General features: G+C 28.5%; 46 protein-coding genes, 7 tRNA genes, 2 rRNA genes and 1 pseudogene (2 of these 56 running past the window's edge). 11 read left to right on the top strand and 45 right to left on the bottom strand.

Going from position 1 to position 57,671, the window contains the following annotated elements; all coding sequences use genetic code 11:
* From CNEONATNEC86_RS00300 to CNEONATNEC86_RS00275, 7 genes are all read right to left on the bottom strand, one after another.
* On the bottom strand, nt 1–581 hold the 5' end (the start) of the coding sequence (locus CNEONATNEC86_RS00300; RefSeq protein WP_159135388.1) for a tyrosine-type recombinase/integrase. The gene continues 595 nt to the left of window position 1, outside the view; 581 of the gene's 1,176 nt are visible here — the first part of the coding sequence; the start codon lies at nt 579–581; its stop codon lies beyond the left edge, outside the window.
* Nucleotides 582–626: 45 nt separating this feature from the next.
* The gene (locus CNEONATNEC86_RS00295) at nt 627–1,172 is read right to left on the bottom strand and encodes an ERCC4 domain-containing protein (protein ID WP_159135387.1); all 546 of its coding nucleotides are present in this window, start codon (nt 1,170–1,172) and stop codon (nt 627–629) included.
* A gap of 1 nt (nt 1,173) precedes the next feature.
* A complete protein-coding gene (locus tag CNEONATNEC86_RS00290) occupies nt 1,174–1,380 on the bottom strand; it encodes a hypothetical protein (RefSeq protein WP_159135386.1) in 207 nt (68 codons plus the stop codon).
* Nucleotides 1,380–1,694, bottom strand: coding sequence for an ImmA/IrrE family metallo-endopeptidase (locus tag CNEONATNEC86_RS00285; RefSeq protein WP_159135385.1), 315 nt, complete (start codon nt 1,692–1,694; stop codon nt 1,380–1,382). The genes CNEONATNEC86_RS00290 and CNEONATNEC86_RS00285 overlap by 1 nt, the downstream gene beginning before the upstream one ends.
* A 14-nt stretch (nt 1,695–1,708) precedes the next feature.
* Nucleotides 1,709–1,831, bottom strand: coding sequence for a hypothetical protein (locus CNEONATNEC86_RS21715; RefSeq protein WP_276508199.1), 123 nt, complete (start codon nt 1,829–1,831; stop codon nt 1,709–1,711).
* Between the two features lie 93 nt (nt 1,832–1,924).
* Nucleotides 1,925–3,700 (bottom strand): ATPase, encoded by a 1,776-nt coding sequence (locus CNEONATNEC86_RS00280; RefSeq protein WP_159135384.1) that lies wholly within the window; start codon nt 3,698–3,700, stop codon nt 1,925–1,927.
* A 17-nt stretch (nt 3,701–3,717) separates the two neighbouring features.
* On the bottom strand, nt 3,718–3,906 hold the full coding sequence (locus CNEONATNEC86_RS00275) for a helix-turn-helix domain-containing protein (protein ID WP_159135383.1): 189 nt from the start codon (nt 3,904–3,906) through the stop codon (nt 3,718–3,720).
* A 213-nt stretch (nt 3,907–4,119) separates the two neighbouring features.
* On the opposite strand from CNEONATNEC86_RS00275, the gene CNEONATNEC86_RS00270 reads away from it, so the two are divergent.
* A complete protein-coding gene (locus CNEONATNEC86_RS00270; RefSeq protein WP_159135382.1) occupies nt 4,120–4,563 on the top strand; it encodes a helix-turn-helix domain-containing protein in 444 nt (147 codons plus the stop codon).
* A 194-nt stretch (nt 4,564–4,757) separates the two neighbouring features.
* Here the strand turns inward: CNEONATNEC86_RS00270 and CNEONATNEC86_RS00265 are convergent, their stop codons facing one another.
* The 4 genes from CNEONATNEC86_RS00265 to CNEONATNEC86_RS00250 all read right to left on the bottom strand — a co-directional run bounded on the left by CNEONATNEC86_RS00265 (nt 4,758) and on the right by CNEONATNEC86_RS00250 (nt 6,885).
* A complete protein-coding gene (locus CNEONATNEC86_RS00265; RefSeq protein ID WP_159135381.1) occupies nt 4,758–4,973 on the bottom strand; it encodes a helix-turn-helix domain-containing protein in 216 nt (71 codons plus the stop codon).
* A complete protein-coding gene (locus tag CNEONATNEC86_RS00260; RefSeq protein ID WP_159135380.1) occupies nt 4,966–5,391 on the bottom strand; it encodes a helix-turn-helix domain-containing protein in 426 nt (141 codons plus the stop codon). The genes CNEONATNEC86_RS00265 and CNEONATNEC86_RS00260 overlap by 8 nt, the downstream gene beginning before the upstream one ends.
* Before the next feature lie 71 nt (nt 5,392–5,462).
* On the bottom strand, nt 5,463–6,308 hold the full coding sequence (locus CNEONATNEC86_RS00255) for a phage major capsid protein (RefSeq protein WP_159135379.1): 846 nt from the start codon (nt 6,306–6,308) through the stop codon (nt 5,463–5,465).
* Between the two features lie 16 nt (nt 6,309–6,324).
* Nucleotides 6,325–6,885 carry a capsid assembly scaffolding protein Gp46 family protein gene (locus tag CNEONATNEC86_RS00250; RefSeq protein ID WP_159135378.1) on the bottom strand — a complete coding sequence of 187 codons (561 nt, stop codon included), beginning with the start codon at nt 6,883–6,885 and terminating at the stop codon, nt 6,325–6,327.
* Between the two features lie 1,110 nt (nt 6,886–7,995).
* Between CNEONATNEC86_RS00250 and CNEONATNEC86_RS21375 the strand changes: the two are divergent.
* Nucleotides 7,996–8,121 (top strand): annotated as a pseudogene (locus CNEONATNEC86_RS21375) (radical SAM protein); the annotation flags it as partial.
* Between the two features lie 110 nt (nt 8,122–8,231).
* Here the strand turns inward: CNEONATNEC86_RS21375 and CNEONATNEC86_RS00245 are convergent.
* The 6 genes from CNEONATNEC86_RS00245 to murI all read right to left on the bottom strand — a co-directional run bounded on the left by CNEONATNEC86_RS00245 (nt 8,232) and on the right by murI (nt 16,044).
* Nucleotides 8,232–9,554, bottom strand: coding sequence for a peptidoglycan-binding domain-containing protein (locus tag CNEONATNEC86_RS00245; protein WP_159135377.1), 1,323 nt, complete (start codon nt 9,552–9,554; stop codon nt 8,232–8,234).
* 60 nt (nt 9,555–9,614) lie between these two features.
* Nucleotides 9,615–13,313 (bottom strand): S8 family peptidase, encoded by a 3,699-nt coding sequence (locus CNEONATNEC86_RS00240; protein ID WP_159136049.1) that lies wholly within the window; start codon nt 13,311–13,313, stop codon nt 9,615–9,617.
* A 141-nt stretch (nt 13,314–13,454) separates the two neighbouring features.
* Nucleotides 13,455–14,126 carry a helix-turn-helix domain-containing protein gene (locus CNEONATNEC86_RS00235; protein WP_058293190.1) on the bottom strand — a complete coding sequence of 224 codons (672 nt, stop codon included), beginning with the start codon at nt 14,124–14,126 and terminating at the stop codon, nt 13,455–13,457.
* A 3-nt stretch (nt 14,127–14,129) separates the two neighbouring features.
* A complete protein-coding gene (locus CNEONATNEC86_RS00230; protein WP_058293191.1) occupies nt 14,130–14,501 on the bottom strand; it encodes a DUF3783 domain-containing protein in 372 nt (123 codons plus the stop codon).
* Between the two features lie 158 nt (nt 14,502–14,659).
* Nucleotides 14,660–15,184, bottom strand: a complete 525-nt coding sequence (locus tag CNEONATNEC86_RS00225) for a peptidylprolyl isomerase (RefSeq protein WP_159135376.1) — start codon at nt 15,182–15,184, stop codon at nt 14,660–14,662.
* Nucleotides 15,185–15,267: 83 nt separating this feature from the next.
* Nucleotides 15,268–16,044 carry a glutamate racemase gene (murI, locus tag CNEONATNEC86_RS00220; protein ID WP_159135375.1) on the bottom strand — a complete coding sequence of 259 codons (777 nt, stop codon included), beginning with the start codon at nt 16,042–16,044 and terminating at the stop codon, nt 15,268–15,270.
* A 296-nt stretch (nt 16,045–16,340) separates the two neighbouring features.
* On the opposite strand from murI, the gene CNEONATNEC86_RS00215 reads away from it, so the two are divergent.
* Entirely contained in the window at nt 16,341–18,239 is a 1,899-nt protein-coding gene (locus tag CNEONATNEC86_RS00215) for a type I glutamate--ammonia ligase (protein WP_058293194.1), read from the top strand.
* Between the two features lie 111 nt (nt 18,240–18,350).
* Nucleotides 18,351–19,460 carry an HD-GYP domain-containing protein gene (locus CNEONATNEC86_RS00210; protein WP_125148094.1) on the top strand — a complete coding sequence of 370 codons (1,110 nt, stop codon included), beginning with the start codon at nt 18,351–18,353 and terminating at the stop codon, nt 19,458–19,460.
* A 49-nt stretch (nt 19,461–19,509) separates the two neighbouring features.
* On the opposite strand, the gene CNEONATNEC86_RS00205 is transcribed toward CNEONATNEC86_RS00210, so the two are convergent.
* The 8 genes from CNEONATNEC86_RS00205 to proB all read right to left on the bottom strand — a co-directional run bounded on the left by CNEONATNEC86_RS00205 (nt 19,510) and on the right by proB (nt 28,766).
* A complete protein-coding gene (locus CNEONATNEC86_RS00205; protein WP_058293196.1) occupies nt 19,510–19,746 on the bottom strand; it encodes a hypothetical protein in 237 nt (78 codons plus the stop codon).
* Nucleotides 19,747–19,903: 157 nt separating this feature from the next.
* Nucleotides 19,904–20,590 (bottom strand): hypothetical protein, encoded by a 687-nt coding sequence (locus tag CNEONATNEC86_RS00200; protein WP_159135374.1) that lies wholly within the window; start codon nt 20,588–20,590, stop codon nt 19,904–19,906.
* Nucleotides 20,591–20,720: 130 nt separating this feature from the next.
* Nucleotides 20,721–21,272 carry a DUF4489 domain-containing protein gene (locus CNEONATNEC86_RS00195; protein ID WP_125147943.1) on the bottom strand — a complete coding sequence of 184 codons (552 nt, stop codon included), beginning with the start codon at nt 21,270–21,272 and terminating at the stop codon, nt 20,721–20,723.
* 214 nt (nt 21,273–21,486) lie between these two features.
* Nucleotides 21,487–24,699 (bottom strand): carbamoyl-phosphate synthase large subunit, encoded by a 3,213-nt coding sequence (carB, locus tag CNEONATNEC86_RS00190; protein WP_058293199.1) that lies wholly within the window; start codon nt 24,697–24,699, stop codon nt 21,487–21,489.
* A 12-nt stretch (nt 24,700–24,711) separates the two neighbouring features.
* Entirely contained in the window at nt 24,712–25,761 is a 1,050-nt protein-coding gene (carA, locus tag CNEONATNEC86_RS00185) for a glutamine-hydrolyzing carbamoyl-phosphate synthase small subunit (RefSeq protein WP_058293200.1), read from the bottom strand.
* Between the two features lie 472 nt (nt 25,762–26,233).
* Nucleotides 26,234–26,413, bottom strand: coding sequence for a hypothetical protein (locus CNEONATNEC86_RS00180; protein WP_159135373.1), 180 nt, complete (start codon nt 26,411–26,413; stop codon nt 26,234–26,236).
* 253 nt (nt 26,414–26,666) lie between these two features.
* Entirely contained in the window at nt 26,667–27,911 is a 1,245-nt protein-coding gene (locus CNEONATNEC86_RS00175; RefSeq protein ID WP_125147941.1) for a glutamate-5-semialdehyde dehydrogenase, read from the bottom strand.
* A 36-nt stretch (nt 27,912–27,947) separates the two neighbouring features.
* A complete protein-coding gene (proB, locus tag CNEONATNEC86_RS00170; RefSeq protein ID WP_058293203.1) occupies nt 27,948–28,766 on the bottom strand; it encodes a glutamate 5-kinase in 819 nt (272 codons plus the stop codon).
* A 255-nt stretch (nt 28,767–29,021) separates the two neighbouring features.
* Here proB and CNEONATNEC86_RS00165 point away from each other — a divergent pair, with 255 nt between their 5' ends.
* Complete coding sequence (locus tag CNEONATNEC86_RS00165; RefSeq protein WP_243145339.1) at nt 29,022–30,380, top strand: YjiH family protein; 1,359 nt, start codon at nt 29,022–29,024, stop codon at nt 30,378–30,380.
* A gap of 79 nt (nt 30,381–30,459) precedes the next feature.
* Here the strand turns inward: CNEONATNEC86_RS00165 and trhA are convergent, their stop codons facing one another.
* The gene (gene trhA, locus CNEONATNEC86_RS00160) at nt 30,460–31,107 is read right to left on the bottom strand and encodes a PAQR family membrane homeostasis protein TrhA (RefSeq protein ID WP_058293205.1); all 648 of its coding nucleotides are present in this window, start codon (nt 31,105–31,107) and stop codon (nt 30,460–30,462) included.
* A gap of 230 nt (nt 31,108–31,337) precedes the next feature.
* Here trhA and CNEONATNEC86_RS00155 point away from each other — a divergent pair, with 230 nt between their 5' ends.
* The 3 genes from CNEONATNEC86_RS00155 (at nt 31,338) to CNEONATNEC86_RS00145 (ending at nt 35,803) form a co-directional block, all read left to right on the top strand.
* Nucleotides 31,338–31,931, top strand: coding sequence for a DUF1836 domain-containing protein (locus CNEONATNEC86_RS00155; protein ID WP_159135372.1), 594 nt, complete (start codon nt 31,338–31,340; stop codon nt 31,929–31,931).
* Nucleotides 31,931–33,634 (top strand): ABC-ATPase domain-containing protein, encoded by a 1,704-nt coding sequence (locus CNEONATNEC86_RS00150; protein WP_159135371.1) that lies wholly within the window; start codon nt 31,931–31,933, stop codon nt 33,632–33,634. Before CNEONATNEC86_RS00155 ends, CNEONATNEC86_RS00150 begins: the two co-directional genes overlap by 1 nt.
* Before the next feature lie 579 nt (nt 33,635–34,213).
* Nucleotides 34,214–35,803, top strand: a complete 1,590-nt coding sequence (locus CNEONATNEC86_RS00145) for an ABC-F family ATP-binding cassette domain-containing protein (RefSeq protein WP_058293208.1) — start codon at nt 34,214–34,216, stop codon at nt 35,801–35,803.
* A 50-nt stretch (nt 35,804–35,853) separates the two neighbouring features.
* Here the strand turns inward: CNEONATNEC86_RS00145 and CNEONATNEC86_RS00140 are convergent, their stop codons facing one another.
* Entirely contained in the window at nt 35,854–36,642 is a 789-nt protein-coding gene (locus CNEONATNEC86_RS00140) for an HAD-IIB family hydrolase (protein WP_058293209.1), read from the bottom strand.
* Nucleotides 36,643–36,785: 143 nt separating this feature from the next.
* A complete protein-coding gene (locus tag CNEONATNEC86_RS00135) occupies nt 36,786–38,510 on the bottom strand; it encodes a ferredoxin hydrogenase (protein ID WP_058293210.1) in 1,725 nt (574 codons plus the stop codon).
* 240 nt (nt 38,511–38,750) lie between these two features.
* Between CNEONATNEC86_RS00135 and CNEONATNEC86_RS00130 the strand changes: the two genes are divergently transcribed.
* Nucleotides 38,751–39,647, top strand: coding sequence for a phosphatidylserine decarboxylase (locus CNEONATNEC86_RS00130; RefSeq protein ID WP_125147937.1), 897 nt, complete (start codon nt 38,751–38,753; stop codon nt 39,645–39,647).
* Between the two features lie 131 nt (nt 39,648–39,778).
* Here the strand turns inward: CNEONATNEC86_RS00130 and CNEONATNEC86_RS00125 are convergent, their stop codons facing one another.
* The 3 genes from CNEONATNEC86_RS00125 to CNEONATNEC86_RS00115 form a co-directional block, all read right to left on the bottom strand.
* Nucleotides 39,779–40,915, bottom strand: coding sequence for a Card1-like endonuclease domain-containing protein (locus CNEONATNEC86_RS00125; RefSeq protein ID WP_185738656.1), 1,137 nt, complete (start codon nt 40,913–40,915; stop codon nt 39,779–39,781).
* A 120-nt stretch (nt 40,916–41,035) separates the two neighbouring features.
* A tRNA-Arg gene (locus tag CNEONATNEC86_RS00120) sits at nt 41,036–41,110 on the bottom strand.
* A gap of 89 nt (nt 41,111–41,199) precedes the next feature.
* Nucleotides 41,200–42,078 carry a sensor histidine kinase gene (locus tag CNEONATNEC86_RS00115; RefSeq protein WP_159135370.1) on the bottom strand — a complete coding sequence of 293 codons (879 nt, stop codon included), beginning with the start codon at nt 42,076–42,078 and terminating at the stop codon, nt 41,200–41,202.
* 222 nt (nt 42,079–42,300) lie between these two features.
* Between CNEONATNEC86_RS00115 and CNEONATNEC86_RS00110 the strand changes: the two genes are divergently transcribed.
* Nucleotides 42,301–43,467 (top strand): dicarboxylate/amino acid:cation symporter, encoded by a 1,167-nt coding sequence (locus tag CNEONATNEC86_RS00110; RefSeq protein WP_125147935.1) that lies wholly within the window; start codon nt 42,301–42,303, stop codon nt 43,465–43,467.
* 57 nt (nt 43,468–43,524) lie between these two features.
* Here CNEONATNEC86_RS00110 and CNEONATNEC86_RS00105 read toward each other — a convergent pair whose 3' ends face one another.
* Complete coding sequence (locus CNEONATNEC86_RS00105; RefSeq protein ID WP_420920965.1) at nt 43,525–44,265, bottom strand: DUF1189 family protein; 741 nt, start codon at nt 44,263–44,265, stop codon at nt 43,525–43,527.
* Nucleotides 44,266–44,470: 205 nt separating this feature from the next.
* Between CNEONATNEC86_RS00105 and CNEONATNEC86_RS00100 the strand changes: the two genes are divergently transcribed.
* Nucleotides 44,471–45,643, top strand: coding sequence for a L,D-transpeptidase (locus CNEONATNEC86_RS00100; RefSeq protein ID WP_243145338.1), 1,173 nt, complete (start codon nt 44,471–44,473; stop codon nt 45,641–45,643).
* Nucleotides 45,644–45,694: 51 nt separating this feature from the next.
* On the opposite strand, the gene addA is transcribed toward CNEONATNEC86_RS00100, so the two are convergent.
* The 13 genes from addA to CNEONATNEC86_RS00035 form a co-directional block, all read right to left on the bottom strand.
* The gene (gene addA / locus CNEONATNEC86_RS00095; protein WP_159135369.1) at nt 45,695–49,447 is read right to left on the bottom strand and encodes a helicase-exonuclease AddAB subunit AddA; all 3,753 of its coding nucleotides are present in this window, start codon (nt 49,445–49,447) and stop codon (nt 45,695–45,697) included.
* A gap of 33 nt (nt 49,448–49,480) precedes the next feature.
* On the bottom strand, nt 49,481–52,924 hold the full coding sequence (gene addB / locus CNEONATNEC86_RS00090; RefSeq protein WP_159135368.1) for a helicase-exonuclease AddAB subunit AddB: 3,444 nt from the start codon (nt 52,922–52,924) through the stop codon (nt 49,481–49,483).
* A 197-nt stretch (nt 52,925–53,121) separates the two neighbouring features.
* Nucleotides 53,122–53,212, bottom strand: a tRNA-Ser gene (locus tag CNEONATNEC86_RS00085).
* 27 nt (nt 53,213–53,239) lie between these two features.
* Nucleotides 53,240–53,330 (bottom strand) — tRNA-Ser (locus tag CNEONATNEC86_RS00080).
* 386 nt (nt 53,331–53,716) lie between these two features.
* Nucleotides 53,717–53,807: transfer RNA gene (locus CNEONATNEC86_RS00075), tRNA-Ser, on the bottom strand.
* Nucleotides 53,808–53,836: 29 nt separating this feature from the next.
* Nucleotides 53,837–53,927 (bottom strand) — tRNA-Ser (locus CNEONATNEC86_RS00070).
* Between the two features lie 196 nt (nt 53,928–54,123).
* Complete coding sequence (locus tag CNEONATNEC86_RS00065; RefSeq protein ID WP_058293223.1) at nt 54,124–54,351, bottom strand: DUF1667 domain-containing protein; 228 nt, start codon at nt 54,349–54,351, stop codon at nt 54,124–54,126.
* A gap of 20 nt (nt 54,352–54,371) precedes the next feature.
* A complete protein-coding gene (locus CNEONATNEC86_RS00060; RefSeq protein ID WP_058293219.1) occupies nt 54,372–55,763 on the bottom strand; it encodes an NAD(P)/FAD-dependent oxidoreductase in 1,392 nt (463 codons plus the stop codon).
* Nucleotides 55,764–55,773: 10 nt separating this feature from the next.
* Nucleotides 55,774–56,286 (bottom strand): transcription repressor NadR, encoded by a 513-nt coding sequence (locus CNEONATNEC86_RS00055; RefSeq protein ID WP_058293220.1) that lies wholly within the window; start codon nt 56,284–56,286, stop codon nt 55,774–55,776.
* A gap of 145 nt (nt 56,287–56,431) precedes the next feature.
* Nucleotides 56,432–56,507: transfer RNA gene (locus CNEONATNEC86_RS00050), tRNA-Ala, on the bottom strand.
* A gap of 5 nt (nt 56,508–56,512) precedes the next feature.
* Nucleotides 56,513–56,589, bottom strand: a tRNA-Ile gene (locus tag CNEONATNEC86_RS00045).
* A 6-nt stretch (nt 56,590–56,595) separates the two neighbouring features.
* Nucleotides 56,596–56,712, bottom strand: a 5S ribosomal RNA gene (gene rrf, locus CNEONATNEC86_RS00040).
* 106 nt (nt 56,713–56,818) lie between these two features.
* A 23S ribosomal RNA gene (locus CNEONATNEC86_RS00035) occupies nt 56,819–57,671 on the bottom strand; it runs 2,054 nt beyond the window's last position.

Below are 57,671 nucleotides of genomic sequence, written 5' to 3'. Positions count from 1 at the left end.
TACTGATTATCTTTTATTATTAAAGTAAATTTCTTTTGTTCTTCTTTAGTAAATGGATGTATTTTCTTCATCCTTTTAAGTTTAGTTTTTTCATCTTCTTTGGGTAATTGAATAGCTCTTCCGAAATCTTTTAATATCATATTATTATCGTATAAATAACGTATAAATGGATTTATAAGCCTGTGTATCTGCTCCACCGTATGGGGTGTGACACCTTTTTTAATTAAATTCTTATAATATTTCTGTATATCCGAAACACTTAAATCCTTTATTCTAATATCTGATAACATACTATTTTTTATATGATTTCTGTAAAGGCTCTCATAAGTGTTTTTAGTTGATAGTTTTAATTTCATAAAATGATTATTAAAAAGCCAATCTTGATAACATCTATCAAAATATATTCTATTATCTTTTATATTGTTATCTAAATCATTCTTTATATTTTTAATTTTAGCCTCAAGCTCTTTGACAGTTTTAGCATATATATCTTTAGGTTTTCTTAAATTCTCATGTCTTAATCTAAAATGGAAATATTCAATTCCATTTATTTTCTTTTTTCTATATATTGTCCTAGCCATATTATTCATCTCCTTATAATAAAAAGAGGCAGAACGCCCCTTTTGTTAATTTAATACAAATCCATTCTTTAAATATTCTCTTAAATGATACTTGAATTTATGATATATGAAATTCCCAGCCGCCGCTTTACTTGTAAATGATGTGTGTATTCCATATCTAGCCTCATATGTATCTAGTGTGGCAATAAAACTAACTGGATTGTATTCAGTATTATAATTATGCTTAACTATATCCTCATAGGTAGCACCCTCAACCATCAAATACATTTTGCCTTTCTTCCTAGTGAACTCTTCCTCAATTCTAGCTCTACCATTGCAGAAATTACTGCTCAACTCTTCCAATGAACCTTTACGCTCTACTGTTACAATATCATTGAAGTATAAATCTCTTGATATACCTAGTTCCTCATTTTTAGGAATATAGAAAGTATAATCGCCATGATCTAGCTTCATTTCTTTATATTGAATTTTCTTCTTATCAAAATAATCCGTTATATGAATATTTTCCTGTTCCCTTGTATCTATTAATATAACTGGTGTCTTTAAAATTTTATCTAGTTCCGATTTTGAATATTTATATAATTGAACCATTTTATACCTCACTTTCTTTTAAATCTTCTTCATATGCTTCGTTCCATTCTCCAATAATGCCATCTCTTAAACTTTCTAATGCGTCAATATGTTCACATATTCCGTTATATCGCCATAAATATTTATTATGTGTTTTTTTATTAAGCTTATTGTATTTATCTGCCATATCATAAAGATAAGCTAGTTTATTTCTTAATCTTTCTTCCATTAGTCAGCACCTCCAACATTACAACTATCCATATCCATTGATAATAAATCTAATATCAATTCTGCCGTTTTATGTGCCTGTTCCTCATATTCTTTATGTCTAGGGCTCTTTATTGTATTTCCTTTGTCTTTATGTAAATAACCATGTGCTATCTCATGAGCCAAAACAAATACTTTATCATCATTATTCATTCTTTCATTAAGAATTATATGTTTATCAAATAAAAACCCACATGGTTTATTGATTTTAAAATCTACAGTAGTAATATCAAAACCTTTCGCTATTGCAAAATTCTTTAATTTATCTAATTTCATTAGTGTATAATCTCCTATCTATTTATAATCTTATATAATTCAATACTTTTACTTATTTGCTTTAATGTTAGGTCCTGAACCTTAACACCTTCACTTATTAATTCTTGAATAAAATTTTTATATAATAAAATATTCATAAAATGTATGTTCCCCTTTACATTTACAACCAAATAGGATACACTAACATTGTTGATATGTTTGCGTTCCTATCGGAATGCTTTTTTTTATTCCTAATTAAATATATTCTGTTGTTCCGACGTATCTTTAAAAGCTATATTTCTGTATACGTCTATTTTTTGCCTGCCATATCTAAAGTAGTTTACATTGTTATAGCCTTCATATTCTCTTAAACGCTTTACAAAGTCCTTATATCCCGCTGGCTTGCCTATGATGTCCGCTTTTACCACATTAGGTAAATCTTCATCATTACATAGTTTTATATATGCTTTTTCTACTTCATCACACTCAATATGAAATCCATCAGCTGGGACTATTATTTCTTTTGAAAATTTCAATAAAGAGTCTATTTCTTTTACATTTTGGGTTGTATCATCTTTTACGCATTGAGGAATAATAAAATCTTTATCTATAATTTCGATAGCTCTATATATAAAATATGAAAACACATTATCAAAATTAGGCTTAATTTCCTCTCTGTAAAAATTAGCGTTTCTTTGTTCCAATGGTATTTTATTTAAAAATCTTATAAATAATAATCTTCTATTTACCGCATCATCAAAATTCGCAAATCTAGGAATTGTATTAGTATCAATCAGTAAGTCTAACTTCTGTAAATTTATTTCAATTAAATTGCCTCTTGTTGGTCTTGCAGTTTCGGTTGAATTTGATAATATAGTCTTAAATTTTGCTTGGCTTATGATATAATCTTCTTCGCCCTCACTAGATAACCCCCACAACTTATTGCTCAAAGATACAAGCAAATCATCTCTTGACTTATCTTCATTTCCTCTATGATTTAATGTAAAATATTCATATGGTATATTAGATATATTATCCTCGAATAAATCTTTTATGATATTCTTAAAAGTACTTTTTCCAGTAGCTCCAGCACCTATCATAAATATAGCTAATTGCAAATTCTTTCCTAACATTTTATAAGCTATTAAATCAAGAATAAAATCCAATCTTTCTTTACCTAATACATTTTCATATATCTTCAGCTTTTCATTCATAAAATTATCTGCTGAATATTTATCAACTAAGTTATATTTTGATGTATTTAATATTAGGTCATTTCTACATGATAATTTTATTTCGCCAGTATTTAAGTCAATTATCATACCATTTTTAGAACAAATAATATTTTCATTTTTATTATGATATTTAAGGTTTATTGTGTGGCTCTTATCTCGTTTAATTTTGTCTAATGCTTCATTAACACGATTTTTATTATCCCATCCACGAACTTTTTTACTCACTTTCTGATAATCAGCTTTTTCTAGCTCAAACATTGCTCTATTGAGTTCTAGTTCACATTTTCCAATAAAATCGTTGTATATGATCCTACTCTCTTCATCTGTAATTTTTACCCATGCTTTACCATTCCATTTTACAAACTTATATTCATTGGTAGAGTTAATCAAGGCTCTTAAATTTCCACCTATATATGATATAAATGCTTGTTTACTATCTTCATAATGTATTAATGGTATATCGTCTAATTTATCAATATTTCCTTTCACTTTATCAATGAATGCTTTATAATATGGTTCGCTTATAGGATTAAAAACATAGTCCATTATTTCAGAATATTTATCACATTTTCTAAGTTCCTTTACTACTTCAAAATTCTGTAGTATATTTTCATCATCTGCGTATCTAGTAATAATACTTGAAATAACATCTAAATCTTTACTTGGATACTCAAATTTATTATCTAATTGCAAATTATTATATTCTTTTCTAGCCTCTATATTAGAAAACATATGAGCTAATGTTATAAAACAGCTCTCGCCTTCTTCTAAACTAAATTTAATTACCTTCAAGTATTACCACCTACTTTTTATCTGTTATTTGTTTGAGCGTCTATCCAACTTTGTAATTTATCTGCATTAATAAACCAAGTTGTCCCAATTCTAAACGCTGGAAATGTTTTGTCATTTGCTAGAATTTCATACATTCGATTTTTACTAAATCCTAGCCTTTCTCTTGTTTCTGCTACTGAAAATAATTGTTTTACTACTTTTGACATATTGTATGTCCCCTTTCTTATGTTAATTAATTAGATGGGTTTATTGTTTCCCTGTTAAGGTCAACCGTCTTTCGTATCAACCTTATAGTGTTAGTATATATCGTTAAAATAACCCTGTCAACATTTTTTTACTAACTGTTTTAAAAAACATTTATTTTAACTAACCATCATGATATAATTAACTCATACAAAATCTAGGAGGATTCGGATTTTATGAGTATTGGTGAAAATATAAAAAAATACAGAAAACAAAATAAATTAACCCAAAAGGAATTAGGCGAAGAAATAGGCAAAAGTCCTGTAACTGTTAGACATTATGAAAGCGGATATATAGAACCACCAACTAGCGTATTGAGAAATATTGCCAATGTGCTAAATATTCCAACCGAAAAATTAATTGATGATAGTGGCTCTGAAATATTTTTACCACCAGTAACCAGCGAAACTGCAAAATTAATAGAAAAAGCAATGGGCGTTACTAATGTAGAATATTCACAAGAGGATAAAGAAGCTCTTACATTAACTGACACACTTGATATATTATTAAAAAGAAATGGATATGATATAACATCATTTTCAGCTAGTGAAGTCGATTTAATTATAAAAAATATTGAAAATATGCTTGTAATCATGGCAAATTTAAAAGAAAAAAAATAGCACCTTCCTAAACGGGATTGTGCTTTTATTATTTATATGATATACTTAAATAGATTTATAAAGATGGGTGTGTTACATTAGAGAAATGTAAAGACCTCTATAGTTTTTTAATGCTATTTTTATTTATATTAGTATTTATATCAGTGTCTGCAATATCAAAAAATAAACTCAGTACCAAAACGGTGTTGAGTTTTTTATTTTTCATGTATTAATTTATGAACAAGGCTCACACTACAATTATAAGTTTCAGCTATTTCACGATAAGATTTTCCTTGATTTCTAGCATTTTTAATATTTGAAATTTGGTATAAATTAAATTTAGGTTTCCTTCCAGCTCCACGAGATTTTAATCTACGAATTTCGTCCTTTAGAAAGGAATTTTCCTTCCTTAGTTGCTCCAGCTCATTCATTGATATTAATTTCCTTTTCCTCTATTTTTGCCAGAATATCGTCAATGCTAGGGTCATCATCAAATAAAGTTACTGTAATCTCTTTCTTCTCATCTTCTTGAACTGATTTATCAATTGAAGGTGCTCCAATAACTTGGTCACATATATATTTACACGCTTGGAATTTAACTCTATTATCTTTGCAGTTTATAGCAAGTTTGTATATTTCATCAAATACATTTTTAACTTTAGGTGTCAAGCTAGTTCTAGTATCAGCCTTTATTTCTTCTATTCTCTTCTTTTTTTCTTCTTGAACTTCTTTTATTTTTAACCAATCATAAACAGTATTCCTACTTACTCCTAACAATTTAGCCGTTTCAGTTTTGTTATTACCAGCAATTATATAATCTATCATTTCCGATTGTTGTTGTGTAATCATATTATCCCTCCTATAAAATAAGGTAGGTTGCATTTTGCCACCCACCCATGTATATTAATACTATATGTTGTCTATGCACTTACTATCATGCTGAACGCTTTAGGGTCTGCCACTAAATAAGCCATTCTCATTGTACATTTAACCCCCAGCATATCACGCTGAGCTAGATTAATACTTTGACCACCATTGTTAATAGTAGCCTCTTTTAATATTTCATATTGCATATTTTCACGAGTTCCAATAATTGACCTTGTAAAGTCACCAGTAATAGCTAAAGCTTTGGTATCGTCCCAATTTCTAACGTATTCTATTGGTGTATCATATGCACTAGATAAAGTAATAGCACCCTTATAACTATTATCATTAGATAATGCACGTAAAACCTTCTTTTGAGTTGTACCCATTAGAATATTATTACAATTGTATTTATTATCCTCTACAACTCCCATAGCGTTAGATATGTCGCTATCAAGGTTACTTGTAGCAGTGATTTTTTGAGTACCAATAGCAGTAAGTAAATTAGTATCAAATGGAGTATTAACTCCGAATATACAAGCCGTATCAATAGCACTTGCAAACATATCAGCGATAGCCTGTTTAATTTCCCCTAACACATTACTAACACTATCGTTGTACTTCTCTCTTGTTACTGGAACTATTATCGCTAATTTTTCTGTTTTTAATTTTGGGTATTCAAAGGTAGGTAATGTTGTTCCAATTTCTTCACCTTCATTTACCCATGCGGCCGAACCAGTACCAGTCATTTTAGGGATTACCATTGTATCAGATGTCATAGGTAATTTCCTACTTACTTTTAATATACTTGCTTGGTCTATAATATTCTTTAAAATTTCTTTTGATATTTCTACTGGAACTGTTCCAGCTAAATTATCTTTTAAATATAATGTATCTGACATATTATTTCTTCCTTTCTTATTTGTTATATACTATATCCCACATTGAACCGCCATTGCCAAAACTCTTAGGACTTGTCGGTGGTGCATATGCTCCGGCACCTAACTTCTCTTTAACTATCTTATCTGACATTCTTTGAGCCGTATTCTCAACAAAACTCTTGAATTTCTCTATATTTTTAATGGTAGCTTTTGTGTCTGCTCCAGCAACAAAGTCTAATACCTCCAACGGCAAACTATTTTCAGCCATTAAAGATTGATATTGTATTTGTAGCTCCAGCTGACGTTTTTCCTCCTGTGCCTTCTCTAGTGCGATTTCTGTTTCGCTTTTTTGTGGGTATCTTTTATTTATTTCATCATTGATTAAATTACTTAAATTCTGCTCTTTCCAGGACTCAATACCTTTATCAAGTCGAGTGTTTACAGTTTTATCACATAAGCTATCGAAGTAGCCTTTACATTCAATATTATTTTCTAATGCGTTTCTGAATTGCTCTAAAGTTATTTCACCAGCTCCAGCCGACTTTTCACTCTCTGAACCTTCAATATTAGTATTTGTTTGATTTTCTGTATTCTCCATGTTTAACCTTCTTTCTTCACTACTGACTATTACACCAGCAACTTATTATTAGAGGAAGGGACTTTAAAAGTCCCGGTAATGATAAAAACAGATTCAATTAAAATTAAAGACATATTACGTCTACAATCTTAATTATTATAATGTTTTTACAATTGCAACATATGAGGGACTTTTTACAACCATGCCGGGTTATTTTTTGTCCCTATATCTATATTATATACTTATACCTTACACTTTTCAACACTTTTTATAGTTTTTTTAACGTTATAGTTAATTTATTACAAGTGCGTTCATTAATTAATTAATATATGCTTTTTAGTAGTTTTCATAAATTAATTTATGTATGTTTTTTTAGAAATGGGGAAAATATTTATAGTGGCCGTAACCATGAATTTGAATTTTCTATTTTAGAACCTACCCCCTCAAAACCCTCACTATTTCCCACTTTCATAGTAACAGTATTACTAAACTTTCATATCAAAAAGCATTGTTTTTTATTAAAAATCTGACCTTCAAATTACTTTATTTTTATCAATCCCACAGTTGAGCCAATCTCTATTTTTTAAAATTTCGGGAAACTACGAATTAACGAAATAATTCACTTATTTTTATCTATTTATTTCCCAGCTTTTTAGTTCACATCATCACTTCATATAATACATATGCAAGGTATTATCAAGGCTCAATATTACTACATTTAACGCTATTCTTATGTGTTTTATGTTTTTTAGAGGGTTATTATCAGTTACTAGGGTTCACATATATATCAATACTCTAATTCAATCATCTTTCAATAGCTCCAATGGTATCAATATATAATTGTAATTCTGTAATAATATCGGTGACAATATTAGGTGACAGTGGTGACAGTATGGTGACAATCAAAAGTGTCACCTATAAGTCCCACCGTATAAGGGTTAAAGTAATGGTGACAATAGTGACAGTATTTTTTACAATATAAAAATATTTATTATTCTAGTATTTATATTTACCCTTCTTTTACCCTTTATAAGATAATATCAATAGTGATTTAATAATATTCATAGTTCAATATATCTGCATAAAATGCCGATTCTAGCTTATCTGACTTTGTATAAATATCCGTTCCCAAATCCTAAGCACTATGATTCTTTAATAAATTATGCTCTAAGTTTAGGTCTAAAAAATGGATTCATACAAGAGGAAGGTACTGACACTATTTCTTATGTCCCAAAATTTAATTGTGAAGGAGTATAAATTATAGAATCTCTAAAGTATATGAAAAATTATTTTTATATATCTATATATAAATTGAATATAAATATAAGAAGACTGTTGAAAATATTATAACAACAGTCTTCTTATATTTAATAATAAAAACTTGGAATTTTTATATCATTATCTTTTCTAGGAGCTACAGGTGGCACAAATATTCTATTTGTTGCTCCCCTTAATTCAGCAATTCTAGTAACGCCTACATATACATCTGATATCTTATACCATGTTGCATAATCTACTACACCAGTCTTTGGTAAAGAGAATATTCCTTGGAATGTTCTCACCGCTTCTGCTGTTGTTTCTCCAAAAACGCCATCCTGAGCTACTTTAGGTATTAAAGGATAATTTCGAGCTATTCTGTTTAATTGTTCCTGAATAGTTCTTACAGGTTCTCCTGTTGATCCAATTGTCAAATCATAACCTGGATAAGATTGAGGGCTTCCTTCAACTTTCTCAGCAGTAACAAGCTCAATATCATTTCCATAGTAATACATTAAAATTTCATATGGTAATTTTCCTTGATCTCCCAAATATTTGCTTCCCCATTGACTTAGCCATTCTGGGCATTTAACATTTTTACCATCACAATATTGAGTTAAAAGTGGCTGTTTATTTCCAATCCTTCTTACATAAGTAGAAAATATCTCATCTACAATAGCACTGATACTGTCATAAATATTTCTTCCGTAATTAAAAGCATGATCATAAGCTGTAGAACTTGTAATATCAAAATTCTTTCCTTTTCCTCTATACCATTCAGTATAAATCCTGTTTAAAGTAAATGATATTATGCAAAAAACATTTGCACGTATTGTTGTTTCTGGCCATGTTGAGTAAATTTCACATGATGCAACATTTTTTATATACTCCTTATAATCAACTTTATGATTAGGAGCTGATGCATCATTAGGGCTGCCTTGATGTACTACTATATATTCAGGTACTACTGGTTGCGGTAGCACTACCCCTGATGTTGGTGGTGGTAATGGCTTATCAACCTCTTCTGGTATTTTGGGTGGAAAGTTTCCATATAATGTGTTTGGTAAAATATTTATAACTTCTTGCCTTGTATTTCTTGATCTAAGATCTGTACTTAAATTGCATATTTGATATGCTACTTCACCCGGAAATACCTGGCATCCCCTTATACTTATAGGCTCAAAATCTTCTCTTTCTACAGTTATATCATACAAACTATATGGTGTTTTATTACTATTTTCATTTAGCGAATACTCTATCGGTGGCGCATCAACTTCAATCTCTTCAGTTAACCCAGATGAATTTGTAGTCAGATTTATAGTTCTATTTGTTGCAAATTCTCCTATTCCTCTTATAGTAATCTTAGCTCTATCAACAGGAATATAATCATTTCCTCTAAAGCATTGGACCTTTAATCTTCCTATATCTGCCATGGATACTCCTCAAATATTATTTTTACTTAATCATTATATGTTATAAATTTCTATTTGTTACTATGGAATCCTATAAAATAAATTTCCTATATTAAATTCAATTACGCTATTTCCATTCCTTAATTTATTTAAATCAGAATACGTTAAATACTTAATTTCTTCAACAGTATCTTCTAGATATAAATCATTATTTTTTTCATAATTCCGTTTTCTTAAAGCATTAAAAACCCCTTCTAAATCAAGCATTCCATATCCCCAATCTTTATTGGGATATGTGTCACCCTCTCTAGTCTTAGCCCCTCTTATTATATAAGCTATCATTTTATTAACATTTATCTCAATATCATTCTTTTCTACAATAGCCCATTGTAATATTAAACAACAGCATCCAGCTAATACTGATGATCCTATTGATGATCCTGTAGCAACAGTAGTCCCACCACCTGGCTTTGTAACTATTGCATCTACACCACCTGCAGCTATATCTGGTTTTACTCTTCCATCTATAGTGTAACCACGTCCTGATTCAGCCACTACAGTATTTAATGATTGATTATAATATGCAGAAACAATAACATTTTTTCCTGTTGCTGGTACAGTTAATGTAGATGTCTGTAGTGGAGAAAGAAATCTAGTATCATCATATAATAATTCTCTTTGCGGTAGCCAAGACCAAAATCTTCCATCAACAATATAATCTCCATATAACCTAAAGGTCCATATTCCTTCTTTTAAGTTTCTAAGTTTAATAATTATTACTTCATTTCCCGATATATTATCAGGAATCAAATAATGTATACATACTATTGTCCCTTCATAAATGAACTTATAATCTGTTATTGATTTAAGATTAGTATTAACTCTTTCTAAAACCTCTCCTGAAGGAGAAACAATTCCAATAGACGCTTTATCTGGCTTCAAAAAATAGAATTGAAAATTCATATCTTTTTGGTTTTTTCCAACCTTTACCTCAACTGAAACCATATCTTCAGTTTTATTAATTTTTCCTTCTGTATGTGTTTGAGTATCACCTTGATTTCCAGTCCCCACTACTGGAACAAAACCTCTTCTACCTGACTGACTTTCAAATAATTGTTCTATATAACTATTACCATCATGTGCTCCTGTATTAGTTCCCATAGGTATATGAAAAACAATAGGCATCCCTAATTGCAATGCTATATTGTTCAAATATCTAACAGCTAAAATTATATCAATATATCCATACTTATTAATTCCCTCTTTAGATACGCCTGCATAAATTGATTCAGCTTTACTCATCTCTCTAAGTTTAACAACTGCAAATTTACAATTTGGAGCTGCTCCTAATAATGCCGGATTTCGTCCTCTTCCTCCAATTATTCCTGCTGTCATTGTTCCATGACCAACATTATCTTTACTAGCAACTATACTATATGGATCTCCACCACCCTTATATAGTTTTATAGCTTCATTAATTTGATCTTTGGTATACTCAACTCCTAATTTTATACCTTGTACTTCTTCTGTTGCTTTAAGGGTCTGATCCCATATTCTTTCAATTCTTGTTGTATCATCTTCTAGCATAAATTCTTCATTTAAATAATCTATTCCTGTATCTATTATACCAACCAATACTCCAGTTCCATCCAATCTTAAATAGGGATTATTCACAAACAAGGGCGCCCCACTAGCCTCTACTGGTGATAGTGCACTTAATGTGTATACAGGTGGATTTATATTGGGAATAATATCCAAATTATAATTTCCTAGCTTATTTATGTCTTTATAAGGCGTTATTACTATTATAAACGCATCTGAAAGCCTAACGATTGCAGCATCTGGCATGCCTTTTTTTATCTGTTCAACAACTTCTGGATTTGATATCTGTACAATTATTCCTATTAGATCATCAGGTGATATGGTTGCATTCTCTGAATCATTCCCTATACAACTCACCCCTAACTTGGATAATATATTATCGGTATTTAAATCTACACTGTTGCTTTCTCTATAGTAATCTCTTGTATAATCACGTTGCCTTCCAGCTAAAATTGAATTTATTGTCGATTCAATTAAGTAAAAACTATCATATGCACAAACTGCTCCATATCCCCATGAAGAGTTGGGATAGATTATATCAGTTCTTTTTCTAGTAGATCCCTTTACTAAATAATACTTTAATCTTTGTGCATATAAATAAAAATCATTTCCTTTAACAATCCCCCATTCCATAAGTAATGCGCAAATCCCTGACACTTGAGGAGTTGCCATTGATGTTCCTGTCTTTCTATCATATCCACCATTAGGTATCGGTGCCATTACATTTTCTCCAGGTGCTGCTAAATCCGGTCTTAGGGGATATCTTAGGTTTTCTGCTCCTCTCCCACTAAAACTAGATAAGTTTCTCGTTACAGGATTATAGCTTCCAACCGCAATTATATTATCTACAGTTGCTGGTATTCCTAATGTATTTGAAGCTACTGGTGATAAAAATTTAGTTTTTTGATTAAGTCCTTCTGAAACTGGAAGCCAAATTGAATATACCCCTTCATAGTTGTTTATCTTATCAATTGATATTGTCCATAGCCCTTCAGTAATATAATTTGATGTTATTGGAGAAAGAACTATTTGAATTTCATTATTAAGTTCAAAAGGTTTTGGTCCCGAAACATATATATCATACCTATCTCTACCAACATTTCCTTGAAAATATCCTTCTCTTATATTTATATTTCCACTTGCTTCTCCAGTTGAACTTCTAATATTTATTGTTATATCTGGCAAAATGGATTTATATAGATTTATAACTATTAGACTTTCATCTCTTGCTATACTAAATGATTGATTTTGAATAATTTCAAATGTTCCTCCAGTATGATGTGCAGAATCTCCCTCATTCCCTGCTGCAATTACAATTGTTATCCTTTCTAAATTTGCTATTGTTCTAATATATTGTTCTAATAAACTACTTCCATTGTGAGCCCCATTATTAGTACTCAAACTAATATTAACAACTAATGGCATATTTAATTCTTTGCTTTTATCTAACAAAAATTTTAATCCCTTCATTATTTGAGTACTTAAAACCCAATTTCCTCTTGTGCCCTTGACCATTGCTATAGATGCTTCTGTAGCTACTCCTTTATAAGAATTCGGAATATTTCCTCCACCGCAGGCAATACCAGCAACGTGTGTACCATGTCCAGTTATATCTATTGATGGAACTATTGAGTATGGATCTGTTGCTTCTAGGGCTTCATTAATTTTTTCTTTGTTGTATACTTTTCCTCCATCACTTAAATCATATATATATTCAATTCTTGTAGTTCTATCACTATTCCTAAATGCTGGATGAGTATAATCAATTCCTGAATCTATGAATCCAATAAGTATTCCTTTTCCATTAACATTGTATGTTGATGTTGCCTGCGGAACACATGATTCCCTATTACTTGTTAAATCTGATGTATATAAATTTTGTGGCAATTCAATATATTGTATACTGTTGCTTCTAGCCAAATCTACTATTCTGTCTACTGGGATCCCTACTATTGCAAAATTAAAACCTAAATCTTGAAAAGTTCCTCCTAGACCTTCAATTAATTTTTTAACTTCAATCGGTTCATCTCTATATAAAATTGTTACCTCTATTAAGTTTGCGTCTCCAATTAAATTTAATTTATTATTTAGTCTATTTAACACAGCGCTTGGTACATTATTTAATAATCCTAATGATGCATCTATCTTTGCAGATTTTTGTGGATCTAATTCTGCTATAATAATCACCTCTATAATTGAATAATATTTATACTAATAGTATGAATATTTATCTTCATATATTACTTTATAAATATATTACTATATAAAAAATGAGATAGATTTATACATTAACAATCTATCTCATACATATAATTTCATTTATAATTTAATTTCGATTCTTTCTAATTTAGCAATTACATTAACTTCTTTTATTTCCATTGTTTCAGTTATTAAACTGCCAGAATTACTTACTAATAAAATTTTAGAATTTCCTAAAGTCTTTACTTGTCTAACTTTTCTTTTGCCTCTATAATCTAATAAAAAAATCCCATTATTACTAACTTCTTTTACACTATGAGCAAAAGCTAAGTCTCCCTTCATTATTCTAAAGCCACTCATTTCATCATCCTCAATTTGCAAATAGCAAACCTTATCTTGAGGGTAGCCTTCTATTTTATTTGAATGTACTGGCATTTCTTTAAATCCATTATTTTTACTTAATGAATAATCATATATAGGTACATTTTTAAGTACTGATGAAAATGCATCTGTCCATACTTCTGATGAAGCTTCTATTTTCTTTTTAGGCATTTCTTTTAACGTTTTTTTCTCTTCCATAAGAGCTTCATCAGTGACTACCATACTAATGTCATTTAAATCAACATTTAGTACTTTTGCTGCTCTATCTATAAATGATTCTGGGGCAACTTTTCTTCCCATTTCAACTTCATTTATAAATTTTTCTGCTACTCCAAGTTTTTTAGCTAGTACTTTTGCTGGCATTCCACTTTTTTCTCTAGCCATTTTTATCTTTTCGCCTACACGACTCATTTTTTATTTCTCTCCTTTTTTATATTCTTCATACATAGTTCTTTCTTCTATTAGATGCTCTAATAAATATTTAAGAGTCCATTTACTTGATTGTTCCGTAACTACAGCTAGAACTCCCCCTTCAATAAAGCCTCTAATAAACTTTATTACGCCTCTTAGCTCTTTATCATTATATCCATTAAAAATAAGTGCTTTCTCACCTACTGGAAGTTCTTCTTCACTATTTTCTACTTCAGTACCACATAAAATATCAATAATTTTATTTGAAGCATCAGAATTTGTAACTCTTTTTACTTTTATTCTTCTCTTTTGAATCTTATCAAATTCTTCATCAGTTAATCCATATGCTAATATACATTTATAGTTTATAGCCAAACTTGCCAACCTCCCTATTCTATTAGTATTTTTATAAATTTTTATTATAAATTCAAGATATCTATGATTAATGAATCTTCATTTTCTCTATTATAATTATAGAAATCCCTATTAAGGGATTTCTATAATATATTTATATTTCCATTTTACACTATGTATTATTCTTCAATTATTTCAGGTTCCTCAATAGCTTCACCATGCATATCAACTGTCATACTCTTTATAACTTGATCTTCATATGGTCTATCATATACATCAGTTTTTTGAGCTACTATATTATCAGCAACTTCTAATCCTTCTATAACTTTACCAAATGAAGCATATTGTCCATCTAAATGTGGAGCATCTGCTACCATAATAAAGAATTGGCTTCCTGCTGAATCTGGATGCATAGCTCTTGCCATTGATAACACACCTTTTGTATGTTTTAAATCATTTTTAAATCCATTAGATGTAAATTCTCCCTTTATTGAATATCCTGGGCCACCCATTCCTGTTCCTTCTGGACATCCTCCTTGAATCATAAATCCTGGAATAACTCTATGGAATATTAATCCATCATAAAATCCTCTGTTAATTAAGTCAACAAAATTCTTTACTGTATTTGGTGCTATTTCAGGATATAATTCAGCCTTAATAACCTTGCCATTTTCCATTGTTATTGTTACAATTGGGTTTTTCATTGAAAATTCTCCTCTCAAAGTACAATCTTAAATAATATTATTTACTCAAAATAATCTTTCAATTCATTTTATAAACTGAAGCTTTATTTGGTATTTATTAAATTATAACAAAAATCTATAACTTTACTATCATTATTAGAATTATAAATTTCTATTTTTCCTTTTTCTTTACTGTCATTTAGCTCTCCTTTATCTTTTAACTTACGCTTTAACTCTAAAGATGTACCATGGCCTCCATCTATGATCGCTACATCATCTCCTAAGACCTTAGATATTGTTCTTTTAACAAATGGATAATGAGTACATCCTAACACAACTGATGCTATTTTAGGATTTAAATAAGGATTTAATTTTTCTTTTAAATAACTTTCCAAGTCATCGCCTTCTAATATACCTTGCTCTATATATTCTACAAGACCAGCACATGGTAATGGTACTAAGTTACCTTTATCATCCAATTTATTCATAAGTTCTTTAAATTTATTTTCTCTAAGAGTCATTGGAGTTGCCATAACAATAATATTTCCTTCTTTATTCAAACTTATTGCTGGTTTTATAGCCGGTTCTATTCCTATTATTGGTATATCTGTGTATTTATTTCTAAGATCTTCTATTGCCGCGCTTGTTGCCGTGTTGCAAGCAATAACTATAGCTTTAACATTTTTCATTAATAAAAATTCAACTGCATCGAAAGTAAGTTTTCTAACTTCTTCTAAAGATTTTGTTCCATAAGGAGCATTTTTTGAATCACCAAAATATATATAATTCTCATTAGGCATTATAGCGATAGATTCTCTCATGACACTTAGTCCACCTACTCCTGAATCAAAAAAACCTATAGGATTATTTTTTATATCCAAAGCACTGTCACTCCACTTCTAAAATTATCTATAAATATTTTATTACTTTATCATTAATAAATCCATAATCAAATAAACATTTAACTCATAAACTTTCCTTACATTGAAATATAATGGAGATATTAATAAATAAGATTCATATTCTATATATTAATTATTGACAGTATTATCAGCTTATAATAAAATTTTCTTAGATGAAAATAACGAATATTAAAAAGATTTTTCTTTTTTTTATTCGATATTATAGAAAGGATGTGAATGTTTTATTACAACAACGGAGTTGTAATAAACACCGTATGAATAATTTAATTTATACAATTGAAAAGAAAAATCATAATTCTAAAGACTTAAGAGAGATCTTAAATAACCATCCAGAAATAAAATTTGCTTCTTTTGTTGGAATAGACTTATCTGGAAATGATACTGATGAAAAAATACCTATGAATCTTTTTTTAGAAGACTTAGATGACTTTTTACAAGGTGTAGCAATACAAACTGATGGCTCATCAGTTGTTTTACCTGGAATTGCAACTCTAGATAATGCTAAAGTAAATATGGTAATTGATTTAGATTGTAAATGGTTGGTTGACTATAATTACAACTATATAGATTCTGAAACAGACAAGCCTATTGGAACATTAAGAATCCCTTGCTTCTTATATCATGATAATAAAGCTGTAGATTCAAGGCACATCTTATCTTCAGCTGTTACTACATTTAAAGAAAACTTAATGACCATCTTTAATACTAATCCTGAAACATTAAAACCTTTTGATATTACAGTTAACGATATAGATGAAGTTGTTGTTACATCAGCAACTGAATTAGAATTTTGGGTTAAGACTCCAAATAATGTTGCAGAGGTTGAAGAATTATCTACTTCACAAGTTTTACACGAACAATATTGGACAAGGACAAAAGGTTCTGTTAGAACTGCTTTAGAAGAAACTTTAATCTTAATGGATAAGTATGGCTTCGAACCTGAAATGGGACATAAAGAAGTTGGTGGAGTTAGAGCTAAATTAAACTCTTCTGGAGACTATGATCATGTTATGGAACAATTAGAAGTCGACTGGAAGTTCTCTGATGCAGTCCAAGCTGCTGATAACGAACTTTTTATAAGAATACTTATTCAAGAAACATTCAGAAGAAATGGACTAGACGTTACATTCATGGCTAAACCAATAGAAAATGTAGCTGGTTCTGGAATGCATACTCATTTAGGTGTTAGTCTTAAATTAAACAATGGTAAAAGAATCAATATATTTAATGGTACTAAAGATCATTTTCTAAGTGTTATAGGTTATGGAGCAATAATGGGACTTCTTAGAAATTATGAAATTGTAAATCCATTTGTTTCATCAACTAATAACTCATTAAAAAGATTAAAGCCTGGATTTGAAGCCCCTGTTTGTACAGTAACATCACTTGGTTTATCTCCAGATAATCCATCAAGAAATAGAACAGTTCTTGCAGGATTAATTCGAGATATCAATTCTCCAATGGCTACAAGGTTTGAGCTTAGATCCCCAAATCCTCATTCAAATACATATCTTGTAATGGCCGCTTCTTACATGGCTATGCTTGATGGTATTATATATGCTGTTGAAAATAATAAAGATGCAGATGCTCTACTAGCTGAATTATCAAAAGAGCCTGGTGAATCTGCAGATTATTTAGAAAAATCTAGAGCATATAGAACTGAAAAGAATATTTTTGATGACTATAGCGAATCTGAAAGAAACAAATTCTTTGGAAAAGCACCTGCTACTATTTACGAAAATATATCTCAATTAGAAAACAATCCTTCAAAACTTCATATTCTAAAGAGAAATGATGTATTTACTGACTCTATCCTAAATAGCTTTAGATTAGCTGTTATTGAAAGATGGACTACTGAAATAACAAAAAGAGTAATTTCTAACTATAAAGATGAAATTCGTAGTTATAAATGTCTTCATTCTTTAGATAAAGCTTTAGATTTAGATGTTTCTAATTGGATGAAGATAAATGATTTAAGATTAGAAATTATGAAAGATACTTATACTAGTAAAAGTTTATTTACTAAAATTAAAGAAGCATTTTCAAATAAAAACTATCCTGAAGCATCAAGATTATATCTTGAATTAGAAGATAAAATGTCAAGATTAAGACAGTATTATTCTGATTATAAGCAAAATCTTTTAGATATTTAATAAAAAAACTGCTAATAACTATTTTTTATAAAATAATTATTAGTAGTTTTTCTCATTTTATAATATTTTTATGATATAATTTAGTTATTAACCAATGAAAGGTAGATGTTGATGCGATTAATTCCTATTGAGTGTGTTAGAGAAAATTCAATATTGGGTAAAAGTATATACGCTTATGATGGAAGAGTTTTGCTAAAGTCAGGGTGCGTGTTAACTAAATCATTAATAGATAAAGTTAAATATTTACATATATATTCGTTATATATAATTGATGAATATAGTTCTGAAGAGATTGAAGATATAATAAAGCCAGAACTAAGGCAAAAAGCTATTAGAATTGTTAAGGAAACATTTGCCGACATTGAAAGAATTGCTAACATACATAAATTTGAGAAAAGAAAATTTAATGATTATACCAAAAAAGAACAAGATTATTTTCATTCAATTGATAATTTAGCAGAAGAACTTATTTCAGAAATATTAAATAATAAAAATGTCTTGCTTTCTCTTGTAGATATAAAAAGTATGGACAACTATACATATGCGCATAGTGTTAATGTAGCGGTAATTTCTCTTGTACTTGGAATCAGTTTAAATTTACCTAAGAGACATCTAAAATATCTTTGTATAGGTGCCCTTATTCATGATATAGGTAAATCATTTATTCCTAAAGAGATATTACAAAAACCATCACGTTTAACAGAAGATGAATTTAAAATAATAGAAAATCATCCTAAAGAAGGCTATGATTTTATAAAAAAAACATACAACTTTAGTTCACATATAAATTCAATAGTCCTTCAACATCATGAAAGATTTGATGGATTAGGTTATCCTAATAAATTACTTGGTGAAGAAATAAATCATTTAGCTAGAATAGTATCAGTGGCAGATGTTTATGATGCTCTTACATCTGATAGACCTTATAAACGTGCCTTATGCCCAAGTGATGCAGTTGAATATCTAATGTCAAATGCTGGATCTGCATTTGATTTTAATATAGTGAATATTTTTTCAAAAGTAATAATACCGTTTCCAGCAGGAACTATTGTTTCACTTAGCAACGGTGACATAGGAATAGTTAAAGAAACATTGCCTAACTTTCCACTAAGACCTATTATCGAAATAATCAAAAGTGATAACTCTAAAAAGATTGGTTCAATAATTAATCTTATAGAAAAACTTTCAGTTGTTATATCTAATATTCAATATGAAGTATAAAAAGCAACTCTTATAAGAATTGCTTTTTATATTTTTATATACTAAATTTTTAACTTACCTTTGATCTTCTATATTCAAATGGATTTAAACTAGCTAACTTCTCAGCTTCTTGATATGTCCTAGCCCTAAAAACTATTGTCCATCCATTTTTATCATATTTTCCAGCACACATTATGTATTTTTCTTTTTGATCTATATCTTTAATCGGCCTGTCCACTATTAAACTTCTTATACTGTCGATATTTTTACAATTTAATTTTACAAAAAAATTACCTTCATTGTTCATGGTACACATCCCCTTTTTAGCAAACATACGTTCACAATTTATATTTTTATTATATCGAACATATATTCGTATGTCAATATTTCTATTTTATCTTTCTTATTTAAATAATAAAAAATGCGACTAAAAAATAGTTAAAATAATTTTTAGCCGCATTTTTCTACCTTTTTTTATTAGGTTCTATTATATTAGCAATTAAGCCTCTGCTACTATCATATCCAACTAAATAATGACTATTCTTATTTTCAGCCCCATTATTTTTAAACTGATTTGGCTTTAGGTTATTAGTAATTAAAACAAAATCTCCATCAGGCTCAGGAATAAATATATTTTGAATTTGGGTCAATGTTACAGTTAATTCTAATAATGAGTCATTAAAATATCTATATTCTGATTGTGCTATATAATCACTAATAAGTTTTATACATTCAAAGTCGCACTTAATTGCTTTTGATTCTTCATAAAAAATATTTTTATTACTGACAGGATTATAAATTGGAATTTGATCAAAATTAATTAATATTTCTGAATTAATAGGAATCTTTACTTCTAAATTTCTACCTATATTCTTATTAGAATTATTATTGAAGTATTTAATATATTTATGTATATATCCATTTATTACAAGCCTATTATCTTTATTAAACTTTGGTTTCTTTATAGAAATTTTATTTGATATTATTTCAATTCTTGAACTCTTAGAATTTAAATTTATTCTTTTATTTATTGGAATTGATATTTTTAGTGTTGAAAGTACTACAGGTGCCTTTATAACAATAGATCCCGGCTTTCCCATAGGAATGTAGTACTCACACTTTAATTCATTTAAATTATTCATCTCAGACATTTTAAGCTCCTAATTAAGTTACTATAATATAATATATTCATTACAATTTATCAAAATAACAAAATATAATATTATTTTGATAAAATAATAGGAGTATTACAAATTGTAATACTCCAAACTAAAAAACTTACTAACAAAGATTTTCTACTGCAAGAGCAGAGATTGTTCCTCCAATTGTTGTTCCAGCCTGCAATAAAGTTGCTGATGTAACTTCCACTCCATAAGTTATACATCCGCTGCATGAAGAACAATCACAGAATGAAAATGTGAATGAGTTACTTGATAAAGCTTCAATTGGATCTGAGAAAGTAAAACTTCCGCCTACTGATTGAAAACAGCCATCTAAACATCTAACAATTCTAAATGTTAAACTAGACAATAAAGCTGCTGGTGTATTGATCAATAAATTTGCAGTTACTAATACTGAAGGCTTGCATAAATTACTAGTATCTATACTTACACTACCAACTGGTATTGGTAATGATGGTATTAGCCCCTGTGTTCCGAGTATTGGAAGTGGTCCGGCATTTGCACAGCCACATCTTAATATAGACTTTCCACCTTCTGTAGAACAGCTTGTACTAGTAATAGTAGAACTAGAACAACCACAAGAACTTCTACGCCCTCTTCTTCCTTCTCTTCTAAAATCATCGCATCTTTCATCTTCTGATATTATATTCATAATATACCTCCAAAATATTAAACTTTTGTATCTTAATTTTTATCTTCGCAGATTATAGTATATATTATGATATTTATATCAAAATGTGTTATATACATGGATAAATATTTCGAAATAGTCAGGACTACCCGTAAAATTTGAACTTTACCCTAAAAAGTAGACAATAAAATTAAAACTACCGTTAATCTTATCGATTAACGGTAGCTCTTCTATATTATACTTCTGCTATATTAAATACTTCTAAATCTTTATTTTCATCTAACTTTTCAAGTTCTACATCTGCTATAGCTCTTAACGTATCTAATGCTGTTATAACTCCTAAGTTTCTTTCAACTGCTGCTCTTCTTATTAAGAACCCATCAGTTTTAGAATCATTTCCTTTAGTTGGAGTATTAACCACTAAATCCACTTCTCTATTCTTGACTACATTAAGTATATTAGGCTCTTGTTCATTAATTCTTCTAACTTCTTCAACTTCTATACCAGCATCTTTTAATAATTTACAAGTTCCTGTAGTAGCCATAAATGTATATCCAACTTTAGCAAGATCTTTAGCTATCTCTAAAAATTCCTGTTTGTTATGCTTATTAATTGTAGCAAGTATCTTTCCTTTTTCCTTTGATGGATACATATTAGCCCCTACAAACCCTTTATAAAGTGCTTCCTTAACATTTCTACCTACACCTAAAACTTCTCCTGTTGATCTCATTTCAGGTCCTAAGCAAACTTCAACGTTAGGTAATTTTTGAGTTGAGAATACTGGAACTTTAACTGAAACTAATTCCGGTTCCTTATATATATCTACTCCATACCCTAAATCAACAAGTTTTGCTCCAAGCATTACATTAGTAGCTAAATCTACTATTGGAACACCACTTACCTTACTAATGTATGGTACTGTTCTTGATGCTCTTGGATTAACTTCAATTACATAAAGATTTCCTTCAAATTCTATGAATTGAATGTTTATCATGCCTTTTATGCCTATTGCTAAAGCCAACTTCTTAGTATAATCTAAAATTCTGCCCTTCATGTCATCAGATATATTTTGACTTGGATACATAGTAACACTATCTCCAGAGTGCACCCCTGCTCTTTCTAAGTGTTCCATAATTCCTGGTATTAATACATTTTCTCCATCTGATATTGCATCTACTTCAATTTCTCTACCCATTAGATACTTATCTATAAGTATTGGATTCTTCTTATCTTTAGCAAATGCATTCACTAAATAAAATGTTAATTCTTCTTCATCATGAGTTATTTCCATACCTTGACCACCAATTACATATGAAGGTCTAACAAGTACTGGGAAGCCTAATCTACTAGCTTCTTCTAATCCTTCTTCAAGTGACCAGATCCCTTTACCCTTAGGTCTAGATATTCCTAATCTTTCTAGTAATTCATCAAACTTTTCTCTATCTTCAGCCATATCTATTTGATCTGCTGTAGTTCCTAAAGTTACAATATTTTTTTCTTTTAAGAAGTTTGCTAATTTAATAGCTGTTTGACCACCAAATTGAAGTATTACTCCATCTGGATTTTCTTTTTCTATTATATTTAAAACATCTTCTTCTGTTAATGGTTCAAAGTATAATTTATCAGAAACATCAAAGTCTGTACTTACTGTTTCTGGGTTATTATTAACTATTATAGTTTCAATTCCAAGTTTCTTTAATGACTTTACACAGTGAACTGAAGCATAGTCAAACTCAATACCTTGACCTATTCTTATAGGACCAGATCCTATAACTATAACTTTCTTTTTATCTGATATTTCAACCTCATCATATTGTTCATAAGTTGAATAGTAATATGGTGATAAGGCTTCAAATTCTCCACCACATGTATCAACCATTTTGTATGATGGCTTAATATTCCATATATCTCTTAATCTATAGATATCATCTGGGCTTACTTTTAGCATGTCAGCTATAGCCTTATCTGAGAATCCTTTTTTCTTTAAGCTGTGTAACCATTCTTTATCTAAATCTTCAATCTTACTTAATTTTAATCTTTGTTCTTCTTCAACTATCCATTTAATTTTTTCTAAGAAGAATAAATCTATACCTGTTAATTTATTAATCTTATCAATCATATAATCACGTCTAAGCATTTCTGCTAAAGCAAAGATTCTTTCATCATCTGGCTTCATTACTAATGCTTTAAGTTCAGACATGCTATGTTCTTTAAACTTAGGATGGTCTAAAGAGTATTTTCCGATTTCTAAGCTTCTTATTCCCTTTAGGAACGCTTGCTCGAAATTAGCTCCTATAGACATTATTTCACCAGTTGCCATCATCTTAGTTCCAAGTTGTCTATCTGCACCAAAGAACTTATCAAATGGCCATTTTGGAATTTTTACTACAACATAATCTAATGTTGGTTCAAAACATGCATATGTCTTTTTAGTTACCGCATTCATTATTTCATCTAATCCATAACCTAATGCTATCTTAGCAGCAAGCTTAGCTATAGGGTAACCAGTTGCTTTAGATGCTAAAGCTGAACTTCTTGAAACTCTAGGATTTATTTCTATAACTGCATATTCAAATGTAGTTGGATTTAATGAGAATTGTACATTACATCCACCTTCAATTCCTACTGCATTTATTATGTTTATTGATGCTGTTCTAAGCATTTGATATTCTTTATCTGATAAAGTTTGCGATGGAGCAACAACTATACTATCTCCTGTATGTATACCAACTGGATCTATGTTTTCCATGTTACATACTGTAATACAGTTTCCATAAGAGTCTCTCATAACTTCGTACTCTATTTCTTTCCATCCCTTAACACTCTTTTCAAGTAATACTTGACCTATAGTACTAAGTTGAAGACCTGAATCTAATATAGTTCTTAATTCTTCTTCATTCTCAGCTATACCACCACCTGAACCTCCAAGTGTATATGCTGGTCTAACTATTACTGGATACCCTATTTCATTTGCAAAATTTAATCCTGCTTGAAGATCTGTTACAATCTCACTCTTTATAACAGGTTCTCCAATTCTATTCATCATATCTCTGAATAGTTCTCTATCTTCTCCTTCTTTGATAGATTCAATAGATGTTCCGATTACTTTTACATTATATTTATCTAAAATTCCAGCATCATATAAGTCTACTGCAAGGTTAAGCCCTGTTTGACCACCCATTCCTGCAAGTAAGCTATCTGGTCTTTCTTTTGCTATAACTTTTTCAACAAATTCTAAAGTTAATGGTTCTAAGTATATTTTATCTGCAACTTCTTTATCAGTCATTATTGTTGCAGGATTTGAATTTACAAGTACAACTTCTATTCCTTCTGATTTCAAAGCTTCACAAGCTTGAGTTCCTGAGTAATCAAACTCTGCCGCCTGACCTATAACTATTGGACCTGATCCTATAACTAAAACCTTTTTTATATCTTTATTTAATGGCATTTTCGTAACCTCCTATAGTGCATATTCTAAGAATCTATCAAATATATATTCACTGTCTTGTGGACCTGCTGATGCTTCTGGATGAAATTGTACTGAATATATTGGTAATTGCTTATGTTTCATTCCTTCTACAGTTCCATCATTAATATTTACATGAGTAACTTCCATATTCTCTGGTAATGTTTGTACAACATATCCATGATTTTGAGAAGTTATATGAACGATATTTCTTTCTAAATCTTTAACTGGATGGTTACAGCCTCTATGACCAAACTTTAATTTAGTTGTTTTTCCACCTAATGTTAAAGCTAATAATTGGTGTCCTAAACATATTCCTACTATTGGTTTCTTGCCAACAATCTTTTTAACATTTTCTACAACAAAATCTAAGTCTTCTGGATCTCCAGGGCCATTTGATAAGAATACTAAATCTGGATTAACGTTTAAAACCTCTTCAGCTGTTGCTGTTGCAGGGAATACAGTTATTTTGCACCCTCTCTTTTTAAAGTTTCTTATTATATTAGTCTTTATGCCAAAATCCATTATAGCTACATGCTTTCCAGTACCTTCAATTACATATGAATCTTTTGCAGTTACAGATTTAACAGCATTTTTGTTTGAAAAACTTTCAAGTCTTTCTTTTACATATTCATCATCTACATTTTCTAGTGTAATGATTCCTTTCATTGTACCGCTATTTCTTAGCACCTTTGTTAATGCTCTTGTATCTATTCCTTCAAGCCCAATGACTTTTTCTTGTTTTAAATAATTATCTAAATCTAATTCACATCTAAAATTACTTGGTAAGTTACACTTTTCTCTTACAATAAATCCACTTACCTTTACTGAATCAGATTCCATATCTTCAAGATTAATTCCATAGTTACCTATTAGTGGATAAGTCATAGTTACTATTTGACCATAGTATGATGGATCTGTTAATACTTCTTGATATCCTGTCATACCTGTGGTAAATACTACTTCACCAACACTTTCTTTAAGGTAGCCAAAAGCTTTACCTTCAAAAATCATTCCATTTTCTAATATAAGCTTTGCCTTCATGCTTAAGCCTCCTACAATATATATTTTTAGCTAAAACTACACCTTAAATTTGAATAAAATAAAAGGATAACAAAAAGAATACAATAATAAACTGTTTCTTTTTACTATCCTGTGTGACCTTACTATATTATTCGCCTTCAAAAAATAAGCTATGAAATTACCTTTATTATGCATATATGCATAAAAATCATAGTTTTAATCCCTTTCTGGCCTCACAGGACCAAGTTAAAGTGCATCTTAACTTTCTCTTTCTAATAATTCTAGTTCATAGATAATAGTATGTCAAGACATATTAAGGATAGTTTTAATATTTTTATACGAATAAAATATATCAACTTTAATTTTTAAAAACAGAATCTTTATTCATTAACCATTATAGCATATTTATTCATAAATAAGTATAAATATTCATATAGCTTATATTTTTATTTCTACTTAACATACTTTTTTATCTATAATTTATCTATTCAAGCTATTCTTCATATACATTTCTACCGCTATCATCCAACTTCTTAGCTATATTTATTATCATATTAAATTCATTTATTAGATCTTTAGATATTTGCTCTTTAGTATTATATTTATTAATAACATCATAATCACCTGATTTTATTTGGGAGATTATCTCCTCACCCAATTTATGCAAATTCATATGTTTATCTTGTATTCTATTCCATACCTCCACTACATCTTTATTCGTATGAGTCATATTATCATAAAGATGACCCAATCCATATTTATGATAATCATTGAATTTATTTTTATTTATGATATAATTAAAATATAAAAATATTCAGAATATTTAGGCAGTTACAGTTATCCTCTTCTGAACTGACCTTATCTGAATCAATGTAAAAGAAAAGATGCTTATGATTCATCATAAGCATCTTTCTTATTTTCTAATATTATCTTATTTGACCATTTCCATAAATAACATACTTTATAGTAGTAAGCTCTTTAAGCCCCATTGGTCCTCTAGCATGTAGCTTTTGAGTGCTTATTCCTATTTCTGCACCGAAACCAAATTCAGAACCATCAGTAAATCTAGTAGATGCATTTACATAAACAGCTGCTGCATCAACCTTTTGCAAGAATTTCTGAGAGTTTTTATAGCTCTCAGTAATAATTGCTTCTGAATGGCCTGTGCCATACTTATTTATATGGTTTATAGCTTCATCTACATCCTTTACTATTTTAACTGCCATAACATAATCTAAATATTCCTTGCCCCAATCCTCATCATTAGCTCTTTCTATATCATCAATAATAGCCTGTGCCTTTTCATCTCCTCTAAGAACAACTCCAGCCTCTCTAAGCTCTTTTACTGCTATTGGAAGAAATTCTTCAGCTATATTTTCATTAATTAATAATTTTTCAGCCGCATTACATACTGAAGGTCTTGATGCTTTTGCATTAACAGCAATATTTTTAGCCATATCAAAATCTGCACTCTCATCAACATATATATGGCAATTTCCTGTTCCAGTTTCTATAACAGGAACTGTAGCATTTTTGACTATCGATTGAATCAATCCTGCTCCACCTCTTGGAATAAGAACATCAATATATTCATTTAATTTCATCATATCTGTAGCAACTTGTCTACTCGTATCTTCTATAAGCTGAACACATTCTTTTGGAAGCCCTGCTTTTTCTAATCCTTTAATTAAAACTCTAACTATTTCTTTATTCGAATTTATAGCATCACTTCCACCTCTTAATATAACTGTATTTCCTGACTTTAAACAAAGTCCAGCTGCATCACAAGTTACATTTGGTCTTGCTTCATATATTATTCCTATAACGCCAAGCGGAACTCTTTTTTGCCCTATTTGAAGACCATTTGGTCTTTGCCACATAGAAATAACTTCTCCAATTGGATCTTGAAGACCTATAAGCTCTTTAAGTCCATCAGCCATGCCATTAATTCTATCTTCATTTAATGATAATCTATCTAGCATAGCTTCTGACATGCCGTTTGCTTTAGCATTTTCAACATCAATTTCATTAGCCTTTAATATTGATACTTTTTCATTAATAAGTTCCTCCGCCATAAATAATAATGCATCATTTTTAGCATTTGTTGATGCATTACTTAGTTCATAAGATGCTTCTTTAGCTTTTTGCCCCTTAATTATTAATTCACTCACTTTATCTCCTCCTATCCTATATCATATTTATAAATACTAGTTAATTTTCTTCTTTGACACAAATAGAGTTCCTATTTCATCACCTTTTACTATACTATTTAATATCTCTGGATCTTCACCATTAGCAAGAACCATATGAACTCCTGCATTATTTGCACGCTTAGCTGCTTGTAATTTTGTTATCATTCCACCAGTACCAAAATTGCTGCCTGCACCGCCTGCACAATCTTCTAGTTCTTTAGTTACTTCTAATACTTCTTTTAATAATTTCGAATCTTTATTTTTTCTTGGATCTTTATCATAAAAACCATCTATATCAGAAAGTATAATTAATAAATCAGCATTAACCAATTCTGCAACTATAGCCGACAAATTATCATTATCCCCAAAATTGCATATGTTTTCAATTTCATCTATTGATACAGTATCATTTTCATTAACAATTGGTACTATACCTTTTTCTAAAAGTTTTTCAAATGTATTACAAACATTTTCTCTAATATGATCATTCTCTACAACATCTCTTGTTAATAAAACTTGACCAACAATATGACTATATTCACCAAAAAATTTACTATATATATGCATAAGTTCACATTGACCAACTGATGCAACAGCTTGCTTCTCAATTACTGTTTCTGGTTTTTTAGATAATTTTAATTTACTTGCACCAACGCCAACTGCACCAGATGTAACTAATGCCACTTCTTTTCCCGAATTCAACAAGTCTGAAAGAACTCTTGTTAGCTTTTCTATTCTTGTTAAATTTATTTTACCATTAGAATAAGTTAATGTTGATGTACCAACTTTTACAACTATTCTATTTGCTTTTTCTACATATTTTCTATAACTCATTTATAACACTCCTAAATATAATCGCGCTTACAATCTATATTTAATTATACGTGCTTTTTTTTATGTTTTCCATATGTATTTATAATGAATTATCGTTATAAATTAAAGGAATACTAATATTTACAATTATATTTAATTTTATTATATAAACATTAAATAATTCCTATTGATTTTTTGTCGTTTTGTATTAAAATGAATATTATTGCATATTTATAAATTTTTTATACATAAGTCAACAAATGAAAAGGAGAAGTTATGAAAAAGATTTGGACATACCAAAATAATATAAGATCATTACTAAAATTTTTGATTCCATCTCTGTTAGGTATTGTATTATTTATGACACCAATAAAAATTAATGGTGAGTTTACTATACCAATAGCTCGATTATCTAATTTAACAGTTGCTGCATTAGAAAACATTTTTCCTATACTTGCAGTTATCTTTATAAGTATCTCTGCAATTGGAGGAATAATTATAAAATTTATCTCTCCTGAAAAATTAAATAAGTTTAAGTATATTAATTCACTATTTAATGTATCAACATTATGGCTAATACTAAGAATAATAGGTATGATACTAATAATTATTACATATTTTGAAATTGGTCCTGAATTTATTTGGTCTGTAGATACTGGAGGCATGGTATTATTTAGTTTATTGCCAGTACTATTTTCTGTATTTTTATTTGCTGGAATGCTTCTGCCTCTACTATTAAATTATGGATTATTAGATTTTGTTGGTGCATTACTATCTAAAATAATGAGACCAATTTTTAAATTACCTGGGCGTTCATCTATAGACTGTATAACTTCATGGCTTGGTGATGGAACTATTGGAATATTGCTTACAGGTAAACAATATGAGGAAAAATTTTATACCAAAAAAGAAGCATGTATAATAGGTACTACATTTTCTGCTGTATCAATAACATTTTGTTTAGTAATAATTTCTCAAGTTGGACTTGGACATTTATTTGTTCCTTTTTACCTTACAGTTACTCTTGCTGGGATTATAGCCGCTATAATAGTACCTAGAATACCACCTTTATCCAAAAAACCTGATGTATATATAGATGGTTCAAGCAAAAAAGATAACGAAGTAATACCATCTGGCTATAATTCATTTACCTTTGGTTTAGAAAACGCCATGAAAAGAGCAGAAAAGAACAGTAATATATATGAATTCTTTATAGAAGGATTTAAAAATGTAATGGATATGTGGATTGGTGTTTTACCAACAGTAATGGCAATGGGAACAATAGCATTAATAATTGCTGAATATACAAACTTCTTTCAAATTTTAGGATTACCATTTATACCGTTATTAAAATTACTCCAAGTACCTGAAGCTGCTGCTGCTTCTCAAACATTAGTAGTAGGCTTTGCAGATATGTTTATTCCTTCAGTAATAGCTACTACTATTCCAAACGCAATGACAAGATTTATAATAGCATGTACTTCTGTAACTCAATTAATATTTATGTCTGAAGTGGGTGGATTATTATTGGGATCAAAAATACCAGTAAAATTCTTAGATCTAATAATAATATTTATTGAAAGAACATTGGTTACGCTTCCTATCATAGTACTATGCGCTAATATAATATTCTAGCCAAAGAAATTAAGGTATTAAAGAAAATACTCTAAATAAATATTTTCATTAATACCTTAATTTTTTATAATAAAACATTTTAAATTATATACTTAAATACACATATAAAGTGACACAATGTTCCAAGCATTATGAATATATGAAATATCTCATGATTTTCAAACTTGCCAATCTTTATTTTCTTAGATTTTAACGCATATATTACTCCACCTATTGTATACATTACTCCGCCTAATACTAATAGTATTAATGCTGGTAGCTCCAGAACTTGTGACATCGGATATATAGCAAATATAGCAAACCATCCAATTCCTATATACATAACACTACTTAACCATTTTGGGCAAGTCACCCAACATAGCTTAAATATAATTCCAATTGCTGCACATATTGTTACTGCTAAAAATAACTTCATTCCAATTTTTCCATGTAATGCAACTAAACAGAACGGAGCATAAGAACCAGCAATTAGTACAAATATCATTGAATGATCTAATCTCTTAAATCTTTTTATAATTTTTTCATTTGCCATTACAGAATGGTAAGTAGCTGAAGCACTATATAATAATATCATGCTTACTCCAAAAAATATTACCGACCCAAGTACTATTTTTGATCCTCCCATTATCCAAACCTTTGATATCATTGCAACTAAAGCAAAAAGTGATAATACAGCACCTATCATATGAGTTATTCCATTAATAGGCTCTCTTATATGTTTCTCCATTCTCACACCTCCATTTATTTTTACATAGTTTTGATAACTATGTGTTGAGTATATATATATTATTCCATATAACTGCTAACATTTCAATATGTTTTGTAACTTTTTTTATTTAATATATATTATTTCTTTCATAAGGTATTGAAATCTACCAATCTTTCAATTAATATTTAAATTGTAAATAACATAACATCACGTAGTATTAAATACTATGTAAGGAGTTGAATTTTATAATGAATGATTTTAATATTGATACATTTATAAATGACCAGAAAGGATCTAATAATATCGATCTAAATGATTTTCCAGAATTAGATTTATATATGGATCAGGTAATGCAGCTATTTGAAACAAGATTAGCATATACAAAAAGAAATCCAGATGATAAGGTTCTTACTAAAACTATGATCAACAATTATGCTAAAGATAATCTATTAATGAAAATTAAAAACAAAAAATATACTAAGAATCACTTAATTCTAATGGGATTAATTTATAACTTAAAGGGGGCTTTATCCCTAACTGATATAAAAACTCTTCTTACTCCAATTATTCAAAGCTTTGATAGTGATAAAGAATATCCATTATATGATATATATCAATCATTTCTTGATATGTATGATTTGAATTTGGAAGAACTTAAAGAATCATCTCATAGAATTGAAAAAAATACCTTGAACATTTTAAAAAATAAAAACAAAAATCTTGGCAATTATGAAGAAAAACTTCTTCTTGCATGTTCTTATGTAAGTATGAGTAATTTATTTAGGCGAATGAGCGAAAGAATTATTGACGAATGCTTTGAAGATGCAAAGGAGAAAAAATAGTGAGAACTTCTGTTGATTTAAAAAAGCAACTTTCTTCATTAAATAATAAAAGTTATGGACTTTATAAGACTATTTCCGGAAAATATTTATTTAAGGATTATGTATTAAGCATTGATCATATTCAAGGCGATCCATTTGCCTCTCCATCAAGCATTAGAATAATAATTACTCAAAATGTAGCTGGATTTCCCAGCGAACTTTTTAATAAAAAGTACAAGAAAATTGCCTTAGAAGATTATATAACACGATTATTTTACAATAATATATTTAGGATTGCTTCTAAAGGTTCTGGATCTGGTAAAAGTGGACTTATGCTAATAAGCAAATGTGATCAAGAGGTAATTGAAAGAACATGTGTATTAATTAATGAAGAAGAAATTCAAGTTAGATTTAAAGTTGGTTTTCCTGCAAGAGGTAGAAGTATTCTATCTTCAGAGTTAGAAAAAATATTATTTGAATACATCCCTAAAATCATAGATAACTCACTTAAGTATGATAATCTTGATAAAAATAAGATTAAATCTGTAATTGATTTAAGTGAAGATCAAAATTATATAAGAAGCAAATTACAAGAGCTTAATCTTGTTGCATTTGTTGCTAATGGATCAATTTTACCTAGAGAAAGCGGCATATCAAACAAACCACTAAAAAATTCTATTAAATTTAAATCTCCATCAAATCTCCAAGTAGAGCTTAACCTGCCAAATCGAGGCAAGATTATTGGGATGGGAATAAAAAAAGGTATCACTTTAATAGTCGGAGGAGGATACCATGGAAAATCTACTTTATTAAAAGCTTTAGAACTTGGAGTTTATAACCACATAATTGGAGATGGACGTGAATATGTAATTACAGATGATTCTGCCATAAAAATAAAATCTGAAGATGGTAGGTCAATAAAAGATACAGATATATCACTCTTTATAAATAATTTACCTAATGGCAAAGACACAAAAAAATTTAATAGTGAAAACGCCAGCGGAAGTACATCACAAGCGGCTAATATCATAGAAGGAATTGAATCTGCTACTTCCCTATTTCTTATAGATGAGGATACCTCTGCTACTAATTTCATGATTAGAGATAAGTTAATGCAGAGATTAGTGAATAAAGATAAAGAGCCAATAACTCCATTTATAGACGTAGTTAAAGATTTATATAAACAATTAGATATATCAACTATATTAGCTGTTGGTAGCTGTGGAGATTATTTTAATGTAGCTGATTGTGTAATTCAAATGGATGAATATGAGGCTAAAGATGTAACCTCTATAGCTAAAGATATAAGCTCTAATTTTATATCTGAAGAAAGGCAAAATAGTCAAAATCATATATCTATTGATTTTGATAGAAAGATAAAGAAAGGCACTATATCTGCTGATTATAAAGGAAATGTAAAAATCAAAAGTATTGGCACTGACTCTTTGTGTATAAATAAAGATATAATAGATTTAAAATCATTAGAACAAATTGTAGATCCTGAGCAGATAGATGCTTTAGGATATATAATGAAGCTTGCAGAAGATAAAATAATAAATAATAATAAAACACTTCAAGAAATAGTTACTGATGTTTTAGACTTTATGAATAAGAACGGACTTATAAGTATAAGTTCCACTTCTTATGGGAATGGAACTTTATCTATGCCAAGAAAGCAAGAAATTATTTCGTGCTTTAATAGATATAGAAACTTAAAATTATAAAAAAATATCCACAGATACAATTCTTCTAAAGAATTTTTCTGTGGATATCATTTTATTTTTGTATATAACTCTAAATTTCATTCACAATTTACTTTTGCTGAGCAAATATTTAGATTAAATCTAGAACTTATTATATGAGAGTTTTATAAAATAACAAAGATATTATAATTTTAAAATGAAACTTGATTCATATATGTTCAATAGACTCTCTATTCGCATCATATGCAAGACTTAAGTTCTCTGCTTAAGTGCTTAAGAATATAAGAATATAAGAATATAAGAATATAGCTATTCTATTATATAATTAATTTAAAATCTTATGATTCAATTTTAGTAATTCTATATAAAATTATTTTCATATTCATATTTTATATAAACTATAACAATATTTTACTTAATCAACTATATCATATATATTCTCATTTAATAGAAATCTATGATATAATAAACAACATGAGTATCGAAACTGATTATGCTAGTGTATAATTTAGAGTTCATAACTAAATAATTATTGTGTACTATAAATTGTGCATTAAAGAGCATAAATTAATAAAATATTAGAAATGAGGTAGAATTAGATTGATAACTGTATCAAACGTTAGTCTGAGATTTGGCGGACGTAAACTTTTTGAAGATGTAAATATAAAATTCACTCCTGGAAATTGTTATGGAGTAATAGGCGCTAATGGTGCTGGAAAAAGTACATTTCTAAAAATATTATCTGGCGATGTAGAACCTAATACTGGTGAAGTAATAATTGCTCCAAATACAAGAATGTCAGTATTACAACAAGATCACTATAAATATGATGAGTATCAAGTTTTAGAAACTGTAATAATGGGTAATGAAAGATTATATCAAATCATGAAAGAAAAAGATGAGATATATGCAAAACCAGACTTCTCTGATGAAGATGGAATTAAAGCTTCTGAATTAGAAGGTGAATTTGCTGAACTTAATGGTTGGGAAGCAGAATCAGAAGCTTCAACAATTTTACAAGGTTTAGGAATTGGCACTGAATATCACTTCAGAAACGTATCAGAATTAACAGAAGCTGAAAAGGTTAAGGTACTTTTAGCTCAAGCCCTATTTGGTAACCCTGGGATATTAATCCTAGACGAACCTACTAATGGTCTTGACTTAAAGGCTGTAAACTGGCTTGAAGACTTCCTAGGTAATTTTGATGGAACTGTTATAGTTGTATCCCATGATAGACATTTCTTAAACTCAGTTTGTACTCAAATGGCTGATGTTGATTTTGGAAAGATTAAGCTATATGTTGGTAACTATGATTTCTGGTATGAATCTAGCCAATTAGCTCTTCAAATGTCTAAAGACCAAAATAAGAAAAAAGAAGAAAAGATCAAAGAACTTCAAGACTTTATCGCAAGATTCAGCGCTAATGCATCTAAATCTAAGCAAGCGACTTCAAGAAAGAAGCTATTAGATAAGATTACTTTAGATGATATCCAACCTTCAAGCAGAAGATATCCTTTCGTAGGATTCAAGCCTGAAAGAGAAGTTGGTAATGATATCTTAACAGTTAAGGATTTATCTAAAACTATTGATGGAGTTAAGGTTTTAGATAATGTTAACTTCATGGTTAATAAAGGTGATAAAATAGCTCTTATAGGTAATGAAATTGCCGTAACTACATTATTTAAAATATTAGCTGGTGAAATGGAACCAGATAGTGGTGAATATAAATGGGGAATAACTATTACAACTGCATATTTCCCAACTGACAATACTAAATATTTTGAAAATTGTAATTTATCTTTAGTAGATTGGTTAAGACAATATTCTGAAGAAAAATCTGAAAGTTATATAAGAGGATTCCTTGGAAGAATGTTATTCTCTGGAGAAGAAGCTTTAAAGGAAGCTAATGTATTATCAGGAGGAGAAAAGGTTAGATGTATGCTATCTAAAATGATGCTTTCTAATGCGAATGTATTAATGCTAGATCAACCTACTAACCATCTTGATCTTGAATCAATAACAGCTGTTAATAACGGCCTAAAGGATTATAACAGTAATTTATTATTTGCATCTCATGACCATCAATTTGTTCAAACTATTGCAAATAGAATTATAGATATTAAAGATGATGGCTCTATAGTTGATAGAACTATGACATTCGATGAATATATAGAGTTTTCAAATAAATAATAAATAATAAAATGCACCTGTTGACTTAATATGTTAGCAGGTGCATTTTATTATTTTAAAATTTCATCGACAATCTCATAAACATTATCTATTATATTATTAGCATATGGTTTTACTTTTTCCTCAGCTTCATTGAATGTATAACTATTCTTAGTTATATTAAACATTGAAACATCATTGAATGAATCTCCAACACAATATAGGCAATCAGCATCTAAATTCTCATCTTGTAGAATCATACTAAGTGCATTCCCTTTTGAGCATTCTTTAGGCACTATATCTATGAAGCATTGATTTCTAAATGCTTCTATATAGTCACCATATTCATCAATAATTAATTTTCTTATTTCTTCTGCTAATTCAATAGATTGTTCTACATTAAATACGCTCATCATTTGGCAATCCTTTTTACCATTTAGGGCTTCATTTAGCAAAACCTTATTTGCAAAACTTTCAAAAAAGTCTCTATCTATATTAGATTTATCAATTAAAGGATTGTCTATAATTTTAGTTGCTTCTCCATCATCATAATATATCATTGAACTTTTATAGTTAAAAAATTTATTAATTATATCAATGACTATCTTATTAGGTATAGATTTCTTATGTATTATTTTATTCTCATTATCTAGTATTAATCCACCATTACAAAGAACTAAGTAATCATAATCAAAATAATAATCTTTAAATATAGTATCAACACCCTGTTTCGTTCTTCCTGTAGATACTATAACCTTATTTCCTTCTTCACGAAATCTTTTTAATGCATGCAGATCTTCTCTCGAGATCATATTATTCTTAAATAAAGTTCCATCCAAATCACTTGCTAATAATTTCATTAGTATATACTCCTTAAATAATATCATTACATAAAAATTATACAGGTGTTATGTTATAAATCAAAATAAATATTTATATAACTAAGAACTATTTTGATTTAATAATCAACACCTGTATAAAATACTAATATTTTTTATGTATACTACTTCTTATATTTGTAATGTAGTAATTTATGAGCTAATCCTTCTCCAGGTTTACCCATATATTCATCATACATCTTTATAATTGCTTCATTTTTATGTGATTTTCTCTTTTCTAAATGTTTATCTTGATTATATAAAACTGAAGCTCTAACAGTCTTAATATCTATTTTATCTTTTTCTTTAGCACTAATATGTGGTTGTCCACCACCATTTACACATCCGCCTGGGCATGCCATAACTTCAATAAAGTGATATTGTTTTTCTTTTAATTTTTCACTTTCCATAAACTTAAATACATTAGATGCACCATTTATTACTGCTACATTATAGTCATTTCCACCTATATTAACTGTAGCTTCTTTAATTCCTTTAAGTCCTCTAACTTCTTTATATTCTATTTCTTCTAAATCTTTGCCTTCACAGAAATCTTTTGCACTTCTAAGTGCAGCTTCCATAACACCGCCAGTAGCCCCAAATATAACACCTGCTCCACTGTATTCTCCCATTGCAGGATCAGCTTCACTATCTTCTAATGTAGCAAATTTTATTTTTGCATCTTTAATCATCTTAGCAAGTTCTCTAGTTGTTATACTTGCATCTATATTTTTAATACCATCAATCTCCATGCCTGGAAGTTCTGCTTCGTATTTTTTATCATTACAAGGCATTACAGTTACAGTAAACACATCTTTAGGATCTATATCTTCAATTGATGGGTAATATGTTTTTGATGCTGTACCAAAAATTTGTTGTGGTGATTTTGCTGATGAAAGATTATCTAAAAATTCTGGGAAATAATTTTGTACCTGTCTTACCCACGCTGGACAACAAGATGTAAACATTGGGAATGGTCCACCAGCCTTAATTCTTTGTAAGAGCTCTGTAGCTTCTTCCATTATAGTCATGTCAGCTCCAAAGTTTATATCAAATATCTTATCAAATCCTAGCATTCTTAAAGCTGTATATATCTTTCCAGTTACATCTTGACCATATCCCATATTGAATAATTCTCCAAGAGAAGTTCTAACAGCTGGTGCCATAGCAACTATAACATGCTTTTTAGGATCTTCAATTGCAGCTTTAACTCTATCAATATGTGGTTTTTCAGTAAGTGCTCCAACAGGACATGCAATCACACATTGTCCACATAATAAGCAAGTAGATTCATCAAAACATTTATCTTCTACAGTTCCAACAGCTCTTTGACCATCCTTTTTGATGAATTGTATAGAACAAGTATTGGTAAATTCTTTACAAGCAGCTACACATCTTCCACATAACACACATTTAGTTCTATCTAACATAATAGCACTACTTCTAGAATCAACATATTTTTCTTTATCTTCAACTACAAATGGTTTGCTAGCTTTTGCTTTTGTTTTTATAACTAATTTTAAAAATTCACAATTTTCTCTTCTTGGACATGGTCCACACTTAAATTCATGCTTGTCCAACAAGGTTGAGATTCTTGTTCTTACTCTTTCTTGAACCTTTTCTGAATTTGTATGCACTACCATTCCTTCTTCTGCTTTAGTAATACATGCAAGCGCTAAATTGCTTTTTCCTTCTATTTCTACAGCACAAACTCCACATTTTCCTACATTTCCACACTCATTTAAATAGCATAATGTAGGTATATCAATATCATTTTCCAATGCAGCTTTTAAAACTGTTTTTCCTTCTTCAACTTGAATCTCTTTTTCATCAATTATTAAATTAATCATGAATATATACTCCTTTTAATATTGTTATTTTTTTAACACACAAATAAAAACTCGCACTTGTTATTATTTTATCAAACTTTTCAATAAAAATAAACATATAAATTTATTTTATTCTTAAGTTAACCTTATTATTATCTAGTTGACCTTATAAAATAATGCTATTTAAGTTATAATACATATATATAAATAAAGAACGGAGGATAATTGTCAGATAAATCTATATTTTTGACATAAATAGATATGATTCAAATTTATAATAGAAAAACAAAATCATATGAGGAAGAACAAGTAGTTGGTAAAAAATATATTGAATGGACTTACGAATCTTTAATAGGTAAGAATCTAACTGAGATTTTTTTGAAAAAAAAATTATTTTCTAAATTATATGGTTTATACTGTGATACTAAGCTAAGCTCTAATAAAATAAATGCCTTTATCAAGGATTATAATATTGATATAAATTTATCATTAAAAAAAGCTAATGAATTCAATTCATTTAATGACTTTTTTGCACGTAAGTTAACTTCTTCTGCAAGAGAAATAAATTTTGACCTAAATGCATTAATATCACCTGGAGATGGAAGACTTACTTGTTATACTAATATTTCCATTGATAATCTTGTACAAGTAAAAAATATAACATATAGCTTAAGAAAGCTAATAAATAATGATAATATTGCTAGTAATTATGAAAATGGTGTATGTTTAATACTTAGATTAGCGCCTACAGATTATCATAGATTTCATTTTATAGATTCAGGAATTCCTACTGAAAGTCATTTTATTAATGGTTTTTATTACTCAGTTAACCCAATTGCCCTCAAAAATATTTCAAACATATTCTGTGAGAATAAAAGAGAATGGACTTTATTTAAATCAGATAATTTTGATGAAGTCCTTATGATTGAGGTAGGGGCCACATGCGTAGGATCAATAATTCAAACATATACGCCTGATACTAAAGTTAATAAAGGTGATGAGAAAGGATACTTCAAATTTGGTGGATCAACTATTATACTATTTTTTAAAAAAGATACTGTTAATATAGATGCTGATATTTTGCAGCAATCTAATCTCGGATTTGAAAGCAAGGTCTCTTTTGGAGAAACAATAGGATATAAGTCTAATAAATTGTAAACTTAAAAAAATATGCAATGTATATAAGCTCATTCTTATAATAAACAGTTTTATTATAAGAATGAGCTTATTTTTATTATTTCATCTTCGAATTTTCAATTATATTTAATATATCAATTTTAAATATAAGTTCAGTTTCTATCATTAATTATATTACTTAAATTTTTTCTAAATATATTTATATCTGAATTAACAATAACCAGATTTATTCCCATAGCCTTTGCTCTTTCATAAACGCATTTCTTACAAGGAGGCTTTGTTGCTACTAATATTTTCTTAGTATTTTTCCCTCCAATTCTTTTACTATACACTTCTAACTCATTTAATGCATTTTCATCATATTTTTCACTATCCTTACATGATATACATATAAGCACTGAATCTTTAACAGCTAATATATCTAGTTCATTTTTAATTTTTCCATTCTGATCTTTCCATAAAAATGTCACTCCACTTTTTACTTCATCAATTTCTCTTATTTCGTTTATAACTATATTGGTTAAAACCTCCAACCATGTTCCGCTTTTAAATATAAATCCCTTAATATATTTATTTAAAAAAGATACTTCTATGATATTTTTATTTTCTTCATACTTTATAGATTCCAATTTATATAAATAATCCAGGCAAATCCTTAGTATCTTTATTTCTTCTCTATTTAAATACTTTAAATCTACTGTTATCTTAGTATCATTAAAATAATCATGTATAAATGCCTGCGTATTATATAATACTTTTTTATATTTATACCAAACATCTAGGTTCTCATATATCCTTTTTGTTATGCATATAACATTCTTATCATTGCTTAATTCTGTAGAATCCATTATAATTTCTGATCCACTCGTTTTTAAAATATCACCAATATAAAAATCACTAATTTCTTCATTAGTTTTTGATAAATTATCTCCAAATCTATAAATTGTTTTAGTCAATATATCAATATATATAATATTACATTTCTTAAATAATGCTATATTAAGCAATATTAAAGAATTTATACGATCTCCTCCAGTTATATTAACAATAATTTCATCATTAATGCTATTTATTAATTCATTTATACCACTAATATCACCATTTCTAATTCTAAAGCTTTCAAATATCACATTATTAAACATTCTTTTGCAACATTCATAGGTTTGTTCATACAAATCATCTTTCGTATCATCTATTAAGTAAATAACTTTGTCAGGTTTAAATTTATCTATTGCTATTAAACCATTTTCGTTATGTATGTCAAATAAGTTAATTAATATTCTTCTCATAATACTTACACCATTTCTATATTTCGAATTACCTATTATTAAATTATCCATTTTTATAATATTTATGTAATTTATTTAATAAAAAAAGATTTAGCTTTTATTTAAGCTAAATCTTTAAAATGGCAGAGCGTGAAGGAATCGAACCCTCAATGTACCGTCCGTAGCGGTAAGTTATATCCGTTTAACTAACGCTCCATATATTTTATTAACAAAAATATATTATCACAAGCTACCATAATAATCAAGGATTATAGTAATCTTATAATAATATATTTATATTTATTTTATAAATATATATCAGAAAATTCTATTTCTAATACATCTACCTTTTTTATAGATTCCATTTCTTTAATTTTAGATTTTGCCTCTTCTGCTTTTCTTATTGGAATTTCCAGAATAAATTCACACCCTTTGTTTTCTTCACTTATTAATCTTACATTACCATTATGAGCTTCTGTTAAATATCTCACCAAATCTAATCCGATTCCACTACCTTTATGTTCACTATTTTTATTATTACTGGATTGGATAAATCTATTGAATATATTTTTTTGATCATTTAGCGGTATTCCTATACCTTGATCTTTAATTGATAAACTTATTTTATTTTTTCCACACCATGCATTTATATAAATATTACTATCTTCTGGTGAAAATTTTATTGAATTAGATAATAAGTTAGTAATTATTCTATCTACTGCATCGGCATCTATAGCCATTACGCATTCTTCAACATTTGTATCAAAAACAAGAGATATATTTTTTTGTTTTGCATATTTGTCTATTAACTCTATATCTCCTTCTATCAATGATATTATGTCCATATTTATTAAATTTAAATTATAATATTTTTTACAAAGCTTTGTAGTATCTATTAAGTTATTAACTAACTTAAGCATTTTATAGCAATTTCTTTTTATTATATTTAAATGATCATTACATTTTACATCATCATAACATTGCATAGCACTCAGTATTACATTTAACGGTGATCTCAAATCATGAGAAATATTTAACAAAAAATCTTCCTGTATTTGTTTTTCTTCTTTTAATTTTAATATCTCTTTAATTAACTCATCTTTATTTAATTTATATAATTCTTTTTTATCATAATTAACCATATTATCAAATTCTCTGACTTTACTAATGCTCGTTGAAACCATAAATTCTCTCCACCTATCTATATTTTATACCACAAAGTTATAATACCATTTTTTACCATAAAAATCAACTATCATGATTTTATATATTATTTTCTTTTTTTCTGCAAAATTATATTATTTTAAACAATATTATTGACGTTATCTTAATTGAATGCTATATTTGTATTTGTAAAAAACACAAATGTTTTTTAATTGTAGACACAAATCTATAGGAGTATATTTATGAACAATTTTTCATTAATCAAACGTATATTTTTTGCTTTAATTTTAGGAATTATCTTAGGACTTGCTTGTAAGCAAATAGAAATTACTTTTCCCATAAGAGTTCTTTCAACATTTAGTTCTCTATTTGGAAATTTCTTATCATTTGTAATACCTTTTATAATTATAGCTTTCATAGTTCCTGGAATAGCAACTCTTGGGAAAAAATCAGGAAAAGCATTAATTGGAACAACTATTTTAGCATACATTTCAACAATAATAGCTGGAACTATAGCCTATTTTCTAGGAATAACTTTTTTACCAAAACTAATATCAGAAGCCACTTTAGCTTCAAATTCATCTTTAAATGTTGATCCTTATTTCATAATAGATATTCCTGCAATATTAGATATAATGTCTGCTTTAGTTTTTGCTTTTATATTTGGCATTGGTTTATCGCAAGTAAAAAATAGTAGCTTATTAAAAGGCTTTGAAGAGTTTAGTTTAATAGTTTCCATGATTATTTCGAAAATAATCATTCCATTAGTACCAATATACATAGGAGCAATATTCTCAAAGCTATCTTTAACTGGTGAAATATTTACAACAATAAAATCTTTCGGCTATGTATATTTAATACTATTTTCACTACAAACATTTTATTTAATATTTCAGTACTCATTAGCTGGATTTTTAAATAAAAAGAATACTTTTAAATTATTAAGAAATATGCTGCCAGCATATCTAACTGCTGTTGGTACGCAATCATCAGCTGCAACTATTCCTGTTACATTAAACTGTGTAAAGGAAAATGAAGTGTCTGAAGAGGTGGCTGATTTAGTTGTACCTTTATGTGCAACAATTCATCTAGCTGGAGATACAATAACCATTGTTCTAACTTCTATTGGAGTAATGTTAATGAAAGGTCAATCTCCTACATTTTCAACTATGATGCCATTCATCCTAATGCTAGGTATAACTATGGTAGCTGCACCTGGTGTTCCTGGTGGTGGGGTTATGGCTGCACTTGGATTACTTGAAGGTATGTTGGGATTCGGAAACTTAGAAAAACCAATAATGATAGCATTACACTCGGCTCAAGACAGTTTTGGTACTGCTACAAACGTAACTGGAGATGGCGCCTTATCATTAATTATAGATTATTTCATAAAAAAGAAAGATAAATGATATATTAAATATAAAAAGTTACTTGGTAATATAAATTCATCAAGTAACTTTTTATATTTAACTGATTCTTCCTAATATCTGTGCTTTAATATGCCTTAATATAAATATTATATATGTTACGGTTCCAATTATAAATACACTATCTAAATCTACATTATAATTAAAACATTCTAATATAATCTTAATTATGAATGGTAATGTCGCTGCATATATAACCATCGAATACAAAGCAGAATATCTAATTATCATCTTCATAAAAATAGCAATTAAAGATGCTATCATTGTTATTATAAAACTATTAACTAACATCCCACACATTTCAATCCATATCGTTACTTTAAATACAACTATTCCTAACTTAATTTTTATATCATTTAATATATTTCTAAGTTGCTCTGAATTAACATTCTCATTTCCCAGGAAATTTTTATAATTCATTTTATATACATTAGAATTATCATAAAATACTATTCCATTTTTTAACCATAATAAGCTTACATCTTGAGTGTATATTCTACCATTTAATTTCCATGACTCTTCAATCGTGTCATTATCATCTATATATATTAATATATTATTATTTTCCAAAGTAATTGGTTCGCAATTTAAAGTTAATTCTCCATCTTCTATATAAATCCCATTATTATTTTCTAAGCTATTAATTATGCCAGATATATTTTTATTTATAGAGTGTACTATTATTCCGCTTTTTATGCTAGACACTATTATAGTCATTAATATCATATAAATAATAGCTCTAAATACTCCTTCTTTTATATATTTTGAAAAAACATCTATATCATATATGATGTTATAAACTTTTAAAAAAATTAGTTTTATTTTTCATTCTTTCCTCCAGAATACAATATATAATATTGATTTTACCTAGATTTTAATAATTTACTACCTAATTGTATATATAAATTATATGTTTATTATTTATATTTATGGTCAATATTATAAATAACTATATATTATATTTATATACTTTAGGAGGTTAATTTTGAATCTAATAAATAATAAATACTTTAAAAGTATAATAAAATCTTATAAAAAATTATTCATTTATATTATAATATGCTTAAGTTTTTTATTTACTCTATCTTACAGTCATTATAGATATAATAACCTTTTAAATTCTTTTAAAGCAAACTTTAATAATTATAAATTTTCTGAAGCAAATAATTTGATTGTAACAAAAGAATCTTTAAATCCATTTAAAATTATTTGCCTAAAAAATGACTTACATAGTTATTTTAATGATAAATTAAGTATAATGTCTAATAACTTAAAAGATAAGGATATCAATGATATATTAATACAATTAAGGGAAATAGACCATTATAAAATAATATCTCCATCTAGGATCAACTATATAAATGATTCTATATTTAAGTTTACTAATTCGGTTGATTATTATACTCAGGGTATAAACTATTATATCAATAAAGATTATGAAAATGCATTATATTACTTCAATAATGTTAGTTTTCTAGATATTAACTATAGTAATTCATTAGGATATATTAATCAATGTAAAAAAAATATAAAAAATGATATATATCTACAATGTGATGAATTAATAAAAAATGATTATTATACAAAGGCATTAAATCTACTATCTGAGTATTCTTCACTAATCAATGATGATAAAGCTATCTCTAAAAAGATTCAAGAAGTAAAAACCAAAAGACAAGATTATTTAAATAATGCTTCTAGTGTACTTGAAGCTTCTTCAAAAGCATTAACTACAACAATTTCTCCTAATAATATAAATACACTAAATATAACTAGTGATACGAATTTCTTAATAAATGTAGATATAAATAATCAAAAAACATATGTATATGAAGGTAAATCCGATAATTGGACTTTATTAAAGACATTCTCTTGCTCTACTGGAATTGATGGCGAAAATACACCTGTTGGCTCATTCTCAATAAAAGAAAAAGGTGAATGGTTCTTTTCTGATGAGTATAATCAAGGAGGTAAGTATTGGTCTCAAATAACTGGCGATATTCTTTTTCACTCACTTCCTTATTCAAATGATAGAACTACTATTGTTGACTATACAGTAAATGAGCCATCCTCTCATGGATGCATTAGACTTTATTTAGATGATGCAAAATGGATTTATGAAAATGTTCCTAGAGACAGTAAAGTCATAATAAAATAAAGAAATCATGGTTACCTTCCCAAAATCATAACCATGATTTCTTTTTTCATTTTATCTTAGCCTAATATATTTGTCTAAATAAAACGAATATAAATATTTTTCATCTACTTTTTTTCCTATTATTTTAAATATAGCATTACTATAATATTCTAGTTGCTTAATATATTTATTTTTAAATTCATCTTCCTTCTCTTCTTCAATATAATCAGTTTTATAATCTATAAGTATCACTTTGTCTTCTTCCTCAAAGAAACAATCTATAATCCCTTGTAACCTTATATTTTCATTCTTATATTCTTCTGATAGTTCATTATTTACTTCTATGCTACTTATTTCTGTATAAAACGGAACTTCTCTATAGAGCTTATTAGGATTATTTTTATATACCTCAATCATTCTTTTTCCTAATGGGTTATTAAAAAACTTTAGAATCTTATTTACTCTAACAACTTTAGCCTCATCTTCCAACAAAATCTCATTGCTTACCATATTGCCTATTTGTAATTTAATATCTTCTGCTGAATCTACCTTATCCAAGTTTAGCTTTTTCATTACTAAATGAACTATAGTCCCTTTTTCCGATGCTGTTAATCCCTTTTCCTCTTGAAGAAATTTTGGTATAAGTGGCTCTTTTTCTATAAATATTTCTTCAATATCTACTGTTTCTTCAATATTTTTTTTCTTTAAATCTGATACTGAAATATTACTCTTTATTGTAGTAGCTAATTCATAAGGATATTTATACCCTAACCTACTAGATATTTCTTCATAAAGTTCTTTATTTATTTCATCTTTTTTTATAGTTAATTCATTTTCTTCAGCAACTTCTTCATTTTCTTTTTCATTTAGTAATTCATTTTTACTTATTATATTTATCTTCCATGATGAAGAATCATCTTTTGAAAATTCATTAGATACAGCTATTCTTTCTCTTAAAATATTTCCATCGTTATGTTTACATAAAGCTATTCCTATCCAGTCTAAATACGATCTTCCTTTAAGAACTTCTGATGGTAATATTATATTCTTATCTAATATGGATGCATTAAACCATTTTTCTATAGATTTTTCTATATCATTTACACATCCTGTTATTATTAATTTTTCTTTAGCTCTAGTTAATGCAACATATAATATTCTCATCTCTTCAGATAAAGTCTCTAATCTCATTTTTTTCTTAATTGCTTCTTTAGCTAATGTACCTAGACTTAGTCTTTTCTCTAAATCTATAAAATCTGGGCCAAAACCTAATTCATGATGATATAGTATACTTTTATTTAAATCCATTAAATTAAAATTTTTTCCTGCTCCACATAAAAATACAACTGGAAATTCTAGCCCTTTGCTCTTATGTATACTCATGATTCTAACTACATCTTCATTTTCCCCTAATATTTTCGCACTTCCCATATCACCAGATGACCGTGTTAATCTATTAATAAAGTTAATAAAATTAAATAGCCCTTTAAAGCTAGTTTCTTCAAATTTCCTAGCTCTCTGGAACAGAATCTTTAAGTTAGCTTGCCTTAATACTCCATTCGGCATAGCTCCAACATATCCATAATATGCTGTATCCATATATAACATCCATATAAATTCATCTATGGGCATATATATAACTTTCTCTCTCCATTCCGTTAACTTTTCTATAAAATAATTACATTTTTCTATTAATTTATCAGAATAAACTTTGTCGCTCTTTTCATCATATTTTCCAGCAATGCATAATATATTTTCATAAAAATACTTTTCTTTATCTTGCAATCTAATATCAGTTAATTCCTCAGCTGTAAACCCCATTATAGGTGATCTAAGCACTGATAATATTGGAACATCTTGAAGAGGATTATCTATTACTTTAAGTAAGGACATTATTGTTCTTATTTCTATAGACTCAAAGTATCCAGAACCTGTGTCAGCATATACTGGTATTCCTTCCTCACCTAATTCTTCAAGGAGAACTTCTGAATAATTCTTTGTTGCTCTTAATAGAATCACTATATCTTTATATTTTAATGGACGATACTCTCCTGTCTGTTTATCTAAAACCATAAACTTACTTTCATTATTTGATGACATTAATTCTTTAATTCTTTTGGCTATTATTTTTCCCTCTAAATTTATTCCTGTTATCTCAACATCTGAATCATCAATAATACTTTCATCATGTTCTTCAGTATCCTTATATATATTATCATCTTTTTTCTCTATAATGTTAACTTCTATAGGACCACCTAAGGTAATTGATTCATCATTTGATATTTCATAACTTGCTCCTAAGTTTAAAGATTCTTCTTCTGTATATTCTAATTCTCCAACTGTGTCAGACATTAATTCCTTAAATATATAGTTAACCCCATCTATTACTTCTTTTCTACTTCTAAAGTTCTTGTATAATTGAATCTTTCTATTTAGACCTTCATTTATTTTATAAGTATTATATTTATCTATAAATAAAGATGGATTTGCCTGCCTAAATCTATATATACTCTGCTTTACATCTCCAACCATAAATACATTCGGATTATTAAGCTCTTTTCTTGATACAAGATTAATTATAGTTTCCTGTACATTATTTGAGTCTTGATATTCATCTACAAGAACTTCATCAAAAAATTCTCTAAAGTCGTTTGCTACTTGTGATGGTATTATATTGTTATCTTCATCATGATCAATTAATATTTTTAAGCATAGATGCTCTAAATCATTAAAATCCAATATATTTCTTTCTTTTTTCTTTTTTGAAAATCTCTCTCCAAAGTCCAATATAATCTCAGATAATTTTTTAACATATGGATATGCTCCTTGTATACTTTCAATCATCTCTTTAGGCATTAAAGAAAATGCATTATTCTTTAAGTCTGTTATTTTCTTTTTTATATCATCTCTTATCTTTTTTACAATCCCTTGAGCATCTTCATCAGATATCTTATCTTTTTTTATTGTCTTTAATCTTTGGAACTTTATATCAGTTAATAAAGTATATATTTCCTCTAAATTATTATTCTCTAATTTATAGATTCTTTCTAAATACTCTTTTTCATCTATAAAGTTATCTAGATATCCTTCTAATCCATCTGTATGATTTATTATATCAATAGCCTTATCATACATTTTTATATAGCCTTCAACTTCAACCTTTATGCTATTTATTAAGACTTCGGCCCATTTACTTCTATTAAGCTCATCTAATGAGCTTATATTAAATGCTTCTGTACTTTCTTTTAACCACATTTCCGGCCATGGAGCAGACATAATAAAGTTATATAAATTTAATATTAATTCTTTTAAATTATCATCACTTTTATAGCTGCTAAAAGCTTCAACTAAATCAATAAACTCTTGATCATCATTATCATATCTGTCTTCAAATAACTCTTCAATAACGTCAGATTTAATTAATATTGTTTCTGTCTGATCGCCAATTCTAAATGATGGGTCTAAATCAATCTTGTGAAAATTATTTCTTATTACGTCTAAACAAAAAGAATGCATTGTTGTTATATTAGCTCTATTCAATAAAGTTAACTGATTTTGAAGATTTTTAGAATCTGGATTTTCATCTAATGCTTTTGATATTGCATTTGCAATTCTTTCTCTCATTTCTGCTGCTGCCGCATTAGTAAATGTAACTACTAATAATTTATCTATATCAACTGGATTCTCTTCATCTGTAATTATTTTTATAATTCTCTCTACTAATACTGCTGTCTTTCCTGAACCAGCAGCTGCTGCAACTAAAAGATTGCAATTTCTGGTTTTTATTGCACTCAATTGTTCATTAGTCCATTTTGTTTCTCCCATATTATTTCTCCTATCAAGATATGATTTATAAGATTATTTATTTACTTCATTTTTTATATTGTTTAAAACTTCTTCTTTATTTCTTTTTATAATTATCTTATATTTATTATCCTTTATATCTGTATCAAATTGACAAATTGATTCAAAGTCACAATATTCACAGTAAGTTTTATTTGAATCTTTAGATGGTTGTAGCTTTATATCTCCACTAAGCATTTCTTCACATAATTCTTTCATTTTTTTATTTACATATTCTCTTAACAAATCAAATTCTTCTTCTGTAACAACGTCACTATTTGATTTAAAATCTCCATCTTTCTTAAATGCAGCTGGAATCACTAATGAATATCCATCAATATCTTTATCCATAGCTCTAACTACTCTAGCATCTTTTAAAACTAGTCCTTTAAGTTTTAGCGCTTCTAATACTTCTACTTCTATTTCTTCTGTTGTCAATTCTTTTTTACTCTTTATTATTGGATCATCAACTTTGAAATATAATATTGCACCTGGCTTAGCTTGTTTTTCTAATATATATTTTGAATTTCTTATAAGCGCATCTAAATAAACTAATAGCTGAATCTGTAACCCATAGTATACTTCATTTAAATCAAACTTTTTTGCCCCTGTTTTATAATCTATTACTCTTATATACGTATTGCCATCCAAATCTAAAGTATCTATTCTGTCAATTCTACCTTGTAAGTATACTCTCTCATTATTATCAAGATCTAATGTCACAGCTTCTCCAGTATTGTAATCTCCAAATTTAAATTCAGTTTTGAATACTTCAAACTCTCCCTTACCTATTTGTTCTGATATAACCGATACTGATTTAGCTATAACTCTTTTAAATCTCTTTGCTAGATACTTATATCTTTTGCTACTATTCAATATAGAATTACTCTCTTCTTCCAATCTCTTATCTATTATGTTTGTCACTATTTCTTTGCATTTATCATTATCCAAATCTGACCACAATATTCCATCTTTTTTTACTCTATTAGTAAATGTGTCTAATACTTCATGTACAAATGATCCTAAATCTGGAGGAGCGAATTCATATACTTTTCTATTCTTAGCTTTTAAGCCATACATTATAAAATATGAAAATGGACATCCTGCATATTTTTCTAACCTTGATACACTAAACATTAATTTTCCATTATCATTTTTATAAAGCTCTTTAAGTTTGTTTTTAGACACCTTATCTCCTATATTAGAATATTCAAGTCCTTTAAAAATATTATCCATCTTTTCTTTGTATTCTTCATTATTAGCGAACCATTTATAAACCTCTGGCCAATATTCTTCTATTTCTTCTTTTTCAAAGTCTCTTCTTACAGTAAGTATTAAATCATTAAATGTTGGAATTGGAGAAACAATTCTATTTAGCTTATCTTCATTAATTGATAAATCATTAATGAAACTTTCTTCATTTAGATCAGGAAATATCTTTTTAATTCTTGATATAATTATAGATGGCCTTAAAGATTTTCCTTCAAAATCAGCCATTGGATATGATAGCATAAGATATTCACTACTTATTGTCAATGCAGTATATACTAAAAATTGCTCTTCAAATATCTTTTTTCTAGTAGTTGATGAAAGCTGTATTCCATATTCATTTAGTATCTCTCTATCTTTATCAGATAATATTCCCTCATCTTTTTTTACAGCAGGTAATACCCCATCATTTATACCAACTATACAAAGCGCTTTTACATCACGTCCCTTTATTCTAGCTACATCTCCTATTGTAACTTGATCTAATGCCACTGGTATTACACCAATTTCTTCATTATTGAAGCCAGAATCTAGTATCTTAAAGAACTCATTTGCTTCTAATTTTTCTTCTCCTAATACATTAACTGCTTGATCTAATGTATTTATAACTATACTTTCTACTTGACTATATTCTTTAACCTTATCTTCTTGTAAATTCTGATCAAAATCTTCTATCCACTTATCAATTTTTTCAAATGCCTCTAATTCTACTAAAAATTCATATATTGCTTTACATATATCTTTTACTTTATTTTTTCCTCTAATTTTATTATGAAAATTTAATAATGGTTTTCTTACTTCATCCATTATCTCTGATATCATTATTAAGTTTTGATCTGTATTCATCATTTCTCTGAAATATGGGTCTGTTAATAAATATTCACTATTCCACTTATGTCCCTTGATTCCGTATTCTAAAACAAAATTCTCTAATAAATCAATATACTGATTTTTGATACCTATTAAGCCACTTTTTAAATATTTAAATACACTCTCATAAGACCAATTCTTTAAGTATATTTCAAATGCTGAAGTTATAACTATAATTAATGGATTACTTACTAATTGAATTTTTTTATCTAAAAAGTATGGTATATTATAATCTTTAAATATAACAGAAATTATCTTTTCATAGTCATCTATATTTCTACATACAACTGATATATCTTTAAATCTATAGTTTTTAATTCTAACTAAATTTACTATATTTCTAGCAACTCTATCTATTTCATCATATATATTATTTGCTTTATATAAAACTACTCTATCATTATCAACTCCGCCATATTCTTTAAATGGATAAGAAAAAAAGTATTTTTCTATATGCTCTAACTGAGGAGAATTAAAAAATCTATATGTTTTTTCATTTTCATTTAAATTAATAGGTTTATCGTATGGTATATTATTCTCTTGCATTAATTTTAATATTTTATTTTCAGTATTGTGTATCGGGATAAATACATCTGTGAATTCTTTTGATTTTATATTATCTAAACTTTCCATGGTTAACGTTATATTAATTCTTTTACATCGCTTAGCTAACAACTTTATTATATCTAACTGCTGTGGTGTAAAAGTTGTAAATTCATCTATCCATACTTCAGATTCGTTATATAATGTACAGTCTTGTAACTTATTATATAATAAACTTAACTCATCTTCTCCATCAATATACCCTTCATTAATTTTATCGTTAAAGGCTTCAAATATTGATACTAGCTCTCTTATCTTTATAATCAATTCACTATTATCAATTTTCTGATAAATGCATTTTAATTTATCAATATCTACGTTATATTTCTTAAATTCAGATATAACTTCTGATATTATTTCATTAAAACCTTGTTCTCTTGATATTCGCTTAAAGTATTCTAATGAATCAATATTTTCATTTAATACCTTATGAATCAACATTTTCTTACCAGATTCATTTATGATTTTTTTTATTCGTCCACCACATTCTTCAAAGACTATGCTAGCCATCTTTTTAAAGCTTAGCACCTGAACCTTTAAAAAAGCTGCCTCTCCAATTTCTCTTAATACATTATTTTCTGTGGTAAAGGTATATTGATCTGGCACTATCAATATCAATTTTCTGTTTTCATCTAATTGCAATTTTTTTTTAATTTCATCTATACAAAATCTGCTTTTACCTGTTCCTGCTCTTCCATAAATAAACCTTATACTCATTTTATTTCCTCACTGCTTCGAAACATTTTTATTAATTTTCTCCATTTATAATTAACTTAATTCATCATTTTAATTTACTTCTAATAAATTAATTAAATTTATCTAAATCCATACATTTATTATATTATAAATGTATGGATTTAGGTAATCTACTATTTGAGATATAAAAAAAACATCTAACAAAAGTTAGATGTTTTTGGCGGAGAATCCGGGATTTGAACCCGGGCGCCAGTTACCCGACCTACGCCCTTAGCAGGGGCGCCTCTTCAGCCACTTGAGTAATTCTCCATGTGCCTTCTATATAATTTATATAAATGGCGGAAAGATAGGGATTCGAACCCTAGGTACGCTTGCACGTACGCCGGTTTTCAAGACCGGTGCCTTAAACCAACTCGACCATCTTTCCGTAACTCACAAAACATATTATATCAAGGGTATACATTACTGTCAACATTTTTTATAATAATATTTTTATTAATTTATATTTTTATCTTATATACAATTTTTTAAATTCTATTATATTTATAAAAAATAAAGTAAGATGGATAATAAATATAATGTAAATTAAAAATTTCTATTATATACTTTAATCAATATTTTCTATACTAATATTAAACAAATCTATAAGTAAATTATTGCATATATTCAAATTTATAAAACTATCAATAACCATATTTCTACATTTAATACTTTTCATATTTATAAGATCTGACCTCATTGAATATAATAAGTTTAAAGTCTTAAAATTTTATGTTTTATAAATAAAAAACATCTAATAAATATTAGATGTTTTGGCGGAGAATCCGGGATTTGAACCCGGGCGCCAGTTGCCCGACCTACGCCCTTAGCAGGGGCGCCTCTTCAGCCACTTGAGTAATTCTCCATGCGCCTTCTATTTTTAGATAAAAAAAATGGCGGAAAGATAGGGATTCGAACCCTAGGTACGCTCACACGTACGCCGGTTTTCAAGACCGGTGCCTTAAACCAACTCGACCATCTTTCCACGTCTCATGACAAATATGATTATATCAATGAAAATATATTATGTCAACACTTTTTACAAAATAATTTTACAATGATAAATAAAAAATATTATCAAACTGACTTCCTTATTTAAATAGTAAATCATTTAAGATTGTATATATTATAATATAATAATTAATTTTGTAATATCATTTTTACTATGTATTTGCATCCTTTTATTCAATATTTTTAGTACATATAATATCAATTCCTGTATTCATAATATTTTTGCATATGATATCACCGATATAAACTGGTGTACTTATATATATTCTACTTAAAACTTTAGAAGATTCTATCCATAATTCCTTTTCTATTGTATCTGTACTTTTTACAGATACAACTTTTCTATTTGGATTCCCTTTTATCCTTACTAGACTAGTAAAAACATCTTTATTTCTCATAATTAATTCCTCTTTCATAATTAAATCTCATTAAATTCTTTTATTCTACCTATCAATACTTTAGAATTCATAGAATTATCTACTATATTCAATGGGCTCGTATTCATTTCATTTGCTAATATTTTAATAATTTTCATATTACAATTAGCACCATTGCATTTGCCTATTCCTACCCCTGTACGCCTTTTTATTCCTTCTATAGTTCTAGCACCTAATGGTCTTCTTATGCAATCAATAATCTCCCCTTCTGAAACATTATTGCAACTACATATTATATTACCGTATCTTTTATCTAATTCTATTATTTCATTTCTTTCTTCTTTACTCATATTTCTAAAAACATAAACATCTCTTTTTTTATCTATATAATCTTTCTTTTTGACTATATTCATATTTTTAGTTAAACTATCTTCTATTATATTAGCAATTGCTGGTGCAATAGTAATCTTTCCATAATGACTTCCTGTCACACTTATATACCCTATGTCAATGTCACTATCATCTATAAACATACTATCTTTAGAATATTCTTCTGTAAATATATTAGTTATCATATCTTTATCTAAATTTTGAACAGTAGATGCAAAAGAATATGCTTCATCTAAATCTAAATCCGAAAATTCCTTTATGCCAATTAGACATCCTTGAGAATCAATAGGTATATTAATAACAAATGATTTTTCATTCAAATTATTCACTATTACTGTATCGATTCTATTGTCTATTTTTTCATTACATAAAATATAGTTCAATTTTCTATCGACTACGTTTTTCCTATTTTCTTCTCCTCTATCTGAAAATAATTGCTCTGGTATTGTATTAACAACAAATTTACATGTAAATTTATTTTTATTTGTAGTTATTTTAAACCCATTAGATAATCTTTTTATATCAAGTACTATTTCTTCTAAACGAAAAGCCACACCATTATCCGCAGCAACTTCAGCATATGAGGTAGCTAAATCATATGGTGGTATAACTGCTGTATTTCCTGAATATAAGGCCTTAGTTATTCCAGGTTTTAAATTAGGTTCTATACTATATATCTCATCCTCGTTAACTATTCTAACGTCTTTTATTCCTCTTTCATTCGCCTTATAATTCATATATTCTAAATTACTATTAAATGCATCATTTGCTCCAATTTGTAGTGATCCAACCTTTTTATATGGAACTCCAAATTTCTCACAATGCTTTTCTATTATTTCTTGACCCAAATATTCTAAATTTGCCATTATATTATCTGATGTCTCAGATCCATCATATATAACTGCAGTATTAACAAAATAAATATCACTAGCTATATCATAATCCTTTTCTATTAAAGCTATATTTATATTATATTTGGATAATTCATATGCAACTGCACATCCTACAATTCCACCACCTAAAATTAAAACATCGTAATCCATTAAAAACCTCCTAATCTGATATAATAAAATTATTCTTTTTTAAATCAGAAATTATTAATTCAATATTTTCATTATTCTCAGCCGAAATTGTATGCAAATGTATTCCATTTGTTAATACAGATAATAATTTAGCTTTTTGATTTTCATATTTATCTATAAATTTTTCCAATTCATTATAATTAGATACCATAAGCATGCCTTTTATTTCTCCATATAATGGGTGTTCAACTATAACATCCTCTACTACTCCACCATATTTAAGAACAATCTTTATCTCATTTATCATGTCTTCTTCCTTATGATTAACCGCTATAATAGCTTTTACTCTATTGTTAGTTCTATTCATTATATACCCATCTGGAGTAGCAATTATGTTATTTCCTTTAGCTCTTAGTATGGCTATATCTTTTACTATAACTTGACGTGTTACCGAGTATTTAGTCGCTATTATGCTTCCTTTTACTGGTGTACTACTTTCTAACAATAATCTAACTATATGTTCTCTTCTTTCTGTGGAATCCATTTTTTCCTCCCAAAAACCAAATTATATAAGATATTTAATTAATATCTTATATATATTCCTAATATTATTCGAATATATAATCATTATACTATAAATTTAGTAAAATAATACAAAAAAAAGTTATGAATAAATTCATAACTTTTCTTGGTGGAGATAAAGAGATTCGAACTCTTGACCCCCTGCGTGCAAGGCAGGTGCTCTCCCAACTGAGCTATACCCCCATAAATGGTGGACCTTCAGGGACTCGAACCCCGGACCTACCGGTTATGAGCCGGTTGCTCTAACCAACTGAGCTAAAGATCCAAACTTACCTGGCAACGTCCTACTCTTCCACACAGTCTCCCATGCAGTACCATCGGCGCTATAGACCTTAACTTTCCTGTTCGGAATGGGAAGGAGTGTTACCTCTATGCCCTCATCACCAGATTTACATTTGATATTATAAACCATACTATTTATAATGTCAATATTTTTTTGAAAGTTTTTATTCTTTCAAAATTGCACATAGTTCCTAATGTATTACAACTTAATATTGGTCAAGCCCTCGACCTATTAGTATCAGTCAGCTAAATACGTTACCGCACTTACACCTCTGACCTATCAACCTTGTAGTCTTCAAGGGGTCTTACTAGCTTATGCTATGGGAAATCTCATCTTGAGGTGGGCTTCACACTTAGATGCTTTCAGCGTTTATCCCTTCCCGACTTAGCTACCCAGCAATGCTTCTGGCGAAACAACTGGTACACCATAGGTCAGTCCATCCCGGTCCTCTCGTACTAAGGACAGCTCCTCTCAAATTTCCTACGCCCGCGACGGATAGGGACCGAACTGTCTCACGACGTTCTGAACCCAGCTCGCGTGCCGCTTTAATGGGCGAACAGCCCAACCCTTGGGACCTACTTCAGCCCCAGGATGCGACGAGCCGACATCGAGGTGCCAAACCTCCCCGTCGATGTGAACTCTTGGGGGAGATCAGCCTGTTATCCCCGAGGTAGCTTTTATCCGTTGAGCGATGGCCCTCCCACGAGGTACCACCGGATCACTAAGCCCGACTTTCGTCCCTGCTCGACTTGTAGGTCTCGCAGTCAGGCTCCCTTCTGCCTTTACACTCTTCGAACGATTTCCGACCGTTCTGAGGGAACCTTTGGGCGCCTCCGTTACATTTTAGGAGGCGACCGCCCCAGTCAAACTGCCCACCTAACAATGTCCTGTCACCAGTTTCATGGCATCCAGTTAGAATTTCAATACTATCAGGGTGGTATCCCAACAACGACTCCATCAAGGCTGACGCCCTGATTTCCCAGTCTCCCACCTATCCTGTACAGACAATACCGAAATTCAATGCTAAGCTACAGTAAAGCTCTACGGGGTCTTTCCGTCCAATC

It is taken from the genome of Clostridium neonatale (assembly GCF_900465025.1).
Taxonomy (GTDB): Bacteria; Bacillota; Clostridia; order Clostridiales; family Clostridiaceae; genus Clostridium; species Clostridium neonatale.
This window is presented reverse-complemented; position numbering and strand designations above follow the sequence as displayed.

Coding starts and splice junctions, on each gene's coding strand:
- CNEONATNEC86_RS00295 (WP_159135387.1), bottom strand. CDS start 1,172: ATGGTTCAATTATATAAATATTCAAAATCGGAACTAGATAAAATTTTA.
- CNEONATNEC86_RS00290 (WP_159135386.1), bottom strand. CDS start 1,380: ATGGAAGAAAGATTAAGAAATAAACTAGCTTATCTTTATGATATGGCA.
- CNEONATNEC86_RS00285 (WP_159135385.1), bottom strand. CDS start 1,694: ATGAAATTAGATAAATTAAAGAATTTTGCAATAGCGAAAGGTTTTGAT.
- CNEONATNEC86_RS21715 (WP_276508199.1), bottom strand. CDS start 1,831: ATGAATATTTTATTATATAAAAATTTTATTCAAGAATTAATAAGTGAA.
- CNEONATNEC86_RS00275 (WP_159135383.1), bottom strand. CDS start 3,906: ATGTCAAAAGTAGTAAAACAATTATTTTCAGTAGCAGAAACAAGAGAA.
- CNEONATNEC86_RS00270 (WP_159135382.1), top strand. CDS start 4,120: ATGAGTATTGGTGAAAATATAAAAAAATACAGAAAACAAAATAAATTA.
- CNEONATNEC86_RS00265 (WP_159135381.1), bottom strand. CDS start 4,973: ATGAATGAGCTGGAGCAACTAAGGAAGGAAAATTCCTTTCTAAAGGAC.
- CNEONATNEC86_RS00260 (WP_159135380.1), bottom strand. CDS start 5,391: ATGATTACACAACAACAATCGGAAATGATAGATTATATAATTGCTGGT.
- CNEONATNEC86_RS00255 (WP_159135379.1), bottom strand. CDS start 6,308: ATGTCAGATACATTATATTTAAAAGATAATTTAGCTGGAACAGTTCCA.
- CNEONATNEC86_RS00250 (WP_159135378.1), bottom strand. CDS start 6,885: ATGGAGAATACAGAAAATCAAACAAATACTAATATTGAAGGTTCAGAG.
- CNEONATNEC86_RS00245 (WP_159135377.1), bottom strand. CDS start 9,554: ATGGCAGATATAGGAAGATTAAAGGTCCAATGCTTTAGAGGAAATGAT.
- CNEONATNEC86_RS00235 (WP_058293190.1), bottom strand. CDS start 14,126: ATGAGTCGTGTAGGCGAAAAGATAAAAATGGCTAGAGAAAAAAGTGGA.
- CNEONATNEC86_RS00225 (WP_159135376.1), bottom strand. CDS start 15,184: ATGAAAAACCCAATTGTAACAATAACAATGGAAAATGGCAAGGTTATT.
- CNEONATNEC86_RS00215 (WP_058293194.1), top strand. CDS start 16,341: ATGAATAATTTAATTTATACAATTGAAAAGAAAAATCATAATTCTAAA.
- CNEONATNEC86_RS00210 (WP_125148094.1), top strand. CDS start 18,351: ATGCGATTAATTCCTATTGAGTGTGTTAGAGAAAATTCAATATTGGGT.
- CNEONATNEC86_RS00205 (WP_058293196.1), bottom strand. CDS start 19,746: ATGAACAATGAAGGTAATTTTTTTGTAAAATTAAATTGTAAAAATATC.
- CNEONATNEC86_RS00200 (WP_159135374.1), bottom strand. CDS start 20,590: ATGTCTGAGATGAATAATTTAAATGAATTAAAGTGTGAGTACTACATT.
- CNEONATNEC86_RS00195 (WP_125147943.1), bottom strand. CDS start 21,272: ATGAATATAATATCAGAAGATGAAAGATGCGATGATTTTAGAAGAGAA.
- carB (WP_058293199.1), bottom strand. CDS start 24,699: ATGCCATTAAATAAAGATATAAAAAAGGTTTTAGTTATAGGATCAGGT.
- carA (WP_058293200.1), bottom strand. CDS start 25,761: ATGAAGGCAAAGCTTATATTAGAAAATGGAATGATTTTTGAAGGTAAA.
- CNEONATNEC86_RS00180 (WP_159135373.1), bottom strand. CDS start 26,413: ATGAATTTGCATAAATTGGGTGAGGAGATAATCTCCCAAATAAAATCA.
- proB (WP_058293203.1), bottom strand. CDS start 28,766: ATGAGTTATAGAAAATATGTAGAAAAAGCAAATAGAATAGTTGTAAAA.
- CNEONATNEC86_RS00165 (WP_243145339.1), top strand. CDS start 29,022: ATGAAAAAGATTTGGACATACCAAAATAATATAAGATCATTACTAAAA.
- trhA (WP_058293205.1), bottom strand. CDS start 31,107: ATGGAGAAACATATAAGAGAGCCTATTAATGGAATAACTCATATGATA.
- CNEONATNEC86_RS00155 (WP_159135372.1), top strand. CDS start 31,338: ATGAATGATTTTAATATTGATACATTTATAAATGACCAGAAAGGATCT.
- CNEONATNEC86_RS00140 (WP_058293209.1), bottom strand. CDS start 36,642: ATGAAATTATTAGCAAGTGATTTGGATGGAACTTTATTTAAGAATAAT.
- CNEONATNEC86_RS00135 (WP_058293210.1), bottom strand. CDS start 38,510: ATGATTAATTTAATAATTGATGAAAAAGAGATTCAAGTTGAAGAAGGA.
- CNEONATNEC86_RS00130 (WP_125147937.1), top strand. CDS start 38,751: ATGATTCAAATTTATAATAGAAAAACAAAATCATATGAGGAAGAACAA.
- CNEONATNEC86_RS00125 (WP_185738656.1), bottom strand. CDS start 40,915: ATGAGAAGAATATTAATTAACTTATTTGACATACATAACGAAAATGGT.
- CNEONATNEC86_RS00115 (WP_159135370.1), bottom strand. CDS start 42,078: ATGGTTTCAACGAGCATTAGTAAAGTCAGAGAATTTGATAATATGGTT.
- CNEONATNEC86_RS00110 (WP_125147935.1), top strand. CDS start 42,301: ATGAACAATTTTTCATTAATCAAACGTATATTTTTTGCTTTAATTTTA.
- addA (WP_159135369.1), bottom strand. CDS start 49,447: ATGGGAGAAACAAAATGGACTAATGAACAATTGAGTGCAATAAAAACC.
- addB (WP_159135368.1), bottom strand. CDS start 52,924: ATGAGTATAAGGTTTATTTATGGAAGAGCAGGAACAGGTAAAAGCAGA.
- CNEONATNEC86_RS00065 (WP_058293223.1), bottom strand. CDS start 54,351: ATGAGAAATAAAGATGTTTTTACTAGTCTAGTAAGGATAAAAGGGAAT.
- CNEONATNEC86_RS00060 (WP_058293219.1), bottom strand. CDS start 55,763: ATGGATTACGATGTTTTAATTTTAGGTGGTGGAATTGTAGGATGTGCA.
- CNEONATNEC86_RS00055 (WP_058293220.1), bottom strand. CDS start 56,286: ATGGATTCCACAGAAAGAAGAGAACATATAGTTAGATTATTGTTAGAA.